The following is a 57,671-nucleotide window of genomic DNA, read 5'->3' as shown; positions in this document are numbered from 1 at the left end:
GGCGCATGTGGGAGTACGGGTAGATGAAGTTGACCAGCCCACCAGGGTGATGGATGACGTCGATGACCTGGGCGAGGTGGTCGAACTCCGCATCCGGCAGTCCGAACTGCGGCTCGCCCAGGTCGCCGGGAACAGCTACTATCCGTCCCTCGGCCCCATACGACTCCAGGCCGTCCTTCAGGTAGTGCAGTGCGTTGTCCTTGATGCGTTCCCTCGCCTGGTCGGCATCCGCGGCGCGTACGAGGCAGTGCACGGTGGCGCTGGTGGTCGTCAGGAGTTCACGCAGCAGATAGATCCCGAGGAACCCCGTCGCGCCGGTGAGGAATACGTGGGAGGGGTCCGCCCATGAGGGGGAACCCGTCGGCTGCCGCTGGATCGGCACCCCGACAGCCGTGTCGGCCTCGAGGTCGGCGTGCGACGCGCTGTCGGCGTCGAGGGTGCCGGCCCGGGCCGACTCCACTGCCGACGCGAAACTCCGCAGGGTCGCGTGCTCGAGAAGGAGCCGGATGAGAGGGCGGACCTGTGTGATCAGGATGCCGAGTGAGGCCCGTACCTTGGCGAGCAGTTCGGCCGCCAGAATCGAATTCCCACCGAGGTTGAAGAAGTTGTCGTCGGGCGCGACCGATTCCACGTCGAGCACCTGGCACCACAATCCCGCGACAGCGCGCTCGACCATGCTCGCGGCCGGAACGTCGTTGTCGGCCCTGGGCGCGCCGGCGGGTTCCTGCGACGGGTCGGGCAGCGCGGCAAGGTCGATCTTGCCGTTCGTCGTCATCGGCATCGTGTCCAGCTGGATGAATTGCGCCGGGATCATGAACGTGGGCAGTCGGCCGGCGGCGAAGGCGCGCAGCTCGACCGGTTCGAGCCGGTGCGGGGAGCCGCTCGCGGTGAAGTAGGCGGCGACTTGCAGCTCACCCCTGGCGCTGAAGGCCGTCACCGCGACGTCGTCGATGAGATGGTGCGCCGACAGGGTCGCCTCGATCTCGGCCGGCTCCACGCGGAATCCATGGATCTTGATCTGCCTGTCGGCCCGTCCGACAACCTCGAGTTCACCCTCCGCCGTCCAGCGGCCGACGTCGCCGGTGCGGTACACGCGCGTCGTTTCGCCCTCCGGCCCGGGCAGGTCGAGGAAGCGGTCCTTGGCCGGGGTCTGCTCGGCGAGGTAGCCCTGGGCGACGCCGGGCCCGCCGATGTATATCTCTCCGCGCTGCTGGGGCGGGACCGGCTTCATGTCCTGGTCCAGCACGTGAACGGCGGTCTGCGGCAGTGGCCGTCCGATGGGCGCCGGTCCCTGGGGAGAGAGCGACTTCGGGGTGATCTCCATCGTGCACGACGTGATCGTCGTTTCGGTCAGCCCGTAGGCGTTGACGAGCCGGGAGTCCGGCATGAGGCGCAGTGCGGCGGCGCAGTCGGCGGCATGCACCGCGCTGCCACCGACGATCGTGAGCCGGACCGGCAACTCGGTCGGGCTTTGTGCGAGTTCGGCGAGGAACGACCGCCAGTAGGGCGGGGTCAAGTCCATGACGGTTACGCCGAGTGCCGCGAGCCTGTGCGGCAGTTCGCTCGGTGCCCAGTTGTACTCGGGCAGGACGAGCGTCGCACCGTGGACCAGTGTGACCAGGATCTGTTCGATGGAGGTGTCGAAGGAGAGCGCGGCAAACTGCAGGACGCGGTCGTCCGGACCGATGCCGTACCGCTCGTTCACGTTCTGGCAGAGGTAGCCGAGCGAAGCGTGGCTCACCTGCACGCCCTTCGGCGTGCCGGAGGATCCTGAGGTGTAGACGATGTAGGCGGTGTCCGAGGCGTCAACGGTGACGCCCGGCAGGCCGGTGGGCGGCCCGGCGGCGGTGTCGGCGGCCGCGCCGAGAAGCGGCACCGGGAGGCCGGCGAAGCGGTCTTCGTGCTCGGATCGGGTGACGACGGCGGCGCAGCCGGTCTCCTTGACGTAGGTGGCGAGCCGGTCGTCCGGAACCCCGGGCTCCACCGGCAGGTACGTCGCCCCTGCCTTGAGGGTCGCAAGGAGCGACACGATCAGGTCGATCGAACGCTCGAGATGGGTCATGACGACGGATCCGCGTCCGACCCCGAGATCCTGGAATCTGTGAGCGAGCAGGTTCGCACGCTCGTCGAGTTCGGTGTAGCTGATCCGGTGGCCGTCGTGCTCCACTGCTGTCGCGTTCCGTCGCGCCGCCGCCACGGCGGCGAAACGATTCTGCGCGAACAACTTCCCGGTCAAGTCCATGAGTCCTCTGCTCCATTGCGGATGTGGAGAACGCTGACGGGATCGTCAACGTGCTTGCGGACGTGGTGAACCGCACGCCGGAGAATGCGCTGACTCCGGAGTGTGAATAGAGGAACGAAGGTGTTCGGCTGGGCGCGGCCGGACATCAGGTGAATACCGGACCCCGCCTGCTCTTCAGCTGAGAATTGCCGCTACGAGTTCGACTGCTCGCTCAGGGGACTGACCGGCGACGCGATCGCCGCGTTCGCACGGTGGATTGATGCGCAGGTTCTCGCAGGCTCTCGGCATGACTGGTTCATGCGTGATCTATTCCCCCATTGTTGTGCCTACCGACATCGCCGCGTCGGCGAACGGCGAAGACTTCCCGTACGGCCGCGCTTCACCGGAATGGATGGCCCCGCTCGCTCCACTGGGCAATCAGCCAGGGCCGTCGCTTGCACTGTTGCGGTTGATGTCACCGCATCGAACGCCGTTGAGGAAACCCCATGGGGGTAGCCCGTGTCAATGGTGTCCGATGAGCGGGGCGCATCGAGAGAACTCACTGTGGAGAAACGGTGCATGGACCGGCAACCGCCCCCGCCCGCTGGGATGCCGGCACCCACGGAGCCCACCCCGCGCCTGGCGCGTATTCGTGTTTTCGGCGCCTGAGCTGGCGTATCACGATAAGGGGAGTCGGACATTCCGCATGCGAAATCGCCCAGACCGCGCCCCTTGAAGAGGAACGAGAGGGCAGCGCGGCCGAACCACTGATCAGGGATACACACATCGGCGTCACATGCTCGACATCCGAAGCGGTTGCTTCCCCTAGGGGGTAGGGGTATAGGTTGCTCGCATCAACGGGGAGCTTGGGTTTCTCCGGCTGCTGTCACGTGGGCCGGTCTGTCGCCAACGTGACACGAGATCAACCACCACCCAGGCAGAGAAAGGTCCAGGCAATGATCGTCAAGGTCAGAGGCGTCCTGCTCCGATTCACCAACTATGAGAACGACATCGCGATCGGCGGCGCCACAGTGCGCGAGGGCCTGACAGCTCTCACCGAGCGCTATCCCAACCTCGCCGAGGTGCTCCTGGACCGCGAGGGAAGCATCCGCTCGACGCACCTCATCGCCCTCAACGGCGAACAGCTCTCCCCGAGCGAGCTGGACCGGGAGGCCACCGAGGACGACCGGGTGGACATCGTCACCGCGGTGTCCGGGGGCTAGGCCCCGATGCCGCGCACTTCCAGCTACGAAGTCGTACTCGACGCGGGCATGTTCGCTCCCACCCAGCTTCAGGTCACCACCGTCGGCAGACTCGGATTCCAGGCCGGCACCCGCTGGGTGCGCGATCACGTGTGCAGTCACCGCAGGCTGGTGTCGGAGCACGGGGTGGGACTCGTCCTGTGGGCATGGCATCTGGAGTACGAGAAGCCGCTGCGGTTCCACGACGCCGACGCCGTCACCATCGATGTCGCCGCCCGGATACGCGGACCACGCGCCTCCCAGCTGGAGTTCGAGACGACGCTCTCCGGCCCCGCGGGAGTGGCGGTGCGCACGCGCGCCACGTCGGTTCCGCTGCGACTCAGCGGTGACTCGGCGCTCTCCGGCACACCGGCCACACTCCCCGGCTCACTCGTCACCGCGTTCCACGACGACGAAGTCGAGCGCACGCCGTACCGGTCCCCCGTGCGCGCCTTGCGGGCGCAGTTCGAACGGGACGGTGAATTACTGGCGTCGAGCGCCGAGGATCTGCCGAGCTTCCGTATCCACCGCCACCACTGCGAGGTGGCCGATCAGTGGTACTGGGCCGAGTCCCTCGGCTTCGCCGGAGGGGCACGGGAAGAGTTCGTCCGGCGGCACGGCACGAACATCCCGGAGCTGCGTGACGCCTTGTCCGGCGGGATCCGCCGGATCGACGCCACGTGGCTGCGGACCGGCCAGCTGTGGGACCTGCTCCAGGTCCGCACCACCGTCTACCGCCACCGCGAGGGCATCGCCTTCGTCCACGCGCTGGAGTCCGCCGACGAGGCGGACAGACCGTACGCGATCATCGTGGAGCGCACATGACCAACGGGGAAAACCCACCGCCATCCCAACTTTCCACATGCGACGTGGCGGCGGAGTTCGAGCAAGCACTGGGCTGCCCCTTCGATCCCGGCACCGGCATGTCGCTGGCCGGCGGAATGCTCGCGGACGAGCGCGAAGCGGAGCCCACCGCCGCCTATGAGGCGGCCTGGGCAGCGGGCCTGCACCACCACATCGTGCCCGGCTCCGAAGGTGGCCGGCTCGTGTCGTTCGAGTCCATGCTGGGCGTGGTGCGGGCAGCGTCACGTCGGGACCTGGCCGTCACGATCGGATTCGGATCCACACTGCTCGCCGCGATGCCGATATGGGTGTGGGGCGACAAGGAACAGCGGAGCAGAGTCGCCGAGCTCATCCTGTCCGGCGCCTGGGGCACGGCCGCCATCAGCGAGAAGGCGGCCGGAAGTGATCTGCTGGCCACCGGCACCCGCGCCGCCCCGACCGCCGGCGGGTATGTGCTGAATGGGGAGAAGTGGCTGGTCGGCAACGGCCGGAGGTCCTCATTCGCCACCGTTCTCGCGGCGTCCGAGCCATCCTTCGGGTTGTTCCTGGTCGACTTCGCCGCAGTCGATGACGACGCGGTGCAACGACTGCCGAAGGTACCCACCCACGGGCTGCGCGGGCACGACCTGAGCGGATTCACCCTCGATGGCTGCCGGGTCGGCGCCGATGCCGTCCTCGGCAGACAGGGACGCGGCGTCGAAATGGTCGCCGGAATGCTCCAGTTCACCCGGACGATGGTCGGTGGGACCAGCCTGGGCGCCGCCGACACCGCTCTGCGGATCGCGCTGCGCCACGCACGGACGCGTGTGCTGTACGGAAGTCCGGCGCTCGAGATGGCGCCGATCCGCTCGCTGCTGGCGCGTGCCTTCGCCGACGTACTGGTCGCCGAGTGCACCGAGTTGGCCGCGGCCCGGGCGCTCGACGTGGCACGGCAACGGATGCCGCTGTGGTCCGCGGTGGCCAAGTACGTGGTACCGGCCTTCTGCGTGGATGCCGTGAACGACTGCGGTGAGATCCTGAGCGCACGCGCCTATCTGCGCGAGGGCATCGCACACGGCGCCTTCCAGAAGCTGGCGCGCGACATCGCGATCACCCCGGTGTTCGAGGGCACACAGCTGGTCCAGCTGGACACCATCCGTGCCCAACTGGCCAGCGGCGTACGGCGATTCGGCGACGGCGGGACACGCGCCGAACTGTCTCCGGCCATGCTGTTCGGCTTCGGCGAGCAGCCCGCCCCACCGCCCGCGCCTCGCGACCATCGCCCGTCGATCATCTACGGCGGCGTCGATGAGGTGACCGGCCTTCTTGATGACGCCGTCGGGGCCCTCCACGACGACCCGGAACTCGCCTCGCTCGCGCGCCTGCTGCGCACGGCGCGCGACCGGACCCGGGAGACCATCCGCAGGCTCGGCACGCAGCGGACGGCCGAGGCGTATGACGCGGCCCGCCGGCACAGCCTGGTACACGCGGGTGCCTGCTGTCTGCACACGTGGATCCAACGCCGGCACGCCCTCGGCGGCCTGGCCACGGACCGAGCCTGGCTCTCGGTGGCGCTGCGCCGCGTGGTGGCGCGGCTCGGCTCCCCCGTCGAGCCCGACTGGGAAGCGGAAGAGCAGCTGGTGCGACGACTCGCAGACCTCGACGACGACGACCAGGCGTTCTCTCTCGTCCCGCTGCGCCTCGCGCCGCAGCACCGAGAGCCGACGCCGGCCTGAACCCAGGAGGACGCCATGACCACCGCTCACGGCATCACCGAGCCCGTCGGCAGCCGGCTTTCATCTCTGATCGCAGAACTGCTCGGCACGAATGAGCAGGAGATCCCCTTCGACCGGCCGCTCGGCGAACTCGGTATGGACTCGCTGACCGCGGCTCAGCTCTCCGCGGACCTCGAGGAGCGCTTCGGCGCCCTCATCTCACTCGAGCGTTTCCTCGGCGAGGAGACGCTCTCGGAATTGGTACACCAGCTGGAACGCGACGCCGCCGCGGCCGCGACCAGCGCGGCACAGGAGGCCGGAGCGTGACGTCAGAAACACCGCAGGCCGACCTGGCGCACCCCTTCGGCCAGGGCCACCGCACGCTGGAGGCGGAGATCGAGCAGATCCGGAGTGAGGCCCGGCGCCGCTTCGGAGGCTTCGTACAGGAGACAGTCAACCCAGGCTCGTACTTCCGCGAACGCGACTGGCGTCTGGTCGACAAGCGCCTCCTGGCGCGAGCGGCCGAGATCGGGCTGCTCCAGTTCTCCCTGCCGCCCCACGTCGGTGGCGCGGGGCGGGACAAGTTCGCGTGGGGCGTCGTGGTCGAGGAACTCGCACGGCTCTCACTCGATCCCGGCTTCTCCGTGCTCGTCGACACCACCGTCGAGATCGCCGAGGTGCTTCTGTCCGGGGACGGACAGGAGCTCATCGAGGCTTATGTCCCGGATCTCGTCGCGGGCCGGCGCTTCGTCGCGCTGGGCGCCTACGAGAGCAAGGACCCCTACGACTATGAGTGCACGGCACGGCGCGAGGGCGAGGAGTGGGTGCTCAGCGGCACCAAACACTTCGTCACCGGTGGTTTGCCCGCCGATCTGTTCGTCATGTTCGTCCGCGACGAGGTCTCCCACGACATCCTCGCGTTCGTGGTCGAGAAGGACGACCCCGGCGTCGCGGTCATACCGCTGGAAACCATGGGGCTGCGCACCATGGGCCTGGCCCAGGTGGTTCTGCACGATGTGCGGGTGCCCGGGTGGCGGCAGGTGTGGCATGCCGACGCGCTCAGCAGGTTCAACACGTACGCGCGCGGCCGCCGGATCATGACCGCGTGTGGCATCACCGGCGCGCTGCAGGGCGTGATCGAAAACTGTGTCGCGGCGCTGTCCACGCGCAGGCGCAGCGGGCGCCGCGTACTCGATTACCCGAACGTCGAACGCTCCATCGGCGAGATGCGCATGCTGCTCGAGGCATCCCGCGCAACCGTCCACCGGGCGCTGGACGGCACCCGCGCACCGGACCGGGACGAATTCTTCGACGAGTTCGCCACCGTCGCCAAGCACCACGCCGCCGAGAGCGCGGTGCGCATCGGCCAGCTGGTGATGAATCTCCAGGGCGGTGAAGGCTACATCAGCGCCTTCCCGTGGGAGCGCTTCATGCGCAACGTACTGGGGATGATCGGTGGTCAGGGCTCCCAGGAACTGCTGCTCATGCAGTTGGGGCAGCGCACCATCGTCGGTCTGGAGGGCAAGCGCGTACGCGAGGATGCCGCCGAGTTCTCCGTGGCCAAGCTGGCGGACTCCTGGTGGGCCCTGCACGCGGCCGAAGCCGTCGTGTCGGATCCCGCCGGGGAGTTCGCCGAGGCCGCGCGGTCGGTGGTGTCGGCGGCCGGGCTCGCGTCGGCCGACACGGATCCGGGCCGGCACGGCGAGCTGGTCGCGTTTCTCGACCGCGCGCACGCCCTGGCGGAGGCCGTCCGGTCCGGGCAAGTTCCCGACGCCATGCCCCGGGGGCCTGAGGGACTGTTCCCCGGACGCCTCGAAGGCGTGGCCCGGGTGGCGTGGAGCTGGCTGGCGTGCGCCATCGCTCAGGAAACGGGTCTGCTGGCGCGGCTGCTGCGGCCGTGCACGGTGAAGGAGGCGGCCGCGGACCTGCCCGAGGACTTCGCGCGCGACCTCCTCACGCTCTTGGTCGGTGCCTCACTCGTCCACCCGGACACCCATGGTCGCTACAGCGTTGACCAGCGCCTGGAGCAGGCACTCCTCGGCGGCCCTCGTACCTCGGCGTTCGCCACGCGGCTGCGTCGCGCGCTGGTCCGCGCCGCGCAACTGCGAACGGGGAAGCCGGCCGCGGGGCGCGAACTGATGGCCGGATGCGGTGACGAGGCGCCGGTGCTCGCCGACGTCCTGGTCAACTCCTCGCTCGGCAGGCTGGAAGGGCTGCCGGATCTGCTGGTCGCTCCCGGCGCACGGGTGGGATGCGCGGCCGGTGACGGCGGCGGGTCCGCGGCCGCACTGGCGCGGAACATCCCCTTCGCGTCGGTACTCGCGTTGGAGCCGCGGCAGACGGCCCCGAACGCGACCGCTGATGTCCGGGTGGAGACCCGGGCCTGCGACCTCGATGGTTTCGAGGAAGACGACGGACTGGCCCTCGCGTGGCTGCCGACCGCCGGGCTGCCGACCGCCGATCTGCGGCGGGCCGTCGCCGCCTGCGCGGCGGCCTTGGTGCCCGGCGGCTGGATCGTCCTGCCGACCCCCCTTCCGCCGAAGCGCCCGATCGGTGCGGCGGCGGCGCGCCTCGAACGCGAACTCGCCGGTAGGACGGAGCCGGCACAGGGGGGCGTCGAGGCCCTGCTGAAGGAGGCGGGGCTGGGGCTCGTCCGGACGGTGTGGGAGGACGCGGTGCTCGGCATCCGCCTCACCGCGGCGCGTCGCCCGTAGCCGTATTGGCCCTGGTCGGCCCTTGAGCCTGTGAGCACGGCGGCCCGGAGCCTCACGTCCCGGGCCGCCCCTCGCGGCCGCTCTTTCCGAAACACCCATGAAACCCAGCAATGGAGAGTCTTCGCATGTCCGCAGATCGAGCGCCATCGCCCACGAGGTGGTGGACACTCGGGATCGTCGCGCTCGGCACATTCATGCTGATGCTCGACCTCAGCGTGGTGGCCGTCGCACTCCCTGACATCCAGGAGTCACTGCGCAGCAGCTTCGCCGACCTCCAGTGGGTCTTCGACGCGTACGCGCTCACGCTGGCGATCTTCCTGGTGGCCGCGGGCTCACTCGCCGATCGCCACGGTCGGAAGAAGGTCTTCCAAGTGGGCTTCGCGGTCTTCACCATCGCCTCATTGGCCTGCGGTCTCGCCGGCGACGCCACCGCCCTGAGCGTCTTCCGGGCGATCCAGGGCGTCGGCGCCGCCATCATGTTCGCCGTGGGCCCCGCCATGCTGAGCCACGAGTTCCACGGCAAGGAGCGCGCCACCGCCTTCACCGTCTTCGGCGCCGCCGTCGGCCTCGCCGTCGCCACCGGGCCCCTCATCGGCGGCTCCCTGACCAGCTCCCTGTCCTGGCGCTGGATCTTCTACTTCAACGTTCCCATCGGGGTCATCGCCCTCCTCATCGGCGTGTTCCGCGTCCGTGAGTCGATGAACCGCCGCGCTCACCCCACCGACTGGCCCGGCCTGGTCACCTTCAGCATCGCCCTCGGCGCCCTGGTCTTCGCCACCATCCGCGCCCCCGAAGAAGGCTGGACCAGTGCCCTCACCCTCACTCTCTACGCCGTGAGCATCGCCTTCCTCGCGCTCTTCGTGGCCATCGAACGCCGCATGGGCGAACGCGCCATGTTCGACCTCGCGTTCTTCCGCAATCCCACCTTCGTCGGCATCTCCCTCGTTGCCATGATCGGTAACGCCGGAGCCCTGCCCTCGATCTTCTTCGAGACCGGTTACCTGCAGAACATGCTCGGTATGGACGCCTGGGAAGCCGGCCTGCGCTTCCTGCCCCTGACCATCGCCATGTTCGTCACCGGCGCCATCAGCGGCAGCCTCATCGGCAAGGTGCCCTTCCGTTTCCTCCTCGGCACCGCCCCTGCCGTCATGGCCACGGGTCTGCTCTTCCTCAACACGACCGAGGCCGACTCCGCCTGGACCGTCCTCATCCCCGCGTTCGTCATCGCCGGATTCGGCATGGGCATCTTCAATCCCGCCCGCGCCGCCCTCGCCGTCGAGGTCGCCGAACCCGCCAAATCCGGCGTCGCCTCGGGCATCAACGAAACCTTCCAGCAAGTCGGCATCGCCATCGGCATCGCGGGGGTCGGCGCCTTCTTCCAGAACCGCGTCGCCGACGGCTTCACCACCTCCGAAGTCGGCGGACAACTCGGCCACGACAAGGCCGACGGGGCCGCCGAAGCCATCAGCTCCGGCTCTCTGGAAGCGGTGGCACAAGAAGGCGGCGGCGCCATGCGCGACCAGATACTGAGCGCCGGACAGGACGCCTACATGGACGCCTTCCACAGCGCCATGAACGTCTGCGCCGCCCTCGGCTTCATCGCCGCCCTCGTCGGCTTCCTCATGATCCGCACCAAGGATCTCCACCACCACAGCGCACCGTCCGTCGTTCGCCCCACCAGCGACCGCGTGACCGCGCTGTAGCCAGGCGGACTTCACGGAGCCGGGCGATCGTCCTTGGCGAGCAGGGCGGCAACGAGAAGGGCGCCGAGCGCGAGGAGGCCCGCCGCGACGGTGAGGGCGAGGGAGAAGCCCTCCGTGGCGGCGTGCACGGGGCCCGCCTCCGCGGTCAGGGCCTCGGTGCGGCGCGTGGCCAGGGCGACCAGGACCGCCAGTCCCACGGCCCCGCCGATCTGCTGGACGGAACCGAAGACGGCAGAGCCGAGGCCCGCGTTTTCCTCGGTGGTGCCCGCGACGGCGGTGACGGTGAGGGTGGGCAGGCTCAGCCCGGTGCCCAGGCTGGTGACGAGCATGCCGGGCAGCACCCCGGACGCGTAGCCGTCGCTCGGCGCCACACCGGAGAGCAGCAGCAGGCCGATGGAGCAGATCAGGAGCGATCCGATGAGGGTCCGGCGCGCGCCGAGTGCGGTCAGGGCGCGGGAGGAGAGCCACATGCCCGCGAGGATGCCGGCGCCGTAGGGCAGATAGGCGATTCCGGCCGTGAGGGGGCCGTATCCCAGCACGGTCTGAAGGTGGATCATCAGCAGGAAGGACATCGCGTACATGGCTACGGAGAACAGCAGGGTCGTGGCATTGGCGACGGCGCGGGTGCGGTGGGCCAGGAACGCGAGCGGCACCAGGGGCTCGGCCGTACGTGACTCGGCCACCAGGAACGCGAGGGCCAGGGCGACGGCGAGGAGCACCGGTCCGACGGACGTCACGTCGTCCCAGCCCGATTCGCCGGCCTGGAGCAGGCCGTAGACCAGGGACACGACGGCGCCGGTGCCCAGAACCGTGCCGGGGACGTCCACTCGTGCCCGGCGGGTGGCCCGGCTCTCGGCGACCAGTCCGGGAAGGAGTACGAGGGCCAGTGCGGCCACCGGCGGATTGATCAGGAAGATCCAGCGCCAGGAGGTGAAACCGGTCAGCACACCGGAGATCACCAGGCCCATCGTGCCGCCCAGCGCCGCGATGCCACCCCAGATGCCGAGCGCCTTGGCGCGCTCCTCGGTTCCCGGGAAGAGGAGGGTGATCAGGGACAGCGAGGCCGGACCGGCCATGGCCGCGCCCGCACCCTGGACGAACCGCCCGGCGACGAGCTGCCAGGGCTCCGCCGCGAGCCCGCAGACGAGGCTCGCGGCGCCGAACAGCGCCACGCCGCCGAGAAAGACGCGCCGGCGGCCCAGCAGGTCGGCCGCGCGGCCGAACAGCAACAACAGTCCGCCGAAGGCGAGGAAGTAGGCGTTGACGACCCAGGCCAGGCCCGCGGCGCCGAAGCCGAGGTCGTCCCGGACGCTGGGGAGGGCGACGTTCACCACGGTGTCGTCCAGGACGAGCATGAACTGCACGAAACACAGCACGACGAGTGCGAGTCCGCGACGGCTCCCGGCCGTCGGCGCGGTCTGCGTGTCCGTCGTGCGCGGGCGCCTCCGGCGCGAATGACTGATCGGCATACGAGCGACGCTATGCACGGGTTGTGTCGGCCACTATCCGCAATGGGGCCACGCCGTATCGCGTTGAGGCCATACGCTGTGTCGCATGACCGAGGCCGTCTCCGGCGCCGTCCCCGCGGGTGTCGGGGCGATCGTCGTGGGGAAGTTCCCGTTGTCGTCCGGTGAGTGGATCCCCGCGCACAGCCATCCGGAACACCACATGCTGGCCTGGACACGGCGCGGTGTGCTCGGCGTGGCCGTGGACGACACCTACTGGGTGCTGCCGCCGACCCGGGCGCTGTGGGTGCCCGCTGGAATCGTGCACCGGTCCGGCGCCACCCGTGAGGCGGTGTTGTGCAGTGTCTACATCGACCAGGCACGATGCGGTCTGCACTGGGCGGAACCCACACCCGTCGGCGTCGACGGGATGCTCGCCCACCTGATCACCTACCTCGGCCGGGACGACCTCGCCGATGATGCGCGGCTGCGCGCCGAGGCGGTCCTGCCGGACCTCCTCCGCCCGCTGCCGGCCCTGCCCATCGACGTACCGCAACCTGCCGACGACCGCGTGCGGGCCGTGGCCGGCGCGCTGCTCGCCGATCCCTCGGACCGGCGGAGCCTCGAAGCGCATGCCCGGGCCGTCGGGGTGAGCCGACGCACCTTGACCCGGCTGTTCGTCCAGGACACCGGCATGAGCTTCGACCGCTGGCGCACCCATGTGCGGCTGCGCGCCGCGCTGGCCCTCCTCGCCGAGGGGCGTCCCGTGTCCGGTGTCGCACACGCCGTGGGATACGCGACCCCGAGCGCTTTCCTCACCGCGTTCCGCCGAACCGTGGGCACCTCCCCGAGGCGTTACCTCGACGGCGACGTGTCGCTCGACGCGGCTCCCTTCACGCCACCATCATGAGCATCATCGCGGCCATGGTTCCGCCCATACCGATATGAGCGGCCAGTGCCGCGTCCGGCGCCGCGCCGAGCCTGCGCCGTCGGCCGTGACTTCCCCGCTCCACCGCACGGGCCTTGTCCCACACCGAGAGGGTCAGCGACACCAGGAACACCACCACCGTGTCCGGCATGGCGAGCAGCCAACGCCCCCATGTACGGCTTCGGCCACTGTCGCGGTCGGCGGGGAGTTTCTCCCTGTTCGTTCCCCGGACACGGGCCCAGACGGAGGCGCAGATGGACAACAGGAAGTACACCGCGAGCGCCGCGATCACGTAACGCCAGAAGGAGCCCGAAGACGATGCGGTGGTGGAGTCGGCCGCGGAGGTCATGCCCGGCATGTCCGCCCCGTGCATCCCTCCCATGCCCTGCATCCCCTCCATGCCTTCCATGCCCTCCATGCCCTGCGTCGAGTCCATCCCGGGCATGTTCTCCATGCCCGGCATCCCGGCCATGGATGAGCCGCCCAGCGCCAGCACCGGCCCGGAGGGCGTACTCGTCATGGCGAGTGTCATGATCACCATGCCGGCGCTGCCGACGATGAGGTGCACCCAGTGGCGGCCGTGGCTCCAGCCGCTCGCCCGCGCGTGTTTGACGGCCATCATCACGCCGCCGAGCCCCAAGAGGGCGAATACCGTTGCCCACCACATGCCCTGACCGGCGTACCAGGCTGCCGTTGCGGGCATGGCCATGGCAGTCATACAGGCGCCCATCAGCACCTCGCCCCCCGCGGCGAAGCGAGTCTCCCCCCTTGTGGTCACCAGGCGGACCAAACTGACGGCGGCCACCAGCGCGGCGACCACCGCTACGGACCAGCTCAGAGTCTCCATCGTCGCTCTCCCTCATCGTCCGAGTGCGGCCTTCGGTGCCTCGTGCGGCATCGACTGCTGAGCCCCTGAGTACGTAGGAGCTTAGGAGAGCGTTCAGCCTTACCCCTACCGGGTATATTGGCGGGGTCGCTCACCGCGAGCAGGGAGGGAAGCCATGACGACAGCCGGATCCGGGCCGGACCGCGCCCGTGGTGGCGCCGTCCGCTGGACGCGGGCCGCCGCTGTCGCGCTGCTCGCCGCGCTCGCCGTCCTCCTCCACCACGAGGTCCCCTCCTCGGTGCATGCCCCCGCCATGGCCGGGATGGCGCGCATGGCCCATGCGCCCTCGGCGACGACGGCCGCGGACGGGGGTGGGCACAACGACACCGCACAGGCTTCCACCCCGGCCGCGCACGGTGACGGTGGGCTCTGTTCCGGCACGGCCATGCAGCACTGCTCGACCGCAGGCGTCGACGCCGTGAAGTTCGTGCCACCGAGCGAGCCCTGGGGCGGTCGCGAGGGCGACACCCACGCCACCCCGACGGGTCGCTTCGTCCCCGGCACGGTGAGTCGGGCGCCGCCCGACCTTTCCGCTCTCTCTCGACTGCTCCTGTAGGCCGCCCCCTCCACGGCATCTCCGCGTCCGCGTACGCGATCAGCCGTGCCCGCGTGCGACCGAACAGAAGGCACATCGAGAAGAGGACACCATCATCGTGAACAGCATCAACCGGCGCTCCGTCCTGCTGGCCGGGCTCGGCGTCGCGGGCGCGGGCGCGCTCGCCGCCTGCGGTGGCTCCGGCGGCGACGCAGGCGGAGCCACCGCCCTGGTCAAGCCGTCCGACCCGGCCGTGGCCGCCGCCGAGAAGAAGCGCACCAGTACCGGCAAGGTGCACAAACTGACCCTGACCGCGGCGCCCGCCATGCTGGAGCTCGGCGGCGGCGTCATGGCCAAGAGCTGGGCCTTCGGCGGGCAGGCTCCCTGCAAGGAGGTCCGGGTGTCGGCCGGTGACACCGTGGCCGCCGAGCTCTCCAATCAGCTACCGCACAAGACGGCCACGTCCGTCCACTGGCACGGCCTCGCGTTGCGCAATGACATGGACGGCGTCCCCCCGGCCACCCAGACCGCCGTCCGGGCCGGATCCACCTTCACCTACCGCTTCATCGCCGAGACCCCCGGTACGTACTTCTTCCACCCACACGTCGGTGTCCAGCTCGACCGCGGGTTGTACGCGCCGCTGATCGTGGAGGACCCGAAGGAGCCACTGTCCTACGACGACGAATGGGTCGTCGTCCTGGACGACTGGGTCGACGGCGTGACCGGTACACCCGACGAGGTCTTCGCCGAACTGCGGCGGGGCATGGGCGGGATGGACATGGGCGGCCACGACATGAGCGGCATGAGCGGCATGGACATGAGCGGAGACGAGGACCGGAAGAACGCCTCACCGTCCGCGCCCACGTCCGCCTCCGGCGACGGTATGTCGATGAAGTTCATGCTGATGGGCGCCGACAGCGCTCTGCTCGGCGGGGACGCCGGCGACGTGAAGTACCCGTACCACCTGATCAACGGCCGCGTCCCGGCCGACCCGGACGTCCATGCCGGCAAGCCCGGCAAGCGGATCCGCCTGCGGATCATCAACGCGGGCGGCGACACCGCCTACCGCGTCGCGCTCGGCGGCCACAAGATGACCATCACCCACACCGACGGCTTCCCCGTCGAGCACCGGCAGACCGACGCCCTGCTGATCGGCATGGGTGAGCGCTACGACGTACTGGTCACGCTCGCCGATGGCGTCTTCCCGCTCGTCGCGCTCGCCGAGGGGAAGAACACCAGCGGCATGGCCCTGGTCCGCACCGGCTCCGGCAGGGCCCCGAAGGCCACCGTCCGCCCGAAGGAACTGAACGGCACGATCGTGACGGCCTCCCAGCTTCGCGCGGCGGACGACGTCCGGCTGCCGTCGAAGAAGGTCGACCGGGTGCACCGCGTCGACCTGACCGGCGGTATGACGAAGTACAACTGGGCCATCAACGGCAAGCCGTTCGACATGAGCGATCCGACGGCAGCGCCCCTCGTGATCGAGGAAGGGCAGCGGGTCCGGCTCGATTTCGTGAACCGCACGGGCATGTGGCACCCGATGCATCTGCACGGCCACACGTACCAGCTCGGGAGTTCCGGACCCCGTAAGGACACCGCGATCGTGCTGCCGAAGAAGAAGCTGTCCGTGTTCTTCGACGCCGACAACCCCGGCCGGTGGATGCTGCACTGCCACAACGCCTACCACGGGGAGGCCGGAATGATGGCGCTGGTGGCCTATCAAGCCTGACGTGCGAGATCGTGACTGAGGCTGTCCACCAGGCCGCGGGCGTCTGTCCCCATCCGCCGGCGATGACCGGCGGATGGGGACAGGCGCCGAGGCCGCGTCCTCGAAGGGAGTGGAGTTCAGTCGAGAAGGTCGAGCGCGGCGGTGACGATGCTGGCGGTGGCGATGCGGTGGTAGCGGTAGACGTCCTCGAGCGCGCCGGACCGGCCGAATCGGGTGACGCCGAGGGAGGCGGTGGGCGTGTTCCGGATCCACAGACCACCCTCGCAATCGGGACCATGTCCTGGACAGATTTGCGTTGTGCGCCGCCAGTAGACCTACGGCTCTTCGCCTGCACAAGATATGCCCATGTGATGGAGCATTCTGCTCACATCCCAGGCCAATGGAGAGGCGACGACCGAGCACATGACCAGTGAACGAACCCTCGATGCCACGGACGCCCGGATCCTGCTCGCCCTGGCCACCGATCCACGGGCCACCGTCGTCGCCCTGGCCGAGCAGCTGAGGCTGTCCCGCAACACCGTCCAGGCCCGGGTGGCCAGGATGGAACAGGGTGGCGCGCTGGGCTCCTTCGAACGCCGGATCACCCCGAACGCGCTGGGCCACCCGCTCACCGCGTTCGTCACCGCGCAGGTCAATCAGCACCAGCTGGCCGAGGTGTCCGAGGCGCTGGCGGGCATCGCCGAGGTCGTGGAGGTCTTCGGCCTCAGTGGCGAGACCGATCTGCTCGTACGGGTGGTCGCCGCGGACGCTGAGGACCTGTACCGGATCGCGGGACAGATCCTCGCCATCCCCGGCATCGAGCGCACCGCGACGGCCCTGGCCATGCGCGAACTGGTGCCGCACCGCCTCACCCCGCTGCTGCGCCATGCCGCGCGGGGCGGCAGTCGGCAACCGGGGCGGTGATCCGTCAGAAGGGCCCTAGGTGAGGGGGTCAGTACCGATCTCTTCGATCAGGTGCGAGAGGAAGGCCCGCACCGCCGCGGGCAATGCGCGCCGTGCCATCGACTGGATCTGCATGCTCCGGCCGCTCAGCTCCGGGTTGCGGATGGGAACCATCGCCAGGCGGTCGACGCCGAGCCGCCGCCGCGCCGTCAGCGGACCGACCAGGGTGACCCCACCGCGTAGCTGCGCGAAACTCTGCAGCGCACCCGAGTAGTTGCTGACGAACACGGGCTCGAAGCTCAGCCCTTCCAGCGCGACGCAGATGTCGAAGAGCTGCCGCACCGTGGTGCCCTCGTCCATCAGCGCGAGCGGGTACTCCAGCAGGTCCGCCAGCTCGACGTACTCCCGGTACGCCAGCGGGTGCTCGTCGGGCATCAGCGCGTACATCGGCTGCTGCTGCGAATACTCGACCCTGATTCCCTCTTCCGGCCCGAGGCTATAAGTGACGGCCAGGTCCACCGTGCCGTCTATCACCTGCCGCGTCGCCGCAGCCGGACCGGTGACATTCAGCCGGAACCGCACCCCCGGATAGTTTTCCCGAAATGCGGTGATAGCCGCCGGCAGGAAATCGCGCGCGAAACCCTCGGAGCACGCGAGTTTGACGGTACTGCGGTGCAGGGCCTCGACGCCGTGCACGTCGGCGAGCACCTGCTCGGCCTCGAGCGCGCTGCGCCGGGCGTAGGCGGTGAGGATCTCGCCCGCCTCCGACAGCACCATCCCCCGCGGCTGCCGCTCGAACAGCGGCGCCCCGACGTCCTGCTCCAGCTTCGCGATCTGCCTGCTGATCGCCGACGAGGCCACGTGCAGGCGCTCCGATGCCTCGCTGATCGAACCGGTGCGCGCGACCTCGAGGAAGTAGCGCAGCGACACGGGCAGGAGATGCATTGGGAGAATGTACTGCACGGCGAAGCGCGTCCACCGAGGGTGGCGGGGAAGCGACCGGACGTAGCCGTTGCCGTCAGGGCAATACCCCCCTCGAAAACGTGCAATTGTCCGCCGTGGGGCTGCTCCGTAAACTCCACGCACCGGCCGAACGCATTGTAAATCGCACGTTTCCGATGTTAAGGGTAATGATGACCCGTGCTGCCGTGATCGCTTGCGCCACCGAATACTACGATTCCGGGGAATTCCTCGCCGAGCTCGGCCGCCGGGTCGCGTTCGCGACCGAAAGCCAGGACGGGGCGCGGGCGGGGGCGCGGGAGCGGCGTTCCTACCTCACCGACGAGCTGGCCCCGGCGCTCACCGGCCGGCTGGGCTGCGAGGCGCGCGTCCTCGACAACCCCGCCGGCGACTACCCGCTGCTGATGGCGACCCGGCACGAGGACGATGAGCTACCCACGGTGCTGGTCTACGGCCACGGCGACGTCGTCCTCGGCGAGCCGGAGCGGTGGCGGCCCGGCCTCGATCCGTGGCAGGTCGTGGTCGAGGGCGACCGCTGGTACGGCCGCGGCACCGCCGACAACAAGGGCCAGCACACCATCAACTTCGCGGCACTCGAGCAGGTGCTCCGCGTACGCGGCCGGCTCGGCTTCAATCTCAAGGTGCTGGTCGAGACCGGGGAGGAGACCGGTTCGCCGGGCCTGCGCGCGGTCTGCGCCCAACTGCGGGACGAGCTCGCCGCCGACGTGCTCATCGCGTCCGACGGGCCGCGCGTGGCCGCGGAACGGCCGACGGTGTTCCTCGGTTCACGCGGCTCCACCCCGTTCACGCTGCGGGTCGACCTGCGCGAGGGCTCCTACCACTCCGGCAACTGGGGCGGCCTGCTGCGCAACCCGGCGACCGTGCTGGCGGGCGCGCTCGCCACCATCGTCGACGCGCGGGGCCGCCTCCTCGTCTCCGGTCTGCGGCCTCGTGAGATCCCCGAGAACGTCAGGGAAGCCTTGCGCGACATCACGGTCGGCGGCGGACCGGACGATCCGCCCCTCGACGACGGCTGGGGCGAACCCGGGCTCACCCCGGCCGAGCGCCTCGTCGGCTGGAACACCCTCGAGGTACTCTCGCTCGCCGCCGGCAACCCGGACAGCCCGGTCAACGCCATTCCCGGCAGCGCACACGCGCACTGCCAGCTCCGGTCCGTGGTCGGCACCGACGTCGACAAGCTCGGCGTCATTCTCCGTGACCACCTGGACGAGCACGGATTCCCCATGGTCGACGTCGAGGTCGGCACAACCATGCCGCCGACCCGGACAGATCCGGACGACCCCTGGGTGCGCTGGGCGCTCGGCTCGATCAGCCGCACCACCGGCGCGAAACCCGCCCTGCTGCCGAATCTCGGCGGCAGCATTCCCAATCACGCCTTCGCCGACGAGCTGGGGTTGTGCACGCTCTGGATCCCGCACTCCTACCCCGCCTGCGCCCAGCACGCCCCGGACGAACACCTGCTGGCCCCCGTGGCGCGGGAGAGCCTGCGCATCATGGCCGGCCTGTTCTGGGACCTCGGCGAGGACTCCCCCGTGAGGAGCCACCCATGACCGTCAAGACAGTCTCACCTCCCGAGGCGCCGGTGAACGTGCGCCGCGTCATCGTCGCCGCGTCCATCGGGAACGCGCTGGAATGGTTCGACATCCTCGTCTACGGCTTCTTCGCCACGACGATCTCGAACCAGTTCTTCCCCACAGCCGACGAGACCGTGTCACTTCTGCTGACGCTCGGCACGTTCGCGGTGGCCTATGTGGTCCGTCCCATCGGGGCGCTCATGCTCGGCGCGTATGCCGACCGTGCCGGGCGCAAGCGTGCGCTCATGCTGTCGATCCGGCTCATGATGGTCGCGACGCTGCTCATCGCGCTCATGCCGCCGTACGCGAAGATCGGGCTCGTCGCGCCGATCGCGATCCTGCTCGCCCGGCTCGTCCAGGGCTTCTCCGCGGGCGGGGAGTTCGGCAGCGCCACCGCTTTCCTCGTCGAGCACGCGCCCGAGAAGCGCGGTTTCATGGCCAGCTGGCAGTTCGCGAGCCAGGGGCTCGCGACGCTGCTCGCGTCGTTGTTCGGCACGGTGCTCACGACCACGCTGTCCGAGGCGGAGCTGGAGTCGTGGGGTTGGCGCATCCCCTTCCTCTTCGGTTTGCTGATCGGCCCGGTCGGCTACTACATCCGGCGTTACGTCGGCGAGGCCGGTGAGTTCGTCAAGACCGCGGACGAGGAGCGCGCGCCGGTCAAGGAGACGTTCTTCACCCAGAAGGACCGCATGCTCGTGGCCATGGGCGCGCTCGCCGTGTCCACCGCGATCAGCTACTTCATCACCTACATGCCCACGTTCGCGGTGAAGGAACTGGACCTGCCGGCGTCGACCGGATTCGCATCCACCTTGGTCACCGGGATCGTGCTGACCGGCCTGACTCCCGTGGTGGGTCACCTGTCGGACCAGTTCGGCCGCACCCGGATCATGCTGATCTTCGGGACGCTGATCCTCGCGCTGGTATACCCGAGCCTCGCGTTCTTGATCGCCGCCCCGAGCTTCGCGGTGATACTCGGCGTGATGTTCCTGGTCGGCGTGTTGAAGGCAGGCTACTTCGCGCCGCTGCCCGCGATGATGGCGGAGCTGTTCCCCGTCACCAGCCGGGCCACCGGCCTCGCGGTGAGCTACAACATCGCCGTGATGCTGTTCGGTGGCACGACGCCGCTGGTGATCGTCTGGCTCGTCGACGTGACCGGCAGCAAGCTCGCGCCGACCTTCTACCTGATGTTCCTGGCCGTGCTCAGCCTGTCCTGCGTGGTGTTCGCGCGGCGCAGGCTCAGCGTTCGCTGAATCGGAGGAATCCCTTGTCCCTCAACGACTTCGACCGCTACCCGCTGCTGTTCGGCCCGTCGCCGGTGCACCGCCTGGAGCGCCTGACCACGCACCTGGGCGGCGCGGAGATCTGGGCCAAGCGCGAGGACTGCAACTCCGGCATCGCCTACGGCGGCAACAAGACCCGCAAGCTGGAGTACCTCGTGGCCGATGCCCTGGCGCAGGGCTGCGACACGCTCGTATCGATCGGCGGCGTGCAGTCCAACCACACGCGCCAGGTCGCGGCGGTCGCCGCCCGGGCGGGGCTCAAGTGCGTGCTGATCCAGGAAAGCTGGGTCGACTGGCCGGACGCGGTGTACGACAAGGTCGGCAACATCCTGCTGTCCCGGCTCTCCGGAGCGGACGTGCGGCTGGTGAAGGCCGGGTTCGGCATCGGGTTCAAGGAGAGCTGGGAGCAGGCGATCGCGGAGATCGAGGCGGCGGGCGGCAAGCCCTACGCGATCCCCGCCGGCGCCTCGGACCACCGGCTCGGCGGGCTGGGCTTCGCGAACTGGGCGTTCGAGGTGGCGGAGCAGGAACAGCAGCTCGGGGTCTTCTTCGACACCATCGTGGTGTGCGCGGTCACCGGCAGCACCCAGGCCGGCATGATCGCCGGTTTCGCCGCGCTGGGCGGGCGGCCGCGGCGGATCCTCGGCATCGACGCCTCGGCCAAGCCGAAGGAGACCTGGGACCAGGTGGCGCGGATCGCGCGCCGGACCGCGTCGCTCATCGGCCTGGCCCGGGAGCTCGCCGACGACGAGATCCTGCTCGACGAGCGCTACCACGCGGGCACCTACGGCATCCCGGACGAGTCCACCATGGACGCGATGCGGACGGCCGCCCGGACCGAGGGCATGGTCACCGACCCGGTGTACGAGGGCAAGTCCATGGCGGCCCTCATCGACCTCGTCACGCGAGGCGAGATCGCCAAGGACTCCAAGGTGCTCTACGCCCACCTCGGCGGGCAGCCGGCCCTGAACGGCTACAGCGCACTGTTCGGGTAGGCGTCAACCGGCGAGCGTCGGCAACGCCCTTCACACGGTCCTGCGTCCCGAGCGTCACCGCTCGGGACGCAAGACCGTGCCGCGAAACGATCCGTCGACACCCTTCCGCGTCACCGCCTGACCTTGGAGTTCGGGTCGCTGCGGTGGAGGAGGCCGCTGCGCCGGAGGGCGGCGAGGTAGCCGTCGAGCAGCGTGTCGTCGACGGGCGGGCACGTGTCCCGCCAGGCCGGCCAGACCTGGTCGGTGCGGGTGCGCACGACTTCGGGGAAGACGGTGTCGAAGTACAGCTCCTTGACGCTGTGGTCGGCCTCGTTCGCCGGTGTGACGAAAAGTGGCAGGAACGGCGCGATGGGGGCCTCGGGGTTGCGGCGCACATGACCGGCGAGCGCGGCGGTCCACTCCGCGTAGCCGACGTCCTCGATGGCGTATCCGGCGGCGCGCATGCGGTCGACCATGTCGCCGAGCCGCGCCGGCCGGGGGTTGGTCAGGTGGACCACTCCCCCGAGATGCGGGAGCCGGGTGGCGATGCCGACGATCGCGTCGGTGACGGTGTCGACGGGCACGAGGTCGAGGGGCAGCGGGACCGCGGGGGCCGACCCCATCTGCGCGATGGCGTCGAAGACCGCGCAGATGGCGCTGGAGGTGTTCCAGGCGCCGGTGCGGCTGTGGCCGGTGATCTCGTAGGGCCGGTGGATGGTGACCGGCAGCCCCGCCTCCGCCGCGTGGCCGAGCATGCGCTCGGCCACCCACTTGGTTTCGGGGTACCCCATGCTGATCAGCTCGGGATGGCTGAGCGGGGTGCTCTCGTCGACATACCGGACGCCCCCGGCACCGCTTCCGGAAAGCACCGCGGCGGTCGAGACGTAGTGGACGGGAATCCGTCGCCCTGCCGCCAGGCCGAGGAGGGAGCGGACGGCTTCCACGTTCGCCTCCCTCAACTGCTGGTAGGGGTAGAGGAAGTTGACGTGGGCGGCGTTGTGCACGATCAGGTCGACGTCGTCCGCCAAGCCGTCGAGGACACCGGGGGCCATCCCCAGCCCGGGGCGGCCGAGTTCGGCCGGCAGCGGACGGACCCGCCCGGGGTCGCCGAGACGGAGGCCGAACCGCCGCATCGTGGCGTGGATCCGCCGCATCGCCTGCGGGCCGTCGGCGGCGCGCACCGGGCAGTGGATGGTCGCGTCGGTGTCCCGGAGCAGCCGTTCGAGCAGGAACGCGCCGACGAATCCGGTGGCTCCGGTGAGCAGGATGTGGCGCGCCCGGGTGGGCTGCGGGGCAGCGGCCGGGCCGGCGCCGACGTTCAGCTCGATGCGGGCCTCGGCTTCGTAGTCGGGCTGTGTCCGGTCGTCCGGCCCGGACGGCGGGGTGCCGGTCGCCGCGCGGTACGCGGACAGGGACGGCGTCGCCAGCAGGCGCCGCAGCAGCGGCGCGAAGTGCTCGGTGGTCAGGCCGAGGGCGGCGATGGTGCGGGTGACGGCCCGGGCCGCGAGGAGGGAGTTGCCGCCCTCGGCGAAGAAGTCCGTGCTGTCGGACACCGGTGTGCCGAGCACCTCCGCCCAGATCTCCGCGACGGGGTCGCCCGGCCGGCCGGCGGGCGGCTGCCCCGCGCGGTGCGCGGACGGGGCGGCGGCCCGGGCGCGCAGCACCGCGTAGTCGGTCTTGCCGTTCCCGGTGAGCGGCATACGTTCCAGCGGGTGAATGGGGGCGGGTATCGCGTGGGTGGGCAGCCGGCTCGCCAGGTGCGCACGGAGTTCCTCAGGTCCCACCGGCCGGGTGGCGTCCGCGGACGTGACGAACGCGCTGAGCCCCTTGCCGATGCCGTCGTTCCCCCGGACGAGCACCGCGGCGTCGGCCACGCCGGGATGCGCACGCAACAGGGCCTCCACGGGGTCGAGTTCGACGCGGAAGCCGCGGATCTTGACCTGCCGGTCCACCCGGCCGCGGAATTCCAGCAGCCCGTCACTGCCCCGGCGGGCCAGGTCACCGCTGCGGTAGAGACGCTCGCTCTCGCCGCTGCCCGTAGGCAGCATGACGAAGGCACGGGCGGTCTCCTCGGGCAGGTTGAGGTACCCCAGGGCCAGCCCCGCACCGCCGATGCAGATCTCGCCCTCCTCGCCGGGACCCGCCGGGCTGCCATCGGCCCGTAGAAGATGGCAGGTGCTGGCGGCCACCGGCCATCCGATCGGGACCGAGGAGGCATCGGGCGCCACATGGCCGACGTCGTAGGCGCTCACCATGATGCCGCCTTCGGTCGGGCCGTATCCGTTGATCAGATGCCGCGGCCGTCCCGTCGCACACACCGCCGCCGCCAGCCCCGGGTCCATGGCCTCACCGCCGACCATCACCATGTCCAGGGCGCCGAAGATCCCGGCCTTGGTCCGCACCGAGTGGTGGAACAGGCTGGTGGTCATGAAGGCATGCGTGATGCGCTCGGCGCGGAGCAGCGAGCCCAGCGCCTCCGTGTCCAGGAGTGCCTCCCTGCCCGCCACGACGAGGCATCCGCCGTTGAGCAGGGTGGCCCACATCTCGAAGAGGGAGCCGTCGAAGGAGAGGCCGAAGGTCTGCAGGACGCGCTTCCCGGAGCCGGGGCACCAGGGAGCGCCGCCCTCCGCCAGCCGGGTCACGGCGCGGTGCGGGAAGGCCACCGGCTTGGGGCGTCCAGTGGTGCCGGAGGTGAAGAGCACATACGCGCAGTTCTCCGCCGAACGTTCCGTGAGGGACGGGAAGTCCGGGTCGTGGGGACCGGTGTGCCGCGTCCGCATCAGTGCGTCGAAATCTTCCCAGCCCACCGGCCCGGCGCCCGCCGCCGCCACCGGCTCGTGGCCGGGAAGCGCGATGGCCAGTCGTGCACCGGCATCGGTGAGCATCTCCGCGGCACGGGCCGACGGGTACTGCGCGTCCACCGGGACGCACACCGCGCCGGCCCGCAGGATGCCGACGATGGCGACCGTCGCCTCCCAGGAGCGCGTGCCGAGGACCGCGACGGCGTCCCCGGGGCGTATGGCTCGACTCAGGAGAGCCTGGGATATGGACCGTGACGAGTCGTCGAGTTGCTGATAGGAATAGGTTCTGCCGCCGTCCTGTACCGCCGGGGCGTCGGGTCCGCGCACCACCTGATGGGCCAGCAGGCCGGGAAGCGAAGCACTCCGTGGGGTAGCGGAAACGGGGGTCTTTCGGCTCTCGCCGGTGTGCGTGCTCGCATGCATGATTGCTCCACAGAGGCCGGCCTGAGGCCTGGGGGCGCATCAGGACACGACAGGGGGTTCGAGGGGGTTCGAGGGAGATGGGGGCGCTGAGAGCGCTCCTCCGCCCCGGGCACCCGCCGTCGGGGGCCGGGGTGTGGCCGACCAGCAGCCGCAGGGGAGCGGGCCGGGGCCGGTAGTCAGGGGAAGACGGCGGACGGAGTCAGCGCGGTGGGGACGACGGCAGACGGGATCAGCGCGGTCCGGGCGTCCACCGGCGAAGCCCGCATGCCGGAACATTGCCGGTGCGGGTCGCCCTTGCCGGGCATAATGCCTCACCCGAACCGGCGCTGCGTGCCCTGAACCGGTGCGAGGCGCACTCCGGGTGCTGTTGGTCCGTCAAGGAACTCGACACCCTCCCGTATGGGGTCCGGTGAGGATTCCCGCCACACACGTCTTTCGGCCTTCCTGAGCATCATTACCCACAACAGCATCAGTTGAAGACTGAACTTGACGTGCTCAAGGCCACAATGTGCTCAGCCCCTCGTACGCCGCTTCACTCCGCGCCACCAGGACAGCCAGGACCGGTCGGCGGGAGCCGAGGTGGCGGTCGGGAAGGCGGCCTTGGTCTCGGGCTGCTCCGTGGGGAGTTCGGTGCGCAGCGCTATCGGCGGTGCCAGACCTGGCACCCGCGACACCTGGTGGCTGGGAGTGAACTCGACCGGCAGCGCTTCGAGGTGGCGGTACATCAGCGACGAGGTCCACTCCAGTTCGTCCTTCGGGACGGACAGCCGCAGATCGGGCAGGCGGGTGAGGAGGGTGTCGATGGCCGTGTCGGCGATCGCCCGGCCGATGTGCTGGCCGGGGCATTCGTGCGGGCCGCCGCTGAAGGCGAGATGGGAGCGGTTGCCGTGCACGGAGGCATGCAGATCGGGGCGGATCGCCGGGTCGACGTTCGCCGCGCCGAGACCGAGCAGGATCATGTCCCCTGCCGCGATGGGCTGTTCGGCCAGCACGGTGTCGCTGGTGGCCCATCGCCCCAGGAGGGTCATCATCGGTGGCTCGTCCCACATCACCTGCTCCATCGCGTCTGGCAGCGTCATGTGTCCGCCGGCCAGGTTCGCGCGGAAGCGGTCGTCGGTGAGCAGCATCCGCAGTGCGTTCGCGATCAGGTTGACGGTGGTCTCGTTGGCGGCGGTGAGGATGAGCCGCAGATGCTCGCGGATCTCGTCGTCGCTGAGGCCGGAGGGGTGCTCGATCAGCTTGGAGGGGAAGTCGTGACCGGGGTCGGTGCGCTTGCGCTCGACCAGTTGCTGCAGGGTCCGGGTGATGTAGTCGTTGCTCGCCGCCGCGGTGTCCGTACCGGTGAGCGCGTCCTGGACGGCGGCGACCAGGGCCGGCCCGTACTCGTCCGGCATGCCGAAGAGCTGTGTCATGACCCGCAGCGGGAGCTGGGCGGCGAACTGGCTCACCAGGTCGGCCCGTCCGCCGCGCGCGAACCCGTCGACGAGCTGATGGGTGAACCGCGTGACGTGGCGCCGGATACCGCGCGCCTCGAAGCGGCTCAGGCTGTCGGTGACCGCGCCGCGCAGCCGCTGGTGCTCCTCGCCGTCGACGAAGACGCACACCGGCTGCCAGGCCGTGATGGGCGCCAGCGGATGGTCGGCCGACACCCGCCCCTCGGCCATGTCCCGCCAATACCGCGAATCACGGGAGAAGACCGTGGGGGTGCGCAGGACGTCGAGGTTCTCGCGATGGCCGAGGACCAGCCAGGCCGGCAGGTCGCCGTGGACGAATACGGGGGCGACGGGACCGTGCGCGGCCCGCAGCTTCTCGTACACACCCATCGGGTCGGTCTGTGCCTCGCCGCCGTACAGACGGTGCAGTGCGTCCGGAGTCATGCCGTGGGCCGGGCAGCCGGGCGGCGGAGTCGCCGGGCCGTCGGTCGTGTGCTCGGGGGTGTTGGCGGTCACGTGGACTCCGAGGTCGTTGCGGAGGTTCGCAGATGGCGCATCAGGGAAAGCAGCACGTCCCGGCTCGACGGTCGCTCGCGGGCGTCGCACACCACGATCGGCACGCTCTCCGGAAGGTCGAGTGCGCCACGCACCTCCTCCGTGAGATAGGAGGTCGCGTCGGGGAAGGCATTGATGGCGATCACGAAGGGCACCTCGGCCTCTTCCAGACGCCCGATCACGTCGAAGCCGGCTTCCAGGCGCCGGGTGTCGACGAGCACGATGGCCCCCAGCGCGCCGTCGAACAGGCCGTTCCACAGGAACCAGAAGCGTTGCTGGCCGGGTGTGCCGAAGAGATACAGCACCAGCTCGTCGTTGAGCGTGATCCGGCCGAAGTCCATCGCCACGGTGGTCGCGGTCTTGCGCTCCACTCCGGCGAGGTCGTCGACCCCGGCGCCGGCCTGCGTCATCGTCTCCTCGGTGGTCAGCGGCCTGATCTCGCTCACCGAGCGGACGAAGGTGGTCTTTCCGACGCCGAAACCGCCCACGATGACGATCTTGACTGCGGTGGAGGCCGATGACGGCAGCCGGTCCTCGATCCGAGGCTCCGTGCCCGTGTCAGAGATTCTGGAGACCATCGATAACCGCCTCTATCAGTGCGATGTCGGGACGGGACGAGGCGGGTGCGCGGGCCTCGACCCGTCCGTCGGCCAGCAGATCGGCGAGGAGCACGCTGATCACACTGCTGGGCAGGGTCAGATGAGCGGAGATTTCCGCGACGGACACCGGGGACCGGCACACCCGGAGGATGGCGGCGAGTTCCGGCTGGATGCCGGCCTTCGGCTCCTCCCGGGACACGATCAGGGTGACCAGGTCCAGGTCGGCCTGCTCCGTTGATTCCGCCCGGCCGCCTGTGATGACGTAGAGCCGCTCGGGACCGCCATCGTCCCAGTTCCGGTCGGCTGTGCTCACCGCGCTTGCCCATCAGTTCGCGGCGGGCTGGTGAGATGCGCGCCGATCCGCGCGACGAGGTCACGCATGCACTGACCGACCAGTCCGGCGTCCACCCCCTCGTCGGCGAGCACCGCCAGATGGGCACCGGCCCCCGCGGCCATCAGGTACATGAAGCCGCCGCTGATCTCGATGACGACCATCCGCATCCGCCCGTCGCTGTGCGGGAACTCGCTGGCGACGGCCACGGACAGGCTCTGCAGGCCCGAACCGACCGCGGCGATGCGGTCCGCGGTGTCCATGTCCGTGTCGTACCGGGCCATGCACAGGCCGTCCGACGACAGGACCACGATGTGGCGAGTCTGGGGGACGCTCTCCGCGAGATCCTTGAGCATCCAGTCCATGTCCGTGCGCTGCTGCATCGGTTACTCACCCTTGTCTGACGTGTCACTGTTGGCCCGGGAAGGCGCCGCCCGGGGCTTGTCGGCCGAGAGACCGCTCTGCAACTCGGCCATCCAGACGCCGGGCGCGGGTTCCTCGTGCGCCGTCTCCGCCGGTCCCGGCAGGGGCGTGGTCCGCTTCCCGGCGCCGGTCGCAGGACGACGGCGGCGCCGCTGGGGCAGCCCGCTGGCCGTCCGTTCGACCTCGGCCGGCATCTCTTCCTCGGTACGGTCGTCCGCGCGTACCGGGGCGGGCCGGGCCGTGTCCATGGTCTCCTGCGCCTCCGCTGTCGCACCGGCGTTCCGGTACGCGTCCGGGGTCGCGGAGCGCGGTGTGACGGCTTCGGTTGCCGCTCGGGAGGGCGCGCCCTGTGCGGCGGCCGGCCGGTCCGCCGACCGGGGCGCGGACGAGGCGCCGATACCGTGCGCCCGCCCCGTCGCGGGTGCGGTGGTGAGCAGCTCCTTCGGCACGGTCAGCACCGCGCGCACGCCTCCGTAGGCGGACGGCGGGAGCGCGACCTTGAAGTCGTAGGCCTGCGCGAGGCGGCCGACCACGGCGAGTCCCAACCGCGGCGACTCCCCCAGGTCGTTCAGGTCGATGCCGGCCCGTGCTTCCTTCAGCATCCTCTCGGCGCGCGACCGCGCCTCCTCGCTGAGACCGACACCGCCGTCCTCGACCTCGATGGCGATGCCCATGTGCACCTCCACCGCCGTCAGATGGACGCGGGTCTTGGGCGGCGAGTACCGGATGGCGTTGTCCAGCAGTTCCGCCAGTGCGTGGATGAGCGGCTCGACGGCGGTACCGACAACGGCGACCTCGGCGACGGTGTGCAGTTCCACCCGCTGGTAGTCGAGGATCCGGGACATGGCGCCACGCAGCACGCTGTAGAGGGGCACCGCCTTGCTCCACTGGCGGCCCGGCCGCGCCCCGCCGAGTACCGCGATGCTGTCGGCCAGCCGGCCGATCAGGGCGGTGCCGTGGTCGAGCCGGAGCAGGTCGGCGAAGAACGCCGGTTCCTGGCCGTGCCGGTCTTCCATCCCCCGCAGGTCCGTCGCCTGTTGGTGCACGATGGCCTGGACCCGGCGCGCGATGTTCACCACACCGCGCTGCGCCGAGTCACGCATGCTCTCCTCCGCCTGCACGGCCTCGACGACGGACCGCAGCAATGCCTGGTGCGCCGCCTGGGACTGCGGGCTGAGCGCCTCGTCCTGAGCGGAGACGGACAGCAGGACGTCCTCGGCGAACTCGCCCTCCTGGAGCCGGGCGACAGCCGCCGGAAGATGCTGCTCGGCCAGCCGGATCGTCGCGGCCTCCTGCCGCCGCAAGTCCTGGAGCAGGGCTGCTTCCCGCGCGGCACCCTCGGCCCGCTGCGCGGCGACGTCCCGGCCACGGCGGGCCGCCTCGGCCGAGACGAGAGCGACGATCGCCGTGGCGACGACTCCGCACCAGACGGCCGGTGCCTTACCTCCCGTCGGCGCGATCGTCGCGATGACTGCCGTGGCCACGGCCATCAGGGCAGCGGGAGCCGACCACGCCGCGGCAAGGCCGGTCGAGGGGCCCCCGGGTGACGACGCAGTACGAACCATCAGCATCCTCAATCATCGAGAAAATCCAGAACCAAAGGTATACGCGACACAGGCGACAATCGTGGAACTCATCGTGTGAGCCCGAGCCTATTACCGCGCCAAGTGCGCACAATGAGTTCGCACCCCGGTGCATTCAATTGACACCATAACCACACGCGATCTCCAATCACGCACAGCCTTTGACCTGCCCGGAACGTGCCGCAAGGCCGCCCTGTTAACCGGCGGTGTGCGCCTCGTGGAGATATCCGTGGTGGCGATCTCCTTCGTTGTGTGACGAATGGAGGCCCGATGCGCAGTGTGTCCGCTTAGCAGGCGAAGAATTCGCCATCAATTGGTCAGCGCGCGGACTTCGCCGCCTGTACGGCGACACACACTTCGGCCCGCCCCTTCGCGGGGCGGGCCGCGTCGTGACGCTCCGACGAACCGCTACGAGGCCGACGGCCCGGTCCAGTCGGCCGCCACATGGCCGAGGCGCACCCGCTGCGGGTGGTCGCCGACCGACACGGACACGGTCTTCTCGCCCGTCGCGAAGTCGATCGCGGTGACCCGGTCGGCGCCACTCTCGGAGACGATGCAGGAGGTGCCGTCGCCGCTCACCGTCGCCCAGTACGGCTTCGAGGTCGGCACCAGGGGGCCTTCCTGGAGCGATTCCCGGTCGACGACGGTCGCGTAGTCGTCCATCGTCCCGGCCACGCACAGCTTCTTGCCGTCGGGGCTCATCGACAGGCCGTGGTGGCGGGAGTCGTTGACCCAGGTGGTGCGGTCCTCACTGGTCGCGGGGTTCTTCGGGAGGGTCTTCGCGCGGGTGATCTTGTCCTTGGCCACGTCGTACTCCAGGAACCCGTTGAAGAAGGAGACCTGGAAGTAGAGCTTGGACTCATCGGGGGTGAAGGCGACGGGCCGGACGGCGTCGGACAGGTCCTTGCGGCCGAAGGCGTCGAGCCGTTCGCGCATGTCGATGACCTTGACCTGCTTGTACGTGTTCGCGTCGACCACGGTGATGCGCCGGTCACCCTTCGTCCAGTCCATCGACGGATCGTCCAGGGCGGTGTTGACCTCGCCGATCGACATGTTCCAGAGGTACTTGCCGCCGTCCGTGAAGACGTTCTCGTGGGGCTTGTCACCGGTGGAGAACGAACCGAGCTGCTCTCCCGTCTCGATGTCGAGGACATGCACCGTGTTCGACGTCGAAGCCGACACCGCGACGCGTTTGCCGTCGGGCGACACGGCCATGTGGTCCGCGCGGAACCCGGACACGGGGAAGCGCCAGTTGATTTTGCCCGTCGCGACGTCGATGGAGACCACGTCGGCGAAGCTGGGCCGGGAGACGACGACGGCGGAGCCGTCCGGGGTCGAGTACATGTCGTCCACGAACTGGTCGTGCCCTTCTCCCGGCCCCAGCCGGATCCCCAGGAAGAAGGCGAGCTTGATGGGGTTGAGGTAGATCTCGGTGAGCCGCTGGTTCTTGTCCGGTATGACGTTGATCCGGCCGATCCTCGCCAGGTCACCACTGGACTTGATGACGTCGGCGGTGCCGTCCCAGTTGTTGCCCACGAACATCACCTCTCGTAGCCCGGCCGTCTTCGGCTGCGCGGAGGCGTTCACCGCCGTGGAACCGGTCACGGCCAGCGCCACAACAGCGGCGAGGGTGAGAACCATTCGGGTGGAGCCACGGTGCTCGGGAGGCATGGCCACTCCGTTCGAGGTGGAGGTCTGTCATCGTCAGGGCGGCGCCACCTACTGGAAAGTAATGAAGGCACGCACCTCTCACAAGAGTTCTGACGACAAAAAATGAAGGACCCTCAGCTTCACCGATGCGACGAGGGCCGCTCCGGCCGGAGCGAAGAACGCACACCCCGTCAAGCCCGAACGGACCTTCCAGCACCTCCCGGCACGCCGCGCCGTGATCTACGCCATAGACGCGCCGCAAGAGTTTCGCCGCCGAAACAGCTGAAGTGTCCGGGTGACGCAGATTGCGACCACGGAACTCGCAGGTAGGGCAGCTCGAAGTGACCACATCGGCCGCGAGGTCGAGGCATGCACCCTCCTGTGAAGTTTCTGTGAGGAAACGGAATGCTAGCGTCCACGGCGCCTTGGAGTTGAGAAGAAGAGGGGGAGTTTTGGCACACGTCGACCACTTCGGCGCCGGATGGCTTTCACCTGTCATCGCGTATGTCATGGCCTGCGTCGGCGCCGCGCTCGGACTGCACTGCACCATGAAGGCACTGGCGTCGGACGGCCGTTCCCGGCGCAACTGGCTGGTGACGGCGTCGGTCGCGATCGGCTCGGGCATCTGGACGATGCACTTCATCGCCATGCTCGGCTTCGGAGTCGACGGCACCCCGATTCGCTACGACGTCCCGCTCACACTCCTCAGCCTGCTGGTGGCCATGGCGGTCGTCGGGGCAGGTGTCTTCACCGTCGGCTACGGGCGGTCCCGCTGGCGCTCGCTCCTCGTGGGTGGTCTCGGTACCGGCCTCGGCGTCGGTGCCATGCACTACCTCGGGATGGCGGCACTCCAGTTGCACGGCAGCGTCGACTACAAGCTGCCGCTCGTCGTCCTCTCGCTGGCGATCGCCGTCGCCGCCGCGACGGCCGCCCTGTGGGCCGCCGTCGTGGTGCGCGGTCCCGCAGGAGCGACGCTCGCCTCCCTCGTCATGGGACTCGCCGTGTCGAGCATGCACTACACCGGAATGTCCGCCGTGCAGATCACACCCTCCCCACAAGGGGGCCCGCTGGACGGGGCCACGGCCACGCAGTTCATCTTCCCCCTCGCGGTGGTCCTCGGTTCGTTCCTCTTCCTCTCGTCGGCCTTCGTGGCCCTGTCGCCGACGGAGCGCGAGGCAGCCGAAAGCGCCGACGCCACTGCGGCCGCACCGCTCGACGACGCCGACGCCGCCGCCGCGACCGCCGTCCCCCGCGTCCCCCCGCCGAACACCCTCACCCCTGACAGGTCGAGGCATTGATGAGCACATTCCTGGTGCCACGCTCGATCCGGGCGAAGATCGTCTGCCTGCTGATGGTCCCCGCCGTCTCCCTGATGGCGATGTGGGGCCTCGCCACCGTCACAACGGCGCGCGGCGTCTCGGAACTGAGCCAGTACAAAGAAGCCAACTCCTCCCTCCTCAACCCCCTGGATTCGCTCGTCACCGCCGTCCAGTCCGAACGCTCCGCCGCACTGCGTCAACTCGCCGCGCCCAGCCGTGAACGCGCCGACGACGCGGCGGGCAAGGAGAGGAACACCGACGCGGCCGTCGCCGCGCTCCGCAGCGGGATCCGGACGAGCAGCCTGGACAGCGAGACCGCGGGCGCGAACCTCACGAACCGCGTCGACCAGCTCATGACCGGCCTCGACGGCCTCGGCGCGCTGCGCGAGCGGTCGCGCGGACGCGACGCCGGGTGGCGGGAGGCCTACGACGCCTACAACAGCATGATCGGCCGGGCCTTCGCCCTGGAAGGGTCCCTGGCCATCATGCCGGGCCCCGACACCGCCTCGGCGGCGCGCGTCGTCCTCGAACTGGCGCATGCCCGAGAGATGATCGCCCGTGAGGACGCGCTGATGGGCGCCGCGCAGGTCTCGGACCGTATCACCGCAGGCCAGTACGTGGAGTTCGTCGGCGCCGCCCACACCCAGCGATACCTGCTCTCCGCTTCCGTGGACGATCTGCGGGCCGCCGACGCGGCCCGGTACCGGAAGGTCCTCACCGGGAGCGCGATGCGGGACCTGCGGGGCACCGAGGACGCCATGTTCGAGGCAGGTGCTCGCACACAAGACGGGCAGGGCGGGCCGGACGAACAAGCCGGACACGTCGCCGCGTCCGCCGGCTGGAGTACGCCCGCCGGAGACGTCCTCCAGCAGCTCGCACAGGCGCAGCAGCAGGCGAGCACGGGCGCGGCCGACGACGCGGACCCGCTCTCGTTCGACGCCCTCGGCGGCTCGGGCGTCGCCATGGTCCTCGACCTCGTGGGGGTGGTGCTCTCCCTGGTGATCTCGGTCCGGATCGGCCGTGGCCTGATCGTCGAACTCACCGGTCTGCGCAACACCGCGCTCACCATGGCCGGCCGCGAACTGCCTCGTGCCATCGCGAGGCTGCACGCCGGGCAGCCCGTCGACCTCGATGCCGTGGCGCCCACGCGTCCGCACCGCGCCGACGAGGTGGGCCAGGTCGGCGCCTCATTGGTCGCCGTCCACCGAGCCGCGGTCAAGGCAGCGGCCGACCGGGCCGAGATCCTGCACGGCATCTCCGGCGTCTACGTGAACCTCGCGCGCCGCAGCCAGACGCTGGTCCACCGCCAGCTCGCCCTGCTCGACACGATGGAACGCCGCAACGAGGACCCGGTCGAACTGGAGGACCTGTTCCGGCTGGACCACCTCAGCACCCGGATGCGCCGCCACTCGGAGAGCCTCATCATCCTCTCCGGTGCCATGCCGGGGCGTCGCTGGCGGCACCCCGTCCCGCTCATGGACATCGTCCGGGCAGCCGTGGCCGAGGTCGAGGACTACGACCGGATGCTGATCACGGACATCCCGGCGGTCCGGGTGCCCGGCGCGGCCGTGGCGGACCTCACCCATCTGCTTGCCGAACTCGTCGAGAACGCCACGGCGTTCTCGCCTCCGCCCACCAGGGTGCGCGTGTCCGCCGAGCGCGTCGGCGCGGGCATCGCCCTGGAGATCGAGGATCGCGGACTCGGCATGGAGCCGTCCGCGCTCGCCGAGGCCAACCGGCGCATCACCGACACCGAACGGATCGACCTGCTCGACAGCGGCCAGCTCGGCCTGTTCGTGGTGAACCGGCTCGCGCACCGCCTGGACGTGCGGGTGGCCCTGCGATCGTCGGTGTACGGGGGCATCGTCGCCGTGGTCCTGCTGCCCGGCCACGTGGCGGGCGAACCGATCGATGAGACGGGTAACGGTGCGGAGGCCGGGGAAGCGGCCGCGGACGGCACGACCGCCGGCCTGCCCCGCCGGACCTCGACCAGGCCGGGTGCCACCGCCTCGACCGGGACGGCGGCCGCGGATACGGAGCCGGGCCAGGTGGACGCGGCGCCCGCTCCCCCCGTCCCGGTCCCGGCTGGGCCGCCGGAGGAGCCGGTGCCCCCCACAGACGCACACGATGCGGAGCCCGTGATCCCCACGTCGCATTCCGCTCCCGCCCAGCGGCCGTCGCCCACCACCGGCGAGGAACCTCCGCCTCCCGCGGCCCGGCCCGAACTGCCCCGTCGCATACGCCAGGCCGGTCCGGCACTCGAGCCGTCCGACGAGACCGAACCACATGAGCAGACGCGCAAACCATCCGGGAGAACACCCGAGGAGGCCCGCGCCACCATGGCGTCCTTCCGGACGGGCTGGACCCGCGGCCAGGCCGTCAGGACGCCGCCGCAACCCCCGAGGGAGAGCGACCACGACACAGAAGGCGAAGGAGAGCACCGATGACCCCCACCGCCCACCGCTCCAGTGAACTCGACTGGCTTCTGGAGGAACTCGTCGCCCACGTGCCGGAGATCAGACAGGCGGTCGTTCTCTCCGGCGACGGGCTGCCGGTCGGCGCCTCGGAGGCGGTGTCCCGGGACGACGGAGAACGATTCGCCGCGATCGCCTCCGGCTTCCACAGCCTCGCCAAAGGCGCCGGGCGCCACTTCAGGGCGGGCGGGGTCGTCCAGACACTCGTGGAGCTGGAGGACGGATTCCTGTTCGTCGTCGCCGCGGGCGAGGGCTCGTGCCTGGCGGTGTTCAGCGATGCCGCCGCCGATGTCGGCCTGGTGGCGTACGAGATGGCCCGGCTCGTCAAGCGGGTCGGCCCGCACCTCGGCACTCCCGTACGCGGCGAGGCCGGTGAGACCTCGCGCCTCGATGACTGACTCCGATCAGCGCTGGTACGACGAAGCGGCGGGGCCCTTGGTGCGCCTCTACGCCGTGACGGCCGGGCGGGCACACGTCGGCAGCGAGCAGCGACTCGACCTGATGACCGTCATCCACGCGACTGCGGATACCGATCACGACCCGATGCTCTCGCCCGAGCAGGCAGCGATCCTCCGCCTGTGCAGACCACGACCGCACCCGGTGGCCGACATCGCGTCCGACTCCGAACTGCCACTGACGGTCGTACGAGTCCTCCTCAGCGATCTGCTGGCGATGGGCCTGATCCGCGCCACGCCACCCGTCCCGCCGGCGAGACTCCCCGACCCACGCACCCTCAGGAGAGTGATCGATGGACTCCGAGCGCTCTGACGCGCAAGCGCCCTTTCTCGCCCTCAAGATCCTCGTGGCCGGTGGCTTCGGAGTCGGCAAGACCACGCTCGTCGGCACGGTCAGCGAGATACGGCCGTTGAACACGGAGGAGCCCCTGACCGAGGCCGGCCGGAACGACGACAGCCTGGACGAGGTCGTCGACAAGCGCACCACCACCGTGGCACTGGACTTCGGCCGGATCACCTTCGGCGACGACCTCGCCCTGTATCTCTTCGGCACTCCGGGCCAGGACCGGTTCTGGTTTCTGTGGGACGAGCTGGCCACCGGCGCTCTGGGCGCGGTGGTGCTCGCGGACACCCGGAGGCTGCGGGACTCCTTCCCGGCCGTCGACTACTTCGAGCGGCGCCTGCTGCCGTTCGTCGTGGCGGTCAACTGCTTCAACGGCGTACGCGACTACAGCGCGCGGGAAGTGGCGACGGCGCTCGACCTGGATGAGACCACTCCCGTGGTGCTGTGCGACGCGCGGGACCGGGAATCCGGGAAGGAGGTCCTGATCACGCTGATCGAGCAGGCAGGCGGATTCGCCACCGCGGAAGCGATGTGAGTGGGCGCTCCCATCCCCCGCGCCACCGGCGGTTGCCGCTGGTCAGGGGCGGGACGCAGACTGTGGCCCCGTCCCCGACCACGGGGCGGCACCACAGCCGGACCGGAGGGTGAAGCCCGTGACCGCGTCGATCACCGAGATCGAGACCCATGGCGTCGAACGCATTCCGGACGAGGACCGGTCGGCCCGCCCGATCGACCTCTTCCGGCTGGCTTTCGGCGGCGCCAACACCTTCGCGACGTGCGTACTCGGCGCCTTTCCCGTCCTGTTGGGGCTGTCCTTCCCGCAAGGTCTCGCCGCGACCGTCCTCGGCCTGGTCGCCGGGGCGCTGCTGCTCGCCCCCATGGCGCTGTTCGGCCCGGCGAACGGCACGAACAACGCGGTCTCGTCCTCGGCTCACCTGGGAGTGCACGGCCGGATCGTCGGCTCGTTCCTCTCGCTGCTCACCGCGATCGCGTTCTTCTCGATCTCGGTGTGGTCCTCGGGCGACGCGCTCATCGGCGGCGCCCACCGGCTCGCCGGCGTACCGGAGTCGGAGGTTTCGTACGGCGCCGCCTACGCGGTGTTCGCGATCCTCGTCCTCATCGTCTGCATCTACGGCTTCCGCTTCATGCTGCTGGTCAACAAGGTTGCCGTGACGGCCGCGTCGGCGCTCTTCGTGCTGGGCGCGGTCGCCTTCGGCAGCGATTTCGACCCCGGCTACGCGGGCACCTTCGCCTCGACCGCCGACCCGCTGTTCTGGCCGTCGTTCATCGGCGCCACGCTGATCGTGCTGTCCAACCCGGTCTCCTTCGGCGCCTTCCTCGGTGACTGGTCCCGCTACATCCCGGCCGCGACGCCGCGACGCCGGGTGATGGGCGCCGCGTTCCTCGCCCAGCTCGCCACCCTGCTGCCGTTCGTCTTCGGCCTGGCCACCGCCTCGGTCATCGCCACAAAGGCCGCCAAGTACGTCGACCCGGTGGCCCCCAACTACGTCGGCGGGCTGCTGGCGATCTCGCCCGGCTGGTACTTCCTGCCGGTGTGCCTGATCGCGCTGATCGGCGGCCTGTCCACCGGCACCACGGCGCTCTACGGCACCGGCCTCGACTTCTCCAGCGTCTTTCCGCGCTTCAGCCGGGTCCGGGCGACCTTCCTCATCGGGGCGCTGTCGATCGTTTTCGTCTTCCTCGGCCGGTTCGCGCTGAACCTCACCCAGTCCATCTCCACCTTCGCGACGCTGATCGTCACCTGCACCGCACCCTGGATGATTGTGATGGTTCTCGGCTATGTCACCCGCCGTGGCTGGTACGACGCGGAGGCGCTGCAGGTCTTCAACCGCCGTCAGCGCGGCGGCCGTTACTGGTTCACCCACGGCTGGAACTGGCGCGGGATGTCCGCCTGGCTGGTGTCCGCCGTCGTGGCGCTGCTCTTCGTGAACCTGCCGGGCCAGTTCGTCGGCCCGCTGGGCGACCTCGCGAACGGGGCCGACATCTCCCTGCCGGTCGGCCTCGCCCTCGCGGCCATGAGCTACCTCGGACTGCTGGCCGCGTTTCCCGAACCGCGCACGGTGTACGGGCCGGACGGCCCCCGCCTCGTGCGGGCCTCCGCCGCCGACACCCCGCCCATCACCGACACCGCTCCCGAGCGCACCTGAGCGGCGTTGGCCGCGGCGGCGTTCCCGGCCGACTTCGAAACGGCGGGCGCTGGTCTCGCATCCTTATGGGAGGAACAACCCGGAGCGTGCGGCGTGATCGGTCCCAGCCGCCGCGCGTACCGGGCAGTTGGGCGTGCCCGAACGCGAAAACGGGCTTTGACCAGGGGACTTGCGTCAGCTCCCGGTCCGTGAAGATGTCGGCAGCCGGCGGGACCCTCAGCGGCAGCACCAGCCCGGGCGGCACCGTGAAGTTCAACAACCTCAAGATCTGGGTGAAGTCGGTCTCCGGCAGCAAGGCCGAGCTTCAACTGTTCCCCACACGGTACTGAGCCTGTCGTCGAACCCCGGCGCGGTCGTCCCGCGCCGGGGTTCGGATCCTGGCAGCGGCGGCTCACTTCCACTGGCCGGTGGCCGGGCGGCAGGTACGGATCGTGGGAACCGCGGCCGACCAGGGCCACGCCGCGTCCGAGGCGGACTTCGCCGAACGGGGACGCAGTTCCCGGCTCGAACGCCTCGGCGCCCGTTACCCGGGCGAGGTGCCGTGCCCTCCGGCGTGGACCCACCGGGTCGTGTACCGCAGGGACACCGTCCAAGCCCCCTGGCGACACGAACCACTGTGGCCACGACAGCCGCGTGCGTCCCCGGGCAGGCCCAGGATCCCGTGGCCGTCCGGGAGTTGGGCGAGCAATCATGCCGGCGAACGGCGCGCATCACGGGGTGGCGTCGAGATCCACTTCGAGGTTGCCGGTCTCGGCCCAGAATCCTTCGTCTGCTTCGTTGAGCCGGGACGCGGCGTGCTTCAGGTGGAGGAGTGCCGCGTCGCGTGCGGCCTCGGCGTCGCGGGCTTCGATGGCAGCCAGTATCGAGTGGTGCTCCTGCCGGACGGCTTCGAGGAAGTCACTGCTACGCGCCTCGTTCGCCCGCGTGACGCGGATTCCGCTGCGCAACACCTCACCGAGGTAGCGCACCGTCGAGACCATCACTGGATTCCCGGTCGATTCGGCGATGGACCTGTGGAAGGCGAGATCCTCGTCCACACCGTCACCGCCGGCCGCGACCGCGGTGTCGATGGCCTCCAGCGCCTGACGCATGCGGGCGAGGTCGGCCGGGGTGGCCCGGGTGGCCGCGAGGTACGCCGCCTCGCCCTCGATGGGGCGGCGTACCTCCACGATCAGCCGCACCTTGGACTCGGTGTGCTGGGCGGTCTCGGCCTCGAGGTCGAGCGGCCGTATGCGCCGGGGCATGACGAACACGCCACGCCCCTGGCGCGGCTCGACCAAGCCCGCGCTGCGGAGCCTGGAGACGGCCTCGCGCACGACGGTGCGGCTGACACCGAGCTGCTTGACCAGCTCCACCTCGGTCGGCAGTTTGTCGCCCTCGGCCAGTCGCCCGGACTCGATCTCCTCCGAGAGCATGGCGGCGACCTGATCAGCGAGCCGTAGGGGACCGCTCACCTTGGAAAACATGGTCTTCAGTCTATCGGCCGGGCCGCTCCGGACGCGGGGATGCGCCGGCCACGACCGCGGCGGCGTGGTCGGCGAGGTATTGGCGCATCACCGACGCGAAATCCGGGTCGGGCTCCAGCCCGAGCGCGGCGGCGCGCGCGTTGTCGAAGTCGGCGGGCCACGAGCCCACGATGGCCTCGACGCCGGGATCGGGTGCGGTCGTCACCAGGTCGGCGACGGCGTCGCCGGCCACCCGACGCAGTGTGGTCAGCATGTCGGCGACCGAGACCGTGAGCGCCGGAAGGTTGACCGGCACCCCGCCGTCGAGGAGGCCGGGGCCGGCGCCGCGCTCGACCTCCGCGATACGCAGGATTCCCTCGACGGTGCGCCGTGGCGAGGCGAGGGCCACCCGCAGGTCCGGGCGGACCGGGCAGGTTGCCGGGAGGCCCGCGAGCGGTTCCCGGATGATGCCGGACAGGAAGCCGGAGGCGGCCGCGTTCGGCTTGCCCGGCCGTACCGACACGGTCATCAGGCGGGCGACGCGTCCGTCGATGAAACCGCGGCGGGTGTAGTCCGCGATCAGCTGCTCGCAGACGAGTTTCTGGATCCCGTAGCTCGACCGCGGCGTGGGCAGGGTCGCCTCGCTGACCACCGGGGGCAGCGGCAGCGCGGGGTCGGAACCGTAGACGGCGACGCTGCTGGAGAACAGCACCCGCGGCGTCGGCCCGCCGGCGGCCGACTGGGCCCGGGCGGCTTCGAGCAGCGCACGGGTCGTGTCCACATTGGCGCTCATGCCGAGATCGAAGTCGGCCTCGCACTCGGCCGAGACCGCGGAGGCGAGGTGGATCAGCACATCGACGGGCTGCGCGAACACCTCATCGAGCCGGTCGGCCACATCGCCCTGCACGACCTCCACGAGAGGGTCGGCCACTGACGGATCGGACGGCACGACGCGGTCGGCGAGCACCAGCCGGTCGATGGGTACGCCACGGAGCCTCCGCGTCGTGAGCAGTGCGCCGGCGACCTGGCGTCCCAGAAAGCCGAAGCCACCCGTGATGACGATCCTCATGCGTTGTCTCCTCGGTAGTCGTCGAGCCGGCCGAGCCCCGGTCAGCGGTTCACGACCTGCCTCTTGGTGGTGAGCACCACCGCCGCGCCCACGACGAGGCTGAGTGCCAGGACATGCATCGGGATCGACGCCGACCCGGTGGCGTCCTTGATCGAGCCGATCATGTACGGACTGACGAATCCGGCGAGGTTGCCCACCGAGTTGATCATTGCGAGCCCGGCCGCGGCCGCGGTGCCGCCCAGGAACGCGGTGGGGAGCGACCAGAACAGCGGAGCGCAGGTCAGCACCCCTGCCGCGGCGACGGACAGCGCGACCAGGGACAGTGCGGTCGATCCGCTCCAGACGGCGGCCAGCGAGAACCCGACGGCGCCCATGAGGCTCGGGACAACCAGGTGCCAACGGCGCTCGCGACGCCTGTCCGCCGAACGGCCGAACAGGTTCATCGCGACGAGTGCGGCCAGGTACGGCACGGCGCTGAGCACACCGATCGTGAGGTTGCCCTCGATGCCGGTGGCCTCGACGAACGAGGGCATCCAGAAGGTCAGGGCGTACTGGCCCATGACGAAGCAGAAGTAGATGAGGCACATCAGCCACACCTTGGGCTCGCGGAAGGCGTCCCAGACCCGGCCGTGCACGGTCTGGTGCGCGGTGTCGTCGGCGATCGCCCGCTCGACGACGGCCTTCTCCTCATCGGTGAGCCACTTCGCGCCGCGCACGTCGTCGTCGAGGTAGAACAGCGTGACCACACCGACGGCGAGTGCGGGGATCGCCTCCAGCAGGAACATCCACTGCCAGCCCTGCCAGCCGCCCACGCCCTGGAACCGGTCCATGATCCAGCCGGAGAGCGGATTGCCGAAGATGCCCGCCACCGGGATGGCCGACATGAACATCGCGATCACCCGGGCGCGGCGGTGCGAGGGGAACCAGTAGGTGCAGTAGAGGATCACCCCCGGATAGAACCCCGCCTCCGCGGCACCGAGCAGAAACCTGAGCGCGTAGAACGTCGGCTCATTGGTGACGAACACGAAAGCCGCCGAGACCAGCCCCCAGCTGATCATGATCCGGGCGATCCAGGTACGGGCTCCGACGCGTTGCAGCATCAGGTTCGAGGGCACCTCCAGGAGGAAGTAGCCGATGAAGAACAGCCCGGCCCCGAGGCCGTACGCCGCCTCGCTGAACCCGAGGTCGTCGGACATCTGCAGCTTCGCGAACCCGACGTTGACCCGGTCCAGATAGGAGACGACGTAAGCGAGGATGAGGAAGGGGACGATGCGCCGTACGACCTTGCGGAAGACGGCGTTCTCACGGACGAGGCCGGGGGACTCGGCCGCTGTTATGGGCATGGACATGATGAATCCTTCGCGCGGCTCGGCTCCTGACGCGACTTTCGGTGATCAGGTCATATGATGACCCGATGACGCGGCTCTCGCCCACTGTGATGCCCATCACATTTGAACGAAGGGATTCGAGCCGCAGCCGCTACTTGTCCGGCAGTAGCTGGAAGTCGTCAAAGTGAAATCCGGGCGCGACCACACAGCTCACCAGCACCTCTTCATCGCCGGCCGGGCGAGCGGCCTGCCAGTGACCAGCCGGCACGAGAGCCTGCGGCCGTTGTCCGCTCGCGAGTTCGGGACCGAGCATGACTTCCGTGGGGTCCTTTTCCGGCCTCTCCCCGGACCCGCCCAGCAGGAGCAGCAAGGGACCACCTCGGTGCCACAGCCATAGTTCCGGCGAACGTACGGTGTGCCAGCGGGACTCATCGCCGGGAGTCAAGAGAAAATAGATGGCCGTACAGAGGGATCTGCGCCCCGGGTAGCCCTCCGGCTGCATCTCAGTGACACTGCGCCAGGTTTCCTTGTACCAACCCCCTTCGGGGTGTGGACTCATCTGGAGCAGACGGGCCGTCTCCGGCATTTTCTCGATCACGTGAGCTTCTCTCCCTCTGAGTAGACCCATACTCCCTCTGCTCAACAACCTAAGGACTTCTGATGCGCAGCGTGACGTATTCGATGAGCACCTCACTCGACGGCTACATCGTCGGGCCGGACGGCGGCTTCGACTGGACGGCACCCGACGAGGAGATCTTCCGCTTCTGGATCGACGACATTCGGGAGGTCGGCGTCCACCTGCTGGGACGACGGCTGTACGAGACGATGCTGTACTGGGAGACCGCCGACCAGGATCCCTCGCTCGACGACTCAGAGCTCGAGTGGACCGCGCTCTGGAAGCCACTCCCCAAGGTGGTGTTCTCCACCACGCTCTCGGCGGTGCAGGGCAATGCCCGCCTGGCCACCGGCGGCCTGGCGGAGGAGATCGAGCGGCTGCGGGCCGAGCCGGGGGACGGCGAGATCGCGATCGGCGGCGCGACGCTCGCCGCCGAGGCGGCCGCGCTGGGCCTGATCGACGAGTACCGAGTCATGGTCCACCCGGTACTGGTCGGCGGCGGCATTCCGTTCTTCCCCCGGCACGAGCGCCGGGTGGATCTCGAGCTCGTCGAGACCCGCACCTTCCGCTCCGGAGTCGTCTACCTCCACTACCGCGTAACGCGCTAGCCGGCTCGTCCTGCCGGTGCAGACAACCCGAAGAACTCCCGTCATCGCAGGTCACAAGGCACTTCTTCGTCGTCAAGGCCCCTGCGGGCAGTCACCGTTCGGTGAACCGGCTCCAAAGCTTGAGCACAATTTGCACACATCTCTTCTTCAGACCGGCCCCCATGTTCTAGATTGACCCCTGCTTCACATGATTGGACACGAGCGACAAATAATGATCTACAGGTCAGGCGCTATGGACAGCCGGCAGGCTCGTCCCCGGCGCCGGACGCGGGGCTGATCGATTCTTGGAGCCCGAGAGGGGCCTTGGGTGTGGGGAGCACCCGAGGTGGGACGGGTTCCCGCGCACCTCGAGAGTCTGGCAGGACAGGCGAGTCCACCCGTCCGGGTGGGGTGTCCACGTAACGCTGCAATATCCGGGATGTATTCGCGGGAGGCGGGGACCTCCCGGCGGAGGAACAGCGTGGCGCGGGGGGCGGGGGGCCTCCCGGGGGGAGAAACGGTGCGGGAGGCGGGGGCCTCCCGGGGGGAGGAACCGTGTGGAGCGAACACGTCGAGCCCACTGGCGACCTGGGGGGGTCCGTGCAGCAGGGGGGATCAGCCAGCCCTTTTTTATCGGCGCCCGGGCGGCCGGGGAACGGGGCAATCAGCCGGCCCGCGAGCGACTGGGAGCAGCGGTACCGCCGTACCGTGATCACCAGCGATACCGTGGCCACCGCCTTCGTGGTGGCGGCGATCGGCAACTTCTTCGGGGCCCGGGACGCGGCCAACTGGCATGAGAAATGGGGGATTCTCGCCTTCGGCACCGAGCTGCTGGTGCTGGGAGCGCTTGCGGTGAGCCGGTCATGGGCTCCGGCCGTGCTCGGCCAGGGCGCCGAGGAATTCCGTCGGCTCGGACGCTCACTGTTCGCGGCGACCGTCGTGCTGGCGCTCGGCGGGATCGCCCTGACCTCGCGCAACATCAAGCTCTGGATCTTCGTCGCGATCCCCGCGCTCGCGCTCGTCACCATGACCGCGCGGTATGTGCTGCGCCTCTCGCTGCACAAACAGCGGAACGAAGGACGCTGCCTGAGGCCGGTGCTCGCTGCCGGGAGCCCGGCCACCGTGCGCGACCTGATCACCCGGACCCGCAAGTTCCCGCACCTCGGCTGGCGGGTGGACGCGGTGTGCACGACGGACGGTCGCGGGCTCGACGGTGACCAAATCGACGGAGTGCCGGTCGTCGGTCGGTTGACGGACGTCGCCAAGCACGTCCGCCACGACGGCTACCGTGTCGTCGCGGTCACACCGGACCCGCACTGGTCACCGGACCGGCTGCAGCGGCTGGCCTGGAACCTCGAAGGCAGCGATGCCGAGATGGTCGTGGCCCCCGTGCTGATGGAGGTGGCCGGCCCGCGGCTGCACGTCGACGCGGTGCTCGGGATACCGCTGCTGCGGGTCAGTATGCCGACCTTCACCGGGGGCCGCCGGGCGGTCAAAGAGGTCGTCGACCGGATGGGCGCGGCGATCCTGCTGATGCTGTTCGCGCCGCTGATGGTGCTCGTCGGGCTGCTCGTGCTGGCGGACAGCCGGGGCGGGGCGTTCTACCGCCAGCGCAGAGTCGGCAAGGACGGCCGCGAGTTCACCATTCTCAAGTTCCGCACCATGGTCGCCGGGGCCCACCGGGCACGTGCGGAGCTGGCCGACCGCAACGAGGGTGCGGGCCTGCTGTTCAAACTCCGCCGGGATCCGCGGGTGACCCGGGTGGGAGCGGTGCTGCGCCGGTACTCGCTCGACGAGCTCCCGCAGCTCTTCAACGTGCTCACCGGATCGATGTCGCTCGTCGGACCGCGGCCTCCGTTACCGGAGGAGTCCGCCGCGTACGGCCCGGACATCCGGCGGCGGCTGCTGGTCAAGCCCGGGCTCACCGGCCTGTGGCAGATCAGCGGACGCAGCGACCTGCCGTGGGAGGAGGCGGTCCGCCTCGACCTGCGGTACGTGGAGGACTGGTCGCTCGCCCTGGACACGGTGATCTTGTGGAAGACGCTGCGTGCGGTGCTCCACGGGCAGGGGGCGTACTGATGCGCGGGGGTCGTCCGACCGGCGCGCGGACCGCAGGCCGCAAGGGCCTGCCTGGGGGGAGAGACGGGTCATGAGAGTCAGCGTTTTCGGGCTCGGCTACGTGGGCTGCGTGTCGGCCGCGTGCCTGGCGAGCCTGGGTCACGAGGTCATCGGGGTGGACGTCAACCAGGTGAAGGTCGACCTGGTCAACGACGGCAAGGCACCGGTGGTCGAGGAGCGGATCGGTGAGCTCACCGCCGAGGTCGTGCGGACCGGAGCGTTACGCGCCACCGGCGACGTCCGCGAGGCGATCATGAACAGCGAGGTGTCGCTTGTCTGCGTGGGCACGCCGTCGGAGCCCAACGGCAGCCTGTGCACCACGTACCTGGAGCGGGTCACCGAGCAGATCGGCGCGGCGCTGGCCGAGGGGGCCGAGCGGGGAGGCCGGCACACCGTCGTGTTCCGCAGCACCATGCTCCCCGGCACCTGCCTGAACCTGCTGGTACCGATCCTGGAGAAGAACGTCGGCGGCACGGCCGGGGTGGACTTCGGGGTCGCGGTCAACCCGGAGTTCCTGCGCGAGGGCACGAGCGTGCGGGACTTCTTCGACCCGCCCAAGACCGTCATCGGCGAGCTCGGCCCGGCAAGCGGCGACGCGGTGACGGCGCTGTACGAGGGCTTGCCCGGCGAGGTGTTCCGGGTGCCGGTCCCGACGGCCGAGGCGATCAAATACGCGGACAACGCGTTCCACGGCCTCAAGATCGGCTTCGCGAACGAGCTGGGCGCGGTGTGCCAGGCGCTCGGGGTGGACTCGCACCAGGTGATGGACGTGTTCCTGGCCGACCGCAAGCTGAACATCAGCCCCGCCTACTTGCGGCCCGGCTTCGCCTTCGGCGGCTCCTGCCTGCCCAAGGACCTGCGCAGCCTGGTTCACGCGGCGCAGCGGGCCGACGTGTCGGTGCCCATCCTCGCCCACGTACTGCCCTCCAACTCCGACCATCTGCAACGCGCGGTGGACCTGGTCGAGCGCACCGGCAAGCGCCGGATCGGCGTGTTCGGGCTGTCCTTCAAACCCGGCACCGACGACCTCCGCGAGAGCCCGCTCGTCGAGCTGGCGGAGAGGCTCTTCGGCAGGGGTTACGACCTGCGGATCTACGACGCCAACGTGAACCTCTCCCGGCTGATCGGCGCGAACCGCGAGTACATCGAGAACCGGCTGCCGCACCTCGCGCAGTTGCTCGCGGACTCCGTCGACGAGGTGCTCGAGCACGCCGAGGTGTGCCTGGTGGGGACCAGGGATCCGGCCGTGCTGTCGGCGCTGCCCCAGGGCGACGGCCCCGTGATTGTCGACCTCATCCGCCTTCCCGACGCCGAGGCGCGCCGGGCTGAACCGGGGTACGTGGGCCTTGCTTGGTGACACATCGTTCGGTGACACGGTCAGCGGCGACGGAGCGGGTCGGCGCGCGCTGATCCTGGTGGAGAACCTGTCGGTGCCGTTCGACCGGCGGGTGTGGCAGGAGTGCACGACGCTGCGCGACGCGGGCTGGGAGGTGCACGTCATCTGCCCGCGAGGGGAAAAGCGGGACACGGAGCCCGAGGCGGAGGTCGACGGGGTGCGGATCCACCGCTACCCGCTGCGCGCGGCCACCGGAGGACCGGCCGGGTACCTGAGGGAGTACGGATCGGCGCTGTGGCACACGGCCCGGCTGGCCCGCAAGGTCGGCCCGGTCCACGTGGTCCACGCCTGCAACCCACCCGACCTGCTGTTCCTGGCCGCACGGTGGCTCAGGCGGCGCGGCGCGCGGTTCGTCTTCGACCAGCACGACCTGGTACCCGAGCTGTACCTCTCCCGGTTCGACCGCGGCGAGGACCTGCTCTACCGCGCCGTGTGCGCGCTGGAACGGCGGACCTACCGGGCCGCGGACATCGTGCTCGCCACGAACGAGAGCTACCGGGATGTGGCGATACGCCGTGGCGGCCGGCGGGCGCAGGACGTGTTCGTGGTGCGCAGCGCGCCCCAGGTCGACCGGTTCCAACCGGTGCCGCCCGAGCCGGAGTTGAAGCGCGGCAAGCCTCATCTGCTGTGCTACCTCGGTGTCATGGGCCCCCAGGACGGCGTCGACTACGCCTTGCGAGCCCTCGCGAAACTGCGCGACGAGCTCGGACGGACCGACTGGCATGCGGTGTTCGTCGGCGCCGGCGACGCGTTCGACGCGATGGTGGAGCTGTCCCGGCAGCTCGGGCTCTCCGAGTACGTGCGGTTCACCGGGCGCATCCCGGACGCCGACCTGGTGCGCTACCTGTCCACCGCGGACGTGTGCCTCTCCCCCGACCCGCGCAATCCGCTCAACGACGTGTCGACCATGAACAAGGTCCTGGAGTACATGGCGATGGGCCGGCCGATCGTCTCGTTCGACCTGAAGGAGGCGCGCGTCTCCGCCGGTGACGCCGCCGTCTACGCGGCCGCCAACGACGAGGCGGAATTCGCCGGGCTCATCGCGCTGCTCCTGGACGATCCGGAGAGGCGGGCCCGGATGGGCAAGATCGGCCAGGAGCGGGTCAGCGGACCGCTCTCCTGGCGGAACTCGCAGGCGTCGCTGCTCGCCGCGTACGCCGCCGCCTGCGGTGACCGCACTCCGGTGGCGGCGGGCAAGACGGTACGAACAGGGAAGAGGCCGCGGCGTTGAACGATGACACGATCCGCCTGGCCACCATCGGGCGGATTCTCCGCCGACGCTGGCGGCTTCTCACCCTCCTCGCCGTGGTGGGCGCGCTCGTCGGTTACGGCGCCTCGGTGGTGTTGTTTCCGCCGCGGTACACGACGTCGGCATCGGTACTGCTGCCCGGGCAGTGGGAAGAGCGCGAGCTGCTGACCCAGGTGAACATCGCGACCAGTTCGTCGGTGGCCGACCGCGCGGCCGCCCAGCTCGGCTGGAGCGGCGTCAGCGGCAGCGAGCTGCGGGATCGAGTGAGCGCCAAGGCGGCCGACGGGAACATCATCCAGATTTCGGGAACGGCCGAAACGCCGCAGCGTGCACAGCAGCTCACCGACCAAGTGGCCGACCAATTCGTCAAGTTCGCCGCACGGATCACGGGCGGCAGCACCGACTCCGATACCGCCACGGCGCCCGAGGCGCTGCGGAAGAAGGTCGATGAGACCAACCGCCGCATCACCGGCCTGGCCAACGCGGCCGATCCGGCGCAGACCGTGGAGAGCGTGCAGGCCCGCACCGCGCTGGAGAAGCTGCGCACCTCGCTGGAAGAGGCCATGACGAAGCTGGACCAGGCCGACCCCGCGAACAACAAGGTCGGCATGGTCGTCATGGGACCGGCGGCCCGGCCGGCCGGCGAGGCGCCGCCGACAAGGTTGCAGCTCATCGTCGGCGGGGCGCTGCTGTTCTACCTGGTCGCCGTCATCGGCCATCTCGCCGCCGCACGGATGAATCGCCGGCTGCGTACCGAACCGGAGATCGCCGCGGCGCTGGGCTCGGCGCTCCTCGGCACCGTCGACGTACCTGAGGAACGGCCCGCGCACCGGCCGGAGGCCCGTGGCCCGCGGGCCGGGATCCGGCGGCTCCTCGGCATCGACACCCGGTGGGACATACCGGCCCCGCGGAGGTCCGGCGACGAGGCCGACAGACGGATCCGCTACCGGCGGGTGTGCGCCCGCCTCCGGGAACAGCTGCCGGCCCCCCGGCGGCTGCTGGTGGTCGTACCGGACGGCGACGAGATCGCCCGCCGGGCCGCCGGGCAGCTCGTCGCCGAGGCCGAGAACGACCCTTCCCCGGCCCTTTCGAGCAGGGGATACCCCATGCTGCGGGTGGTGGGGGTTTCGGTGGACCGGCCGACGGTGCCGGACCGCGGCCCGGAGTCCGGCGCCCTGGTCGTCCTCAGCGCGGGCAGCTGGACCGCGGAGGAGATCACCGGCATCGCCGAGGCGTGTGCGGACGGCAGGCACGAGGTCGTGGGCGTCGTCGTGGCCGGCCCGGTCCGGGCCCGCCCGACGCGGTCCGCCGACGATCCCGCGGACCACGCCACTGTGGCGCTCGCGCTTCCCGGCCGCGTGACGGGAGGTTCGGCGTGACGACGAGCACGACTTCGGAGTCGTCGGCGGCCACTCCACTCTTCGACCTGCAGGCGCTGGTAGTGGCGGTGCGCAGACGCCGCCGCCTCTGGTGCTCCCTGGCGCTCCTGGGACTGCTGGCCGGCGTGGCGATGGCGGTCCTGCTGCCCCCGCCGCCGAGCGCGGCGACCAAAGTGCTGGTCGCGCATGCGGAGGACCAGCCGAACGACATGGGAACGCTGATCCGCACCGATGTCGCCGTGCTGGGGACCACACGGATCGCCGACAGGGCCCTGAAGACCCTCAAGTCTGCGGAAGACCCGGAGGACTTCATACGGGACTACCGGGGTACCGGCTTGACCAACAACCTGTTGCAGATCGATGTGACGGGTTCCAGCGACGAGGACGCGGTGGCCCGCGCCAAGGCGCTGGCCGACGCGTTCGTCGCGGACCATGTGCGACGGATGCGGGAAACCGCGGCAGCCGAGGCCAAGGCCCTGCTCGACCAGCGTGACCGCATGCGGGGCCAACTCAATGACGTCAACAAGGAGATCGGAGACCGGTCGCCGGAGACGGAGAGCGACCCGAAGAAGTCGGCGGGCATCGAGACGCTCTTCGCCCGCCGGGCCGAGCTCAACTCGCGGATCGCCGACTTCGACCAGCGCGCCGCGGAGGCGCGCACCGGCACGCCCAAGGTCATCGCCGGCACGCAGATCGTGGACGCCCCGCGCGCGGTGCGGCACTCCCTGCCCAAGGCCGCTGCCACCAACGCGGCGATCGGACTCGTCCTCGGGCTCGTCCTCGGGCTCGCGGTGGCCGCGGTCCGCACGGTGGTGGCGGACCGCCCCGTGCTGCGCCGGGACATCGCGGCGAACCTGGGCGCCTCGGTCATCACGGAACTGCCCCTCCGGTCGGGCAGGCTGTGGCAGCGCCGACGGAACCGGGTGGCACGCGAGCGGCTCACCACGAGCCTGGCCCGCACCGTGCGCGACTCCACGGAACCGCTGTCGCTGCTGGAACTGGGCTGCGCGCACAGCACGAGCGTGATCGCCCTCGATGTCGCCGGGGCACTGGCGGCGGAGGGGCCGGTGGTCATCATCGATGGCCTGCCCGGCCCGCAGCTCGCCAAGCGCCGCCCGAAGCCGGGAGATCCCACCGTGGTCAGCGGCGATCGTGCCGCGACCGAGCCGGATCAGGGGCGCCGGATCGGAGTCGGCTCGGTCGCGCCCGGCACGGCGTGGACCGACCTCCAGTATCTCGGCACCCAGACCGTGCTCGTCGTGCGCGCCGGGCACGGCAGCGCCGCCTGGCTGCACACCGTGGCGCGACAGCTCGCCGACCAGCGCATTCCGGTGATCGGTGTGGTGCTGATCGACCCCGACCCGCGTGACCGGACCGACGGCACGCTGTGGGACGGGCTGCACACCGCGCTACGCGGCCGGAGCGAGCGGCCGGCCCTGCGACACGGGACAGACCGGCAGCGGACGGAGCGGCTGCCGATGTGGACCGCATCGGTCCAGGACAGCGACCAGGAGGCGCGGTAGCACATGTGTGGCATCGCAGGCACGTACCGATGGCCGGACGGGAAGGTCGTGACCGACCGGCTCACCGATACCCTCGCCCACCGCGGCCCGGACGGAGCGGGCCGGTACGACCACCCCGTCGGTGACGGCGAAGTGCACCTCGGGCACCGTCGGCTGGCCATCATCGACCTGTCCGGGACCGGCGCCCAGCCGATGGTCTCGGACGGCCTCGCCCTGACGTACAACGGCGAGCTGTACAACGCGCCCGAGCTGCGTGCCGAGCTGGCAGCCGCCGGGGTGCGCTTCCGCGGTACCTCCGACACCGAGGTGCTGCTCCAGGCCTGGCGGCGCTGGGGCACGGACTGCCTGCCCCGGCTGCGCGGCATGTTCGCGTTCGGGATCTTCGACGAGCGCACCGGTGACCTGGTGCTCGCCCGCGACCAGCTCGGCATCAAGCCGCTGTTCCTGCTGAGGCGCGGCGAGGGCATGGTGTTCGCCTCCGAGCTGAAGGCCCTCGCCGCCGCGACGGGCGGGTCGCTGGAGGTGGACCACGCGGCGCTGGTGGCCTCGCTGCTGTACTACTGGGTGCCGGACTCGCGGTGCGCGTTCCGCGAAGCGGAGAAGCTGCCGCCGGGGAGCTGGCTGAGGTGCCGGCCCGACGGCCGGGTGGAGCGCGGCCGGTTCTGGCACCTGAGGGACGTCGCCGCCGAGGGCCGGGAGCGGGCCCTGGCCGGCGAGCGGCCGGACCTGGCCGCCATCGTCGAGGAGTCGACGCGGCGCCACCTGCTCTCCGACGTACCCGTGGCCACCTTCCTCTCCGGCGGTCTCGACTCCAGCTACCTGACCGCGCTGGCGGCCCGCGACCGACCCGGGATCTCCGCGTACACGATCGGGTTCCGCGCCGAGGACGCCAAGTTCGAGGCGATGCCGGACGACCTGCGCTACGCCCGCCAGGTGGCGACGCGGTTCGGCGTCGATCTGCACGAGATCGAGATCGCCCCGAACGTGCTCGACCTGCTGCCGGAGATGACCTACCACCTGGACGAACCGATCGGCGATCCCGCCGCGATCAACACGTTCCTGATCTGCTCGGCCGCCAGGGAGGCCGGGGTCAAGGTGATGCTCTCGGGGATGGGGGCCGACGAGCTGTTCGCCGGGTACCGCAAGCACCTGGCCAACCTGCTCGCGCTGCGCTACCAGCGCGTCCCGCGGCCCCTGCGGAGCGGGGTGTCCAGGGCCGTGGACCGGCTGCCGGTCGCCACGTCCCGCCGGGGGTACCGGTCCGTGCGTTTTGCGAAGCGGTTCCTCTCTTTCGCCGATCTGCCGGAGGAGACCGCGTTCCGGCGCAGCTACACCATGTACGACCAGGACGAGCTGCTCGCCCTGGTCGACCCGGACCTGGCCGGGACGGTCGAGGACGTGCTGACCGAACACGCGGATGTCTACCAGGACAACGACCTCGACGACTTCGTCAACCGCATGTGCCTGGGCGACGCCCGGATGTTCCTGCCGGGCCTGAACCTCACGTACACGGACCGCTCCAGCATGGCCGCGTCGACCGAGGTGCGGGTGCCGTACGTGGACGTCGAGGTGGTCAAGGCGGCGTTCGCGGTGCCCGGCGATCGCAAGGTTGTCGGACGGCAGGGCAAGGCCGTCCTCAAGGAGGCGGCCACCTCGATCCTGCCACGGGAGATCGTGTACCGGCCCAAGGGCCTGTTCAGCGCCCCGCTGCGGGCCTGGATGAGCCGGGATCTGGCACCGCTGGTGCGCGAGGTGGTCAACGACGGCGCGCTCGTGCGTTCCGGGTTCCTGCGCCGCGACGCGCTTCAGCGGCTCGTCGCCGAGGACGCCGCCGGGCAGCGGGACTTCTCCAAACATCTGTGGCATGTGCTGACCCTCGAGTACTGGTATCGCGACGCGACCTCTGGGTCCGGCCAGAGCACTCGGTAAACGGCTGAGGAATCAGGGGAGTTCGGGTGAAACAGGTTGTGCAGAACTACAAGAGCGGCGAGCTGACGGTGCTCGACGTGCCGGTGCCGGGGTGCAAGCCGGGCGGTGTGCTGGTCCGCAGCGCCTACTCGCTGATATCCACCGGGACCGAGCTGATGAAGGTGTCCGAGGCCGGCATGTCGATGCTGGGCAAGGCCCGCTCCCGGCCCGACCAGGTGGCCAAGGTCATGCAGAGCGTGGCCACCAACGGGGTGCCCGCCACCTACCGCAAGGTGATGGGCAAGCTGGACTCCTACACGCCGTTGGGCTACTCGCTGTGCGGGGTGGTCGAGCAGGTCGGCGCCGGGATCGACGACGTGAAGGTCGGCGACCTCGTGGCCTGCGCCGGCAATGAGCACGCGTTGCACGCCGAGCTGAACTGGGTGCCGAAGAACCTCTACGCCCGGGTGCCGGACGGCCTCGCGCCGCGGCACGCGGCCTTCGGCACCGTCGGGTCGATCGCGTTGCAGGGCGTCCGCCAGGGCGCGCCGCAGCTCGGCGACGCGGCGCTGGTCATCGGCCTCGGGCTGATCGGGCAGCTGGTGGTGCAGCTCCTCACCGCCTCGGGAGTCCGCGTCGTCGGAGTCGACCCCGATCCGGTGCGCTGCGAACTCGCCGCGCGCCTGGGCGCCGTGGCCTGCGGGGATCCGGCGTCCGCGGCCGTGGAAACCGCTGTCGCCGAGCTGACCGATGGGCACGGCGTGGACCAGGTGTATCTGGCCGCCGGCGGCGGCAGTAATCAGCCCGTCGAGCTGGCCGCCCGGCTCTGCCGGGACCGTGGCCGGGTCGTCGACATCGGCAAGTGCCGCCTGGACCTGCCGTGGAACGCGTACTACGAGAAGGAGCTGGACGTCCGGTTCTCGCGCAGTTACGGCCCCGGTCGCTACGACCCGGAGTACGAGCTGGAGGGGCGGGACTACCCGATCGGCTACGTGCGCTGGACCGAGCGCCGCAACCTGGCGTGCTTCCTCGATCTCGTCGCCCGTGGCCGCGTCGACGTGGAGCCCTTGGTCTCCCACATCGCCGACTTCGACGACGCGGTCGAGACGTACCAGCGCCTGAAGGACGGCGAGCTGAAGGCCGTGGCCGTGCTGTTCCGGTACCCCGAACCCGCGGGGGAGGCGGAGGAAGCGGCGGCCCCGGCGGTGGCCGTGCCCGTGGTGAAGCCACGCAGTGGCGGAGCGGCCACCCCGGCCCGGTACGCCCATACGCCGGTGCGCCTCGCGTTCGTCGGCGCCGGAAACTACGCGACGTCGATGCTGCTGCCGCACCTGGCACCGCGCGACGGAGTCGTGTTGTCGACCGTCGTCACCACGACGGCGCTGTCCGCGGCCAACGCGCAGCGGAAGTTCGGCTTCGCCGAGGCCACCACCGATCTCGACGCCGTACTCGGCGACAAGTCCATCGACGCGGTGTTCGTGGTCACCCGGCACAGCTCGCACGCCGAACTGACCCGAAAGGCACTGCTGGCCGGCAAGCCCGTGTTTGTGGAGAAGCCCCTGGCGCTCACCGAGGACGAGCTGGCCGGAGTGCTCGCGGCGGTGGAGGAGTCCGGCAACGACCGGCTGCAGGTGGGCTTCAACCGCCGGTTCGCGCCGCTGCTGCGGGAGGCCAGGAAGCGGTTCGGCGCCCGGACCGGCCCGGCGAGCCTGCGCTACCTGGTCAACGCGGGCCGACTGCAGCACGGCAGCTGGTACCTCCAACAGGGCACCGAGGGCTCGCGGTTCGCCGGCGAGGGCGGACACTTCATCGACACGGCGAGCTGGCTGCTCGGGGCCGACCCGGTCTCGGCGTACGCGGTCGCCCCGTCCGGCAACGAGGACGTGCAGGTCGTGCTCCGCTACCCGGACGGGTCCACCGCCACCATCGCTTACGTCACCACCGGCCCGGCCGGCTTCCCCAAGGAGACGCTGGACCTGGTCGCGGACGGTCGTGCGCTGCGGCTCGACGACTTCGTGCGTGCCTCGGTGTTCGACGGCGGCCGCAAGCGGTGGGTCAGTTCGCGGCTGCCCAAGGCCCGGGACAAGGGCCAGAACGCCGAGCTGGCCGCGTTCATCAAGGCCGTGCGGACCGGCGGGCCGATGCCGGTGCCGCTGGAGTCGCTGGTCGCCACCACGGCGGCCACCCTCGCCGTGCGGACCGGACTGGCCTGCGGCGCGCCGGTGACGTTGGAGCGGGCTCGATGAGCATGAGCGCGGGCTGGTACCTGCGGCGGCTGTCCCGGATGGGACCGCGGGAGGTCGGCGGCCGGGTGGGCGACGCGGTGCGCAGGCGGCGGTGGCGGTCGGCGCCGCCGGACTGCCCGGGCGTGACCGGCGCCCGGTTCACCGCGGTACTCCCCGCCGGGACGATCGCCGCGATACCTCCGGACGCCGCGAAACGTCTCATCGCCGAGGCGGACCGGCTGATGGACGGGCAGGCCGAGTACTTCGGGGTGGTCCGCGACGACCTGGCCGACCCGGACTGGGGTTACGACCCGAAGACCGGGCGCCGGGCTCCGTGGGGCTACGCCTTCGACGTGCCGTACCGGAACGAGGACGCGGTCGGGGACATCAAGCAGATCTGGGAGCTGTCCCGGCATCAGTACCTCACCGTGCTGGCCGCCGCCTACGCGATCACCGGGAACGAGCGGTACGCCGAGCGCGTGGCCGCGCACCTGCGGTCGTGGTGGGCGGCCAACCCGCCGCTGCGCGGAGTGCACTGGATCAGCGGCATCGAGCTGGGCATCCGGCTGCTGTCCTGGGTGTGGGTCCGCCGGCTGCTCGACGGCTGGCCGGGCGCGGCCGGGCTGTTCGAGGGCAACCCGGTGGCGCTGAACCAGATCTGGCACCACCAGCGCTGGCTGGCCGCCTTCCCCAGCCGGGGGTCCTCGGCGAACAACCACGTCATCGCCGAGGCCGCCGGACAGTTCGCCGCGGCCTGCGCGTTCGGGTGGTTCCCCTCCTCGGCCCGCTGGCGAGCCGGCGCGCTGCGGTCGCTGGAGCGGCACCTGCGCGGCAACACCTTCGGCTCCGGCCTCAACCGCGAACTGGCCACCGAATATCACGGACTCGTGCTGGAGCTCGGCCTGGCCGCGGTGGCCGAGGCGGATGCCGCGGGCGTGCCGGTCCCCGCGTCGATCCGGCTGGTGCTGCTGCGGATGACCGACGCGCTCGCGGCCGTCGTGGACAGCCACCTGCGGCCGCCGCGCCAGGGGGACGCGGACGACGGGCACGGTCTGGTCGTGGACGGCGCGGGCACCGACCGCTGGGGCTCGCTGCTGGCCACCGGGGACGCCGTGTTCGGCCGGCTCGTCTGGTGGCCTACGGTGACCGGCACCGATGTGCGCACCCCGCTGCTGGCCGCGCTCATCAAGCCAACGGAACCGGCCGTGGCCCGCCCGGCGAGCCGGCCGGCCCACTTCGCCGACGCGGGGCTCACCATCCTGCGCGGCCCGGGAGAGATCTGGTGCCGCTGCGACGCAGGCCCGCACGGGTTCCTGTCCATCGCCGCGCACGCCCACGCGGACGCGCTGTCCGTGGAGGTCCGGCACGACGGGGTCGACGTGCTCGCCGACCCGGGGACGTTCTGCTACCACGGGCAGCCCGAGTGGCGGCGATACTTCCGCTCGACCCTCGGCCACAACACCCTGCAACTGGACGGCGGTGACCAGTCCGTCTCGGGCGGCCCGTTCCTGTGGACCCGGCATGCCAAGAGCCGCGTCCTGACCGTGGACACGTCCGGCGCCTCCGACGCGGGGGTGTCCCGCTGGTGTGCCGAGCACGACGGCTACCAGCCCGCCGTGCACCGCCGCCGGGTGGAACTCACCGCTGCGGCCGAGGAGTTGAGGATTGTCGACGAGGTGCGCGGGCCGCGCCGGGCAGTGCGGCTGGCGTTCCACCTCGGCCCCGCGATCGCCGCGGACCTGGCGGACGACCGGGCCGTGCTCACCTGGACCCGGGACGGCGATGACCGCTCCGCGGTGCTCGACCTGCCCGGGCAGCTGAACTGGCGGGCGCATCGCGGCGAGACCGACCCGCCGCTGGGCTGGTACTCCCCCGGCTTCGGGCGCAAGGAACCCATCACCACGCTGGTCGGCACCGGATTCGCCGACGGCGTGGAGGGCTTCACCACCGTGCTCAGGTTCCGCGGCTAGGGAGGGCGCGTGGGGATGAAGTGGCGGAACTGGGCGTTGCCGGCGGCACCACTGGCGCTGGTCCTGCTGGCGGCGACCGGCTGCACGAGCACGCCGGACGACGCCCCGGCAAAGGCGGCCGGTGCGGCATCAACGCCGGGGGCGGCCTCGTACGTGGCCCGGGTGTGCGCCAAGCCCGCGGCGGGGCCGGCGAAGGCGCCGGCCGGCGCGGTGACGGTCGACCCCAAGGTGGTCGGCGACCTGGCCGAGAAGACCAGGAGCAGCCCCCCGGGCACCACGTTCTGGCTTCGGCCGGGCAAGCACAGGCTCGAGCCGGACCGCTACGCCCAGGTCATCGTCAAGAAGGGGAATCGCTACCTCGGCGCGCCGGGCGCGGTGCTCGACGGCGGGAAGAAGAACAATTACGCGTTCAGCGGCACCGCCCGCGACGTCACCATCCGCTACCTGGCCGTGCAGCACTTCGTCGCGCCGCACGACGAGGGCGTGGTCAACCACGACATGGCCGACGGGTGGGTGATCGAGCACGCGACGATCCAGTACAACTCCGGCGCCGGACTGATGGCCGGTGCGCGCCAGCACGTCCGCGCCAGCTGCCTGCGCGGCAACGGGCAGTACGGAATGAACGCGTACAAGACCGGTGACTCCATCCGCGGCCTGGTGGTCGAGGACAA

45 protein-coding genes (2 of these 45 only partly in view) are annotated in these 57,671 nt (G+C 70.2%); 30 read left to right on the top strand and 15 right to left on the bottom strand.

The window, feature by feature from the left end; all coding sequences use genetic code 11:
• A protein-coding gene (locus tag ACH4SI_RS01070) for an amino acid adenylation domain-containing protein (RefSeq protein ID WP_398291163.1) crosses the window boundary here: on the bottom strand, positions 1–2,242 show its 5' portion. Its footprint begins 791 nt before the window's first position; only the first 2,242 of its 3,033 coding nucleotides appear in the window; its start codon is at positions 2,240–2,242; its stop codon lies beyond the left edge, outside the window.
• Between the two features lie 935 nt (positions 2,243–3,177).
• Here ACH4SI_RS01070 and ACH4SI_RS01065 point away from each other — a divergent pair.
• The 6 genes from ACH4SI_RS01065 to ACH4SI_RS01040 all read left to right on the top strand — a co-directional run bounded on the left by ACH4SI_RS01065 (position 3,178) and on the right by ACH4SI_RS01040 (position 10,416).
• Positions 3,178–3,444, top strand: coding sequence for a MoaD/ThiS family protein (locus ACH4SI_RS01065; RefSeq protein ID WP_398291161.1), 267 nt, complete (start codon positions 3,178–3,180; stop codon positions 3,442–3,444).
• A gap of 6 nt (positions 3,445–3,450) precedes the next feature.
• Positions 3,451–4,287 (top strand): acyl-CoA thioesterase, encoded by an 837-nt coding sequence (locus ACH4SI_RS01060; protein ID WP_398291159.1) that lies wholly within the window; start codon positions 3,451–3,453, stop codon positions 4,285–4,287.
• Complete coding sequence (locus ACH4SI_RS01055) at positions 4,284–6,020, top strand: acyl-CoA dehydrogenase (RefSeq protein WP_398291157.1); 1,737 nt, start codon at positions 4,284–4,286, stop codon at positions 6,018–6,020. Before ACH4SI_RS01060 ends, ACH4SI_RS01055 begins: the two co-directional genes overlap by 4 nt.
• Positions 6,021–6,035: 15 nt before the next feature.
• Positions 6,036–6,326, top strand: coding sequence for an acyl carrier protein (locus tag ACH4SI_RS01050; RefSeq protein WP_398291155.1), 291 nt, complete (start codon positions 6,036–6,038; stop codon positions 6,324–6,326).
• Entirely contained in the window at positions 6,323–8,713 is a 2,391-nt protein-coding gene (locus ACH4SI_RS01045; protein ID WP_398291153.1) for an acyl-CoA dehydrogenase family protein, read from the top strand. The genes ACH4SI_RS01050 and ACH4SI_RS01045 overlap by 4 nt, the downstream gene beginning before the upstream one ends.
• Positions 8,714–8,838: 125 nt before the next feature.
• Complete coding sequence (locus ACH4SI_RS01040) at positions 8,839–10,416, top strand: MFS transporter (protein ID WP_398291151.1); 1,578 nt, start codon at positions 8,839–8,841, stop codon at positions 10,414–10,416.
• 11 nt (positions 10,417–10,427) lie between these two features.
• On the opposite strand, the gene ACH4SI_RS01035 is transcribed toward ACH4SI_RS01040, so the two are convergent.
• Complete coding sequence (locus ACH4SI_RS01035) at positions 10,428–11,885, bottom strand: MFS transporter (RefSeq protein ID WP_398291149.1); 1,458 nt, start codon at positions 11,883–11,885, stop codon at positions 10,428–10,430.
• An 85-nt stretch (positions 11,886–11,970) separates the two neighbouring features.
• Here ACH4SI_RS01035 and ACH4SI_RS01030 point away from each other — a divergent pair, with 85 nt between their 5' ends.
• Entirely contained in the window at positions 11,971–12,771 is an 801-nt protein-coding gene (locus ACH4SI_RS01030) for an AraC family transcriptional regulator (protein WP_398291147.1), read from the top strand.
• Here the strand turns inward: ACH4SI_RS01030 and ACH4SI_RS01025 are convergent.
• Positions 12,755–13,609: a DUF5134 domain-containing protein gene (locus ACH4SI_RS01025; RefSeq protein ID WP_398291145.1), complete on the bottom strand. Its 855-nt coding sequence runs from the start codon at positions 13,607–13,609 to the stop codon at positions 12,755–12,757. The two genes, ACH4SI_RS01030 and ACH4SI_RS01025, sit on opposite strands and share 17 nt — an antisense overlap.
• 181 nt (positions 13,610–13,790) lie before the next feature.
• On the opposite strand from ACH4SI_RS01025, the gene ACH4SI_RS01020 reads away from it, so the two are divergent.
• The 3 genes from ACH4SI_RS01020 (at position 13,791) to ACH4SI_RS01010 (ending at position 16,842) form a co-directional block, all read left to right on the top strand.
• Complete coding sequence (locus tag ACH4SI_RS01020) at positions 13,791–14,231, top strand: hypothetical protein (protein WP_398291143.1); 441 nt, start codon at positions 13,791–13,793, stop codon at positions 14,229–14,231.
• A 97-nt stretch (positions 14,232–14,328) separates the two neighbouring features.
• On the top strand, positions 14,329–15,939 hold the full coding sequence (locus ACH4SI_RS01015; RefSeq protein WP_398291141.1) for a multicopper oxidase family protein: 1,611 nt from the start codon (positions 14,329–14,331) through the stop codon (positions 15,937–15,939).
• Positions 15,940–16,341: 402 nt separating this feature from the next.
• Complete coding sequence (locus tag ACH4SI_RS01010; protein ID WP_398291139.1) at positions 16,342–16,842, top strand: Lrp/AsnC family transcriptional regulator; 501 nt, start codon at positions 16,342–16,344, stop codon at positions 16,840–16,842.
• 15 nt (positions 16,843–16,857) lie between these two features.
• Here ACH4SI_RS01010 and ACH4SI_RS01005 read toward each other — a convergent pair whose 3' ends face one another.
• On the bottom strand, positions 16,858–17,766 hold the full coding sequence (locus tag ACH4SI_RS01005; protein ID WP_398291137.1) for a LysR substrate-binding domain-containing protein: 909 nt from the start codon (positions 17,764–17,766) through the stop codon (positions 16,858–16,860).
• A gap of 185 nt (positions 17,767–17,951) precedes the next feature.
• On the opposite strand from ACH4SI_RS01005, the gene ACH4SI_RS01000 reads away from it, so the two are divergent.
• From ACH4SI_RS01000 to ACH4SI_RS00990, 3 genes are read left to right on the top strand one after another with little or no spacing between them, the layout of a single operon-like run.
• Positions 17,952–19,352, top strand: a complete 1,401-nt coding sequence (locus ACH4SI_RS01000; protein ID WP_398291135.1) for a M20 family metallopeptidase — start codon at positions 17,952–17,954, stop codon at positions 19,350–19,352.
• On the top strand, positions 19,349–20,626 hold the full coding sequence (locus ACH4SI_RS00995) for an MFS transporter (RefSeq protein ID WP_398291133.1): 1,278 nt from the start codon (positions 19,349–19,351) through the stop codon (positions 20,624–20,626). Before ACH4SI_RS01000 ends, ACH4SI_RS00995 begins: the two co-directional genes overlap by 4 nt.
• Positions 20,627–20,640: 14 nt before the next feature.
• Complete coding sequence (locus ACH4SI_RS00990) at positions 20,641–21,651, top strand: 1-aminocyclopropane-1-carboxylate deaminase (protein WP_398291132.1); 1,011 nt, start codon at positions 20,641–20,643, stop codon at positions 21,649–21,651.
• Positions 21,652–21,761: 110 nt separating this feature from the next.
• Here the strand turns inward: ACH4SI_RS00990 and ACH4SI_RS00985 are convergent, their stop codons facing one another.
• The 7 genes from ACH4SI_RS00985 to ACH4SI_RS00955 form a co-directional block, all read right to left on the bottom strand.
• Positions 21,762–24,854 (bottom strand): amino acid adenylation domain-containing protein, encoded by a 3,093-nt coding sequence (locus tag ACH4SI_RS00985; RefSeq protein WP_398291130.1) that lies wholly within the window; start codon positions 24,852–24,854, stop codon positions 21,762–21,764.
• 512 nt (positions 24,855–25,366) lie between these two features.
• Positions 25,367–26,803, bottom strand: a complete 1,437-nt coding sequence (locus tag ACH4SI_RS00980) for a cytochrome P450 (protein ID WP_398291128.1) — start codon at positions 26,801–26,803, stop codon at positions 25,367–25,369.
• The gene (locus ACH4SI_RS00975; protein ID WP_398291126.1) at positions 26,800–27,420 is read right to left on the bottom strand and encodes a GTP-binding protein; all 621 of its coding nucleotides are present in this window, start codon (positions 27,418–27,420) and stop codon (positions 26,800–26,802) included. The genes ACH4SI_RS00980 and ACH4SI_RS00975 overlap by 4 nt, the downstream gene beginning before the upstream one ends.
• Entirely contained in the window at positions 27,401–27,754 is a 354-nt protein-coding gene (locus ACH4SI_RS00970; RefSeq protein WP_398291124.1) for a DUF742 domain-containing protein, read from the bottom strand. The genes ACH4SI_RS00975 and ACH4SI_RS00970 overlap by 20 nt, the downstream gene beginning before the upstream one ends.
• On the bottom strand, positions 27,751–28,155 hold the full coding sequence (locus ACH4SI_RS00965) for a roadblock/LC7 domain-containing protein (RefSeq protein WP_398291122.1): 405 nt from the start codon (positions 28,153–28,155) through the stop codon (positions 27,751–27,753). Before ACH4SI_RS00965 ends, ACH4SI_RS00970 begins: the two co-directional genes overlap by 4 nt.
• A 3-nt stretch (positions 28,156–28,158) precedes the next feature.
• On the bottom strand, positions 28,159–29,760 hold the full coding sequence (locus ACH4SI_RS00960) for an ATP-binding protein (protein ID WP_398291120.1): 1,602 nt from the start codon (positions 29,758–29,760) through the stop codon (positions 28,159–28,161).
• A gap of 426 nt (positions 29,761–30,186) precedes the next feature.
• Positions 30,187–31,449 carry a YncE family protein gene (locus tag ACH4SI_RS00955; RefSeq protein WP_398291118.1) on the bottom strand — a complete coding sequence of 421 codons (1,263 nt, stop codon included), beginning with the start codon at positions 31,447–31,449 and terminating at the stop codon, positions 30,187–30,189.
• Positions 31,450–31,880: 431 nt separating this feature from the next.
• Here ACH4SI_RS00955 and ACH4SI_RS00950 point away from each other — a divergent pair, with 431 nt between their 5' ends.
• The 7 genes from ACH4SI_RS00950 to ACH4SI_RS00920 all read left to right on the top strand — a co-directional run bounded on the left by ACH4SI_RS00950 (position 31,881) and on the right by ACH4SI_RS00920 (position 38,516).
• Positions 31,881–32,726 carry an MHYT domain-containing protein gene (locus ACH4SI_RS00950; protein ID WP_398291116.1) on the top strand — a complete coding sequence of 282 codons (846 nt, stop codon included), beginning with the start codon at positions 31,881–31,883 and terminating at the stop codon, positions 32,724–32,726.
• On the top strand, positions 32,726–35,194 hold the full coding sequence (locus ACH4SI_RS00945; RefSeq protein ID WP_398291114.1) for a nitrate- and nitrite sensing domain-containing protein: 2,469 nt from the start codon (positions 32,726–32,728) through the stop codon (positions 35,192–35,194). Before ACH4SI_RS00950 ends, ACH4SI_RS00945 begins: the two co-directional genes overlap by 1 nt.
• A complete protein-coding gene (locus tag ACH4SI_RS00940; RefSeq protein ID WP_398291112.1) occupies positions 35,191–35,619 on the top strand; it encodes a roadblock/LC7 domain-containing protein in 429 nt (142 codons plus the stop codon). The genes ACH4SI_RS00945 and ACH4SI_RS00940 overlap by 4 nt, the downstream gene beginning before the upstream one ends.
• Positions 35,612–35,989 (top strand): DUF742 domain-containing protein, encoded by a 378-nt coding sequence (locus ACH4SI_RS00935; protein WP_398291110.1) that lies wholly within the window; start codon positions 35,612–35,614, stop codon positions 35,987–35,989. Before ACH4SI_RS00940 ends, ACH4SI_RS00935 begins: the two co-directional genes overlap by 8 nt.
• Positions 35,970–36,554, top strand: a complete 585-nt coding sequence (locus ACH4SI_RS00930) for a GTP-binding protein (RefSeq protein ID WP_398291108.1) — start codon at positions 35,970–35,972, stop codon at positions 36,552–36,554. The genes ACH4SI_RS00935 and ACH4SI_RS00930 overlap by 20 nt, the downstream gene beginning before the upstream one ends.
• 118 nt (positions 36,555–36,672) lie before the next feature.
• Positions 36,673–38,187, top strand: a complete 1,515-nt coding sequence (locus ACH4SI_RS00925) for a purine-cytosine permease family protein (RefSeq protein WP_398291106.1) — start codon at positions 36,673–36,675, stop codon at positions 38,185–38,187.
• Positions 38,188–38,375: 188 nt separating this feature from the next.
• On the top strand, positions 38,376–38,516 hold the full coding sequence (locus tag ACH4SI_RS00920) for a hypothetical protein (RefSeq protein WP_398291104.1): 141 nt from the start codon (positions 38,376–38,378) through the stop codon (positions 38,514–38,516).
• A gap of 381 nt (positions 38,517–38,897) precedes the next feature.
• On the opposite strand, the gene ACH4SI_RS00915 is transcribed toward ACH4SI_RS00920, so the two are convergent.
• The 4 genes from ACH4SI_RS00915 to ACH4SI_RS00900 form a co-directional block, all read right to left on the bottom strand.
• Positions 38,898–39,653, bottom strand: a complete 756-nt coding sequence (locus ACH4SI_RS00915; protein WP_398291102.1) for a FadR/GntR family transcriptional regulator — start codon at positions 39,651–39,653, stop codon at positions 38,898–38,900.
• A gap of 10 nt (positions 39,654–39,663) precedes the next feature.
• A complete protein-coding gene (denD, locus tag ACH4SI_RS00910) occupies positions 39,664–40,701 on the bottom strand; it encodes a D-erythronate dehydrogenase (RefSeq protein WP_398291100.1) in 1,038 nt (345 codons plus the stop codon).
• A gap of 41 nt (positions 40,702–40,742) precedes the next feature.
• On the bottom strand, positions 40,743–42,050 hold the full coding sequence (locus tag ACH4SI_RS00905) for an MFS transporter (RefSeq protein ID WP_398291098.1): 1,308 nt from the start codon (positions 42,048–42,050) through the stop codon (positions 40,743–40,745).
• Positions 42,051–42,180: 130 nt separating this feature from the next.
• Positions 42,181–42,627 carry a cupin domain-containing protein gene (locus tag ACH4SI_RS00900; protein ID WP_398291096.1) on the bottom strand — a complete coding sequence of 149 codons (447 nt, stop codon included), beginning with the start codon at positions 42,625–42,627 and terminating at the stop codon, positions 42,181–42,183.
• Between the two features lie 62 nt (positions 42,628–42,689).
• On the opposite strand from ACH4SI_RS00900, the gene ACH4SI_RS00895 reads away from it, so the two are divergent.
• From ACH4SI_RS00895 to ACH4SI_RS00850, 10 genes are all read left to right on the top strand, one after another.
• The gene (locus ACH4SI_RS00895) at positions 42,690–43,253 is read left to right on the top strand and encodes a dihydrofolate reductase family protein (RefSeq protein ID WP_398291094.1); all 564 of its coding nucleotides are present in this window, start codon (positions 42,690–42,692) and stop codon (positions 43,251–43,253) included.
• A 579-nt stretch (positions 43,254–43,832) separates the two neighbouring features.
• A complete protein-coding gene (locus ACH4SI_RS00890; protein ID WP_398292287.1) occupies positions 43,833–45,311 on the top strand; it encodes a sugar transferase in 1,479 nt (492 codons plus the stop codon).
• 70 nt (positions 45,312–45,381) lie between these two features.
• Positions 45,382–46,707, top strand: coding sequence for a nucleotide sugar dehydrogenase (locus ACH4SI_RS00885; protein WP_398291092.1), 1,326 nt, complete (start codon positions 45,382–45,384; stop codon positions 46,705–46,707).
• On the top strand, positions 46,697–47,977 hold the full coding sequence (locus tag ACH4SI_RS00880) for a glycosyltransferase family 4 protein (RefSeq protein ID WP_398291090.1): 1,281 nt from the start codon (positions 46,697–46,699) through the stop codon (positions 47,975–47,977). The genes ACH4SI_RS00885 and ACH4SI_RS00880 overlap by 11 nt, the downstream gene beginning before the upstream one ends.
• Positions 47,974–49,374: a Wzz/FepE/Etk N-terminal domain-containing protein gene (locus tag ACH4SI_RS00875; RefSeq protein WP_398291088.1), complete on the top strand. Its 1,401-nt coding sequence runs from the start codon at positions 47,974–47,976 to the stop codon at positions 49,372–49,374. Before ACH4SI_RS00880 ends, ACH4SI_RS00875 begins: the two co-directional genes overlap by 4 nt.
• Positions 49,371–50,897, top strand: a complete 1,527-nt coding sequence (locus ACH4SI_RS00870) for a Wzz/FepE/Etk N-terminal domain-containing protein (RefSeq protein WP_398291086.1) — start codon at positions 49,371–49,373, stop codon at positions 50,895–50,897. Before ACH4SI_RS00875 ends, ACH4SI_RS00870 begins: the two co-directional genes overlap by 4 nt.
• Before the next feature lie 3 nt (positions 50,898–50,900).
• Positions 50,901–52,826 (top strand): asparagine synthase (glutamine-hydrolyzing), encoded by a 1,926-nt coding sequence (asnB, locus tag ACH4SI_RS00865; protein ID WP_398291084.1) that lies wholly within the window; start codon positions 50,901–50,903, stop codon positions 52,824–52,826.
• 26 nt (positions 52,827–52,852) lie between these two features.
• Positions 52,853–55,051 (top strand): bi-domain-containing oxidoreductase, encoded by a 2,199-nt coding sequence (locus tag ACH4SI_RS00860; protein ID WP_398291082.1) that lies wholly within the window; start codon positions 52,853–52,855, stop codon positions 55,049–55,051.
• Positions 55,048–57,000 carry an alginate lyase family protein gene (locus ACH4SI_RS00855; RefSeq protein WP_398291080.1) on the top strand — a complete coding sequence of 651 codons (1,953 nt, stop codon included), beginning with the start codon at positions 55,048–55,050 and terminating at the stop codon, positions 56,998–57,000. Before ACH4SI_RS00860 ends, ACH4SI_RS00855 begins: the two co-directional genes overlap by 4 nt.
• A 9-nt stretch (positions 57,001–57,009) precedes the next feature.
• Positions 57,010–57,671: the 5' portion of a right-handed parallel beta-helix repeat-containing protein gene (locus ACH4SI_RS00850; RefSeq protein WP_398291078.1), read on the top strand. 877 nt of this gene lie beyond the right edge of the window; 662 of the gene's 1,539 nt are visible here — the first part of the coding sequence; its start codon is at positions 57,010–57,012; its stop codon lies beyond the right edge, outside the window.

Source organism: Streptomyces sp. NPDC021212, assembly GCF_044332925.1.
Taxonomy (GTDB): domain Bacteria; phylum Actinomycetota; class Actinomycetes; order Streptomycetales; family Streptomycetaceae; genus Streptomyces.
Note: the sequence above shows the minus strand (reverse complement) of the source record. Positions and strands in the feature narration are given on the sequence as shown.

Coding starts and splice junctions, on each gene's coding strand:
- ACH4SI_RS01065 (WP_398291161.1), top strand. CDS start 3,178: ATGATCGTCAAGGTCAGAGGCGTCCTGCTCCGATTCACCAACTATGAG.
- ACH4SI_RS01060 (WP_398291159.1), top strand. CDS start 3,451: ATGCCGCGCACTTCCAGCTACGAAGTCGTACTCGACGCGGGCATGTTC.
- ACH4SI_RS01055 (WP_398291157.1), top strand. CDS start 4,284: ATGACCAACGGGGAAAACCCACCGCCATCCCAACTTTCCACATGCGAC.
- ACH4SI_RS01050 (WP_398291155.1), top strand. CDS start 6,036: ATGACCACCGCTCACGGCATCACCGAGCCCGTCGGCAGCCGGCTTTCA.
- ACH4SI_RS01040 (WP_398291151.1), top strand. CDS start 8,839: ATGTCCGCAGATCGAGCGCCATCGCCCACGAGGTGGTGGACACTCGGG.
- ACH4SI_RS01035 (WP_398291149.1), bottom strand. CDS start 11,885: ATGCCGATCAGTCATTCGCGCCGGAGGCGCCCGCGCACGACGGACACG.
- ACH4SI_RS01030 (WP_398291147.1), top strand. CDS start 11,971: ATGACCGAGGCCGTCTCCGGCGCCGTCCCCGCGGGTGTCGGGGCGATC.
- ACH4SI_RS01020 (WP_398291143.1), top strand. CDS start 13,791: ATGACGACAGCCGGATCCGGGCCGGACCGCGCCCGTGGTGGCGCCGTC.
- ACH4SI_RS01010 (WP_398291139.1), top strand. CDS start 16,342: ATGACCAGTGAACGAACCCTCGATGCCACGGACGCCCGGATCCTGCTC.
- ACH4SI_RS01005 (WP_398291137.1), bottom strand. CDS start 17,766: ATGCATCTCCTGCCCGTGTCGCTGCGCTACTTCCTCGAGGTCGCGCGC.
- ACH4SI_RS01000 (WP_398291135.1), top strand. CDS start 17,952: ATGATGACCCGTGCTGCCGTGATCGCTTGCGCCACCGAATACTACGAT.
- ACH4SI_RS00995 (WP_398291133.1), top strand. CDS start 19,349: ATGACCGTCAAGACAGTCTCACCTCCCGAGGCGCCGGTGAACGTGCGC.
- ACH4SI_RS00985 (WP_398291130.1), bottom strand. CDS start 24,854: ATGCATGCGAGCACGCACACCGGCGAGAGCCGAAAGACCCCCGTTTCC.
- ACH4SI_RS00975 (WP_398291126.1), bottom strand. CDS start 27,420: ATGGTCTCCAGAATCTCTGACACGGGCACGGAGCCTCGGATCGAGGAC.
- ACH4SI_RS00965 (WP_398291122.1), bottom strand. CDS start 28,155: ATGCAGCAGCGCACGGACATGGACTGGATGCTCAAGGATCTCGCGGAG.
- ACH4SI_RS00960 (WP_398291120.1), bottom strand. CDS start 29,760: ATGGTTCGTACTGCGTCGTCACCCGGGGGCCCCTCGACCGGCCTTGCC.
- ACH4SI_RS00955 (WP_398291118.1), bottom strand. CDS start 31,449: ATGCCTCCCGAGCACCGTGGCTCCACCCGAATGGTTCTCACCCTCGCC.
- ACH4SI_RS00945 (WP_398291114.1), top strand. CDS start 32,726: ATGAGCACATTCCTGGTGCCACGCTCGATCCGGGCGAAGATCGTCTGC.
- ACH4SI_RS00940 (WP_398291112.1), top strand. CDS start 35,191: ATGACCCCCACCGCCCACCGCTCCAGTGAACTCGACTGGCTTCTGGAG.
- ACH4SI_RS00935 (WP_398291110.1), top strand. CDS start 35,612: ATGACTGACTCCGATCAGCGCTGGTACGACGAAGCGGCGGGGCCCTTG.
- ACH4SI_RS00930 (WP_398291108.1), top strand. CDS start 35,970: ATGGACTCCGAGCGCTCTGACGCGCAAGCGCCCTTTCTCGCCCTCAAG.
- ACH4SI_RS00915 (WP_398291102.1), bottom strand. CDS start 39,653: ATGTTTTCCAAGGTGAGCGGTCCCCTACGGCTCGCTGATCAGGTCGCC.
- denD (WP_398291100.1), bottom strand. CDS start 40,701: ATGAGGATCGTCATCACGGGTGGCTTCGGCTTTCTGGGACGCCAGGTC.
- ACH4SI_RS00905 (WP_398291098.1), bottom strand. CDS start 42,050: ATGTCCATGCCCATAACAGCGGCCGAGTCCCCCGGCCTCGTCCGTGAG.
- ACH4SI_RS00895 (WP_398291094.1), top strand. CDS start 42,690: ATGCGCAGCGTGACGTATTCGATGAGCACCTCACTCGACGGCTACATC.
- ACH4SI_RS00885 (WP_398291092.1), top strand. CDS start 45,382: ATGAGAGTCAGCGTTTTCGGGCTCGGCTACGTGGGCTGCGTGTCGGCC.
- asnB (WP_398291084.1), top strand. CDS start 50,901: ATGTGTGGCATCGCAGGCACGTACCGATGGCCGGACGGGAAGGTCGTG.
- ACH4SI_RS00855 (WP_398291080.1), top strand. CDS start 55,048: ATGAGCATGAGCGCGGGCTGGTACCTGCGGCGGCTGTCCCGGATGGGA.